At 62.8% G+C, this 55,631-nt stretch carries 59 protein-coding genes (1 of these 59 running past the window's edge); 35 read left to right on the top strand and 24 right to left on the bottom strand.

Annotation, left to right across the window (positions count from 1 at the left end; all coding sequences use genetic code 11):
* Positions 1-710: the 3' portion of a LysR substrate-binding domain-containing protein gene (locus ACZIRK_RS15480; RefSeq protein WP_463327638.1), read on the top strand. 199 nt of this gene lie to the left of the window's left edge; only the last 710 of its 909 coding nucleotides appear in the window; its start codon lies off the left edge, out of view; it ends in the stop codon at positions 708-710.
* A gap of 189 nt (positions 711-899) precedes the next feature.
* Positions 900-1,115, top strand: coding sequence for a hypothetical protein (locus ACZIRK_RS15475; RefSeq protein ID WP_463327637.1), 216 nt, complete (start codon positions 900-902; stop codon positions 1,113-1,115).
* A gap of 78 nt (positions 1,116-1,193) precedes the next feature.
* Here ACZIRK_RS15475 and gcvA read toward each other — a convergent pair whose 3' ends face one another.
* A complete protein-coding gene (gcvA, locus tag ACZIRK_RS15470) occupies positions 1,194-2,102 on the bottom strand; it encodes a transcriptional regulator GcvA (RefSeq protein WP_245475060.1) in 909 nt (302 codons plus the stop codon).
* A gap of 89 nt (positions 2,103-2,191) precedes the next feature.
* Here gcvA and ACZIRK_RS15465 point away from each other — a divergent pair, with 89 nt between their 5' ends.
* On the top strand, positions 2,192-3,004 hold the full coding sequence (locus tag ACZIRK_RS15465; RefSeq protein ID WP_463327636.1) for an SDR family oxidoreductase: 813 nt from the start codon (positions 2,192-2,194) through the stop codon (positions 3,002-3,004).
* Between the two features lie 52 nt (positions 3,005-3,056).
* Here the strand turns inward: ACZIRK_RS15465 and ACZIRK_RS15460 are convergent, their stop codons facing one another.
* The gene (locus ACZIRK_RS15460; RefSeq protein WP_463327635.1) at positions 3,057-3,620 is read right to left on the bottom strand and encodes a GrpB family protein; all 564 of its coding nucleotides are present in this window, start codon (positions 3,618-3,620) and stop codon (positions 3,057-3,059) included.
* 389 nt (positions 3,621-4,009) lie between these two features.
* Here ACZIRK_RS15460 and ACZIRK_RS15455 point away from each other — a divergent pair, with 389 nt between their 5' ends.
* On the top strand, positions 4,010-5,545 hold the full coding sequence (locus ACZIRK_RS15455; RefSeq protein WP_463327634.1) for a L,D-transpeptidase family protein: 1,536 nt from the start codon (positions 4,010-4,012) through the stop codon (positions 5,543-5,545).
* A gap of 55 nt (positions 5,546-5,600) precedes the next feature.
* Here the strand turns inward: ACZIRK_RS15455 and ACZIRK_RS15450 are convergent, their stop codons facing one another.
* Positions 5,601-6,398 (bottom strand): bestrophin-like domain, encoded by a 798-nt coding sequence (locus tag ACZIRK_RS15450; RefSeq protein ID WP_456644475.1) that lies wholly within the window; start codon positions 6,396-6,398, stop codon positions 5,601-5,603.
* A 1,060-nt stretch (positions 6,399-7,458) separates the two neighbouring features.
* Between ACZIRK_RS15450 and ACZIRK_RS15445 the strand changes: the two genes are divergently transcribed.
* From ACZIRK_RS15445 to ACZIRK_RS15435, 3 genes are read left to right on the top strand one after another with little or no spacing between them, the layout of a single operon-like run.
* Positions 7,459-8,472 (top strand): catalase, encoded by a 1,014-nt coding sequence (locus tag ACZIRK_RS15445; RefSeq protein WP_463327633.1) that lies wholly within the window; start codon positions 7,459-7,461, stop codon positions 8,470-8,472.
* 4 nt (positions 8,473-8,476) lie between these two features.
* The gene (locus ACZIRK_RS15440) at positions 8,477-9,193 is read left to right on the top strand and encodes a hypothetical protein (protein WP_463327632.1); all 717 of its coding nucleotides are present in this window, start codon (positions 8,477-8,479) and stop codon (positions 9,191-9,193) included.
* Complete coding sequence (locus ACZIRK_RS15435; RefSeq protein WP_463327631.1) at positions 9,190-10,620, top strand: Dyp-type peroxidase; 1,431 nt, start codon at positions 9,190-9,192, stop codon at positions 10,618-10,620. The genes ACZIRK_RS15440 and ACZIRK_RS15435 overlap by 4 nt, the downstream gene beginning before the upstream one ends.
* Positions 10,621-10,839: 219 nt before the next feature.
* On the opposite strand, the gene ACZIRK_RS15430 is transcribed toward ACZIRK_RS15435, so the two are convergent.
* On the bottom strand, positions 10,840-11,304 hold the full coding sequence (locus tag ACZIRK_RS15430) for a DUF3455 domain-containing protein (RefSeq protein ID WP_463327734.1): 465 nt from the start codon (positions 11,302-11,304) through the stop codon (positions 10,840-10,842).
* Between the two features lie 187 nt (positions 11,305-11,491).
* The gene (locus ACZIRK_RS15425) at positions 11,492-12,706 is read right to left on the bottom strand and encodes an NADP-dependent isocitrate dehydrogenase (RefSeq protein WP_463327630.1); all 1,215 of its coding nucleotides are present in this window, start codon (positions 12,704-12,706) and stop codon (positions 11,492-11,494) included.
* Between the two features lie 371 nt (positions 12,707-13,077).
* Here ACZIRK_RS15425 and ACZIRK_RS15420 point away from each other — a divergent pair, with 371 nt between their 5' ends.
* A complete protein-coding gene (locus tag ACZIRK_RS15420) occupies positions 13,078-14,289 on the top strand; it encodes a TrmJ/YjtD family RNA methyltransferase (RefSeq protein ID WP_463327629.1) in 1,212 nt (403 codons plus the stop codon).
* Positions 14,290-14,398: 109 nt separating this feature from the next.
* Here the strand turns inward: ACZIRK_RS15420 and ACZIRK_RS15415 are convergent, their stop codons facing one another.
* The gene (locus tag ACZIRK_RS15415; RefSeq protein WP_463327628.1) at positions 14,399-15,613 is read right to left on the bottom strand and encodes a diguanylate cyclase; all 1,215 of its coding nucleotides are present in this window, start codon (positions 15,611-15,613) and stop codon (positions 14,399-14,401) included.
* Between the two features lie 57 nt (positions 15,614-15,670).
* On the bottom strand, positions 15,671-17,629 hold the full coding sequence (locus ACZIRK_RS15410; protein ID WP_463327627.1) for a sigma-54 interaction domain-containing protein: 1,959 nt from the start codon (positions 17,627-17,629) through the stop codon (positions 15,671-15,673).
* A 172-nt stretch (positions 17,630-17,801) separates the two neighbouring features.
* Here ACZIRK_RS15410 and ACZIRK_RS15405 point away from each other — a divergent pair, with 172 nt between their 5' ends.
* The 6 genes from ACZIRK_RS15405 (at position 17,802) to ACZIRK_RS15380 (ending at position 22,052) form a co-directional block, all read left to right on the top strand.
* Positions 17,802-19,184 carry a CmpA/NrtA family ABC transporter substrate-binding protein gene (locus ACZIRK_RS15405; RefSeq protein ID WP_463327626.1) on the top strand — a complete coding sequence of 461 codons (1,383 nt, stop codon included), beginning with the start codon at positions 17,802-17,804 and terminating at the stop codon, positions 19,182-19,184.
* A 29-nt stretch (positions 19,185-19,213) separates the two neighbouring features.
* Entirely contained in the window at positions 19,214-20,053 is an 840-nt protein-coding gene (gene ntrB, locus ACZIRK_RS15400; protein WP_028166373.1) for a nitrate ABC transporter permease, read from the top strand.
* 4 nt (positions 20,054-20,057) lie between these two features.
* Entirely contained in the window at positions 20,058-20,984 is a 927-nt protein-coding gene (locus ACZIRK_RS15395) for an ABC transporter ATP-binding protein (protein ID WP_130226209.1), read from the top strand.
* Positions 20,985-21,048: 64 nt separating this feature from the next.
* Complete coding sequence (cynS, locus tag ACZIRK_RS15390; RefSeq protein ID WP_130226210.1) at positions 21,049-21,537, top strand: cyanase; 489 nt, start codon at positions 21,049-21,051, stop codon at positions 21,535-21,537.
* A 131-nt stretch (positions 21,538-21,668) separates the two neighbouring features.
* Complete coding sequence (locus ACZIRK_RS15385; RefSeq protein ID WP_245474741.1) at positions 21,669-21,857, top strand: hypothetical protein; 189 nt, start codon at positions 21,669-21,671, stop codon at positions 21,855-21,857.
* A gap of 36 nt (positions 21,858-21,893) precedes the next feature.
* Positions 21,894-22,052 carry a hypothetical protein gene (locus tag ACZIRK_RS15380; protein WP_245287454.1) on the top strand — a complete coding sequence of 53 codons (159 nt, stop codon included), beginning with the start codon at positions 21,894-21,896 and terminating at the stop codon, positions 22,050-22,052.
* 15 nt (positions 22,053-22,067) lie between these two features.
* Here the strand turns inward: ACZIRK_RS15380 and ACZIRK_RS15375 are convergent, their stop codons facing one another.
* A complete protein-coding gene (locus tag ACZIRK_RS15375; protein WP_028166375.1) occupies positions 22,068-22,391 on the bottom strand; it encodes a DUF1476 domain-containing protein in 324 nt (107 codons plus the stop codon).
* Between the two features lie 334 nt (positions 22,392-22,725).
* Between ACZIRK_RS15375 and purC the strand changes: the two genes are divergently transcribed.
* The 5 genes from purC to ACZIRK_RS15350 all read left to right on the top strand — a co-directional run bounded on the left by purC (position 22,726) and on the right by ACZIRK_RS15350 (position 27,106).
* Complete coding sequence (purC, locus tag ACZIRK_RS15370; RefSeq protein WP_008974302.1) at positions 22,726-23,493, top strand: phosphoribosylaminoimidazolesuccinocarboxamide synthase; 768 nt, start codon at positions 22,726-22,728, stop codon at positions 23,491-23,493.
* A 16-nt stretch (positions 23,494-23,509) separates the two neighbouring features.
* Positions 23,510-23,749: a phosphoribosylformylglycinamidine synthase subunit PurS gene (gene purS / locus ACZIRK_RS15365; protein WP_028166376.1), complete on the top strand. Its 240-nt coding sequence runs from the start codon at positions 23,510-23,512 to the stop codon at positions 23,747-23,749.
* Complete coding sequence (purQ, locus tag ACZIRK_RS15360) at positions 23,749-24,450, top strand: phosphoribosylformylglycinamidine synthase subunit PurQ (RefSeq protein ID WP_463327625.1); 702 nt, start codon at positions 23,749-23,751, stop codon at positions 24,448-24,450. Before purS ends, purQ begins: the two co-directional genes overlap by 1 nt.
* A complete protein-coding gene (locus tag ACZIRK_RS15355) occupies positions 24,447-25,415 on the top strand; it encodes a tripartite tricarboxylate transporter substrate binding protein BugD (protein WP_463327624.1) in 969 nt (322 codons plus the stop codon). Before purQ ends, ACZIRK_RS15355 begins: the two co-directional genes overlap by 4 nt.
* 86 nt (positions 25,416-25,501) lie before the next feature.
* Positions 25,502-27,106 carry an ABC transporter substrate-binding protein gene (locus tag ACZIRK_RS15350; protein ID WP_463327623.1) on the top strand — a complete coding sequence of 535 codons (1,605 nt, stop codon included), beginning with the start codon at positions 25,502-25,504 and terminating at the stop codon, positions 27,104-27,106.
* 15 nt (positions 27,107-27,121) lie between these two features.
* Here ACZIRK_RS15350 and ACZIRK_RS15345 read toward each other — a convergent pair whose 3' ends face one another.
* Both ACZIRK_RS15345 and ACZIRK_RS15340 read right to left on the bottom strand, forming a co-directional pair.
* Positions 27,122-28,117 carry a DMT family transporter gene (locus ACZIRK_RS15345; protein WP_245474742.1) on the bottom strand — a complete coding sequence of 332 codons (996 nt, stop codon included), beginning with the start codon at positions 28,115-28,117 and terminating at the stop codon, positions 27,122-27,124.
* Between the two features lie 70 nt (positions 28,118-28,187).
* Positions 28,188-28,667, bottom strand: a complete 480-nt coding sequence (locus ACZIRK_RS15340) for a PaaI family thioesterase (RefSeq protein ID WP_463327622.1) — start codon at positions 28,665-28,667, stop codon at positions 28,188-28,190.
* A 161-nt stretch (positions 28,668-28,828) separates the two neighbouring features.
* On the opposite strand from ACZIRK_RS15340, the gene purL reads away from it, so the two are divergent.
* Positions 28,829-31,036, top strand: a complete 2,208-nt coding sequence (gene purL / locus ACZIRK_RS15335) for a phosphoribosylformylglycinamidine synthase subunit PurL (RefSeq protein WP_130226215.1) — start codon at positions 28,829-28,831, stop codon at positions 31,034-31,036.
* A gap of 123 nt (positions 31,037-31,159) precedes the next feature.
* On the opposite strand, the gene ACZIRK_RS15330 is transcribed toward purL, so the two are convergent.
* Positions 31,160-32,344: an acyltransferase family protein gene (locus tag ACZIRK_RS15330; protein ID WP_463327621.1), complete on the bottom strand. Its 1,185-nt coding sequence runs from the start codon at positions 32,342-32,344 to the stop codon at positions 31,160-31,162.
* Between the two features lie 173 nt (positions 32,345-32,517).
* Between ACZIRK_RS15330 and ACZIRK_RS15325 the strand changes: the two genes are divergently transcribed.
* Complete coding sequence (locus ACZIRK_RS15325; protein WP_130226217.1) at positions 32,518-32,883, top strand: hypothetical protein; 366 nt, start codon at positions 32,518-32,520, stop codon at positions 32,881-32,883.
* Between the two features lie 109 nt (positions 32,884-32,992).
* Positions 32,993-33,166 (top strand): DUF1328 domain-containing protein, encoded by a 174-nt coding sequence (locus ACZIRK_RS15320; protein WP_028166384.1) that lies wholly within the window; start codon positions 32,993-32,995, stop codon positions 33,164-33,166.
* A 125-nt stretch (positions 33,167-33,291) separates the two neighbouring features.
* Here ACZIRK_RS15320 and ACZIRK_RS15315 read toward each other — a convergent pair whose 3' ends face one another.
* The gene (locus tag ACZIRK_RS15315) at positions 33,292-33,651 is read right to left on the bottom strand and encodes a DUF427 domain-containing protein (RefSeq protein ID WP_028166385.1); all 360 of its coding nucleotides are present in this window, start codon (positions 33,649-33,651) and stop codon (positions 33,292-33,294) included.
* Between the two features lie 173 nt (positions 33,652-33,824).
* Between ACZIRK_RS15315 and ACZIRK_RS15310 the strand changes: the two genes are divergently transcribed.
* Entirely contained in the window at positions 33,825-34,070 is a 246-nt protein-coding gene (locus ACZIRK_RS15310; protein WP_028166386.1) for a BolA/IbaG family iron-sulfur metabolism protein, read from the top strand.
* A gap of 83 nt (positions 34,071-34,153) precedes the next feature.
* Positions 34,154-35,356: a low temperature requirement protein A gene (locus tag ACZIRK_RS15305; RefSeq protein ID WP_463327620.1), complete on the top strand. Its 1,203-nt coding sequence runs from the start codon at positions 34,154-34,156 to the stop codon at positions 35,354-35,356.
* Here ACZIRK_RS15305 and egtD read toward each other — a convergent pair.
* Positions 35,332-36,303 carry an L-histidine N(alpha)-methyltransferase gene (egtD, locus tag ACZIRK_RS15300; RefSeq protein WP_463327619.1) on the bottom strand — a complete coding sequence of 324 codons (972 nt, stop codon included), beginning with the start codon at positions 36,301-36,303 and terminating at the stop codon, positions 35,332-35,334. The genes ACZIRK_RS15305 and egtD overlap by 25 nt on opposite strands.
* Before the next feature lie 109 nt (positions 36,304-36,412).
* Positions 36,413-37,666, bottom strand: coding sequence for an ergothioneine biosynthesis protein EgtB (gene egtB / locus ACZIRK_RS15295; protein WP_130226220.1), 1,254 nt, complete (start codon positions 37,664-37,666; stop codon positions 36,413-36,415).
* Positions 37,667-37,968: 302 nt separating this feature from the next.
* On the opposite strand from egtB, the gene grxD reads away from it, so the two are divergent.
* From grxD to ACZIRK_RS15280, 3 genes are read left to right on the top strand one after another with little or no spacing between them, the layout of a single operon-like run.
* A complete protein-coding gene (gene grxD / locus ACZIRK_RS15290; protein WP_028166390.1) occupies positions 37,969-38,301 on the top strand; it encodes a Grx4 family monothiol glutaredoxin in 333 nt (110 codons plus the stop codon).
* A 5-nt stretch (positions 38,302-38,306) separates the two neighbouring features.
* Positions 38,307-38,852, top strand: a complete 546-nt coding sequence (locus ACZIRK_RS15285) for an O-acetyl-ADP-ribose deacetylase (RefSeq protein WP_433994534.1) — start codon at positions 38,307-38,309, stop codon at positions 38,850-38,852.
* Between the two features lie 42 nt (positions 38,853-38,894).
* Positions 38,895-40,178, top strand: a complete 1,284-nt coding sequence (locus tag ACZIRK_RS15280) for a serine hydrolase domain-containing protein (RefSeq protein ID WP_130226222.1) — start codon at positions 38,895-38,897, stop codon at positions 40,176-40,178.
* 256 nt (positions 40,179-40,434) lie between these two features.
* On the opposite strand, the gene ACZIRK_RS15275 is transcribed toward ACZIRK_RS15280, so the two are convergent.
* From ACZIRK_RS15275 to ACZIRK_RS15250, 6 genes are all read right to left on the bottom strand, one after another.
* Positions 40,435-41,502, bottom strand: coding sequence for a threonine aldolase family protein (locus ACZIRK_RS15275; protein WP_130226223.1), 1,068 nt, complete (start codon positions 41,500-41,502; stop codon positions 40,435-40,437).
* Between the two features lie 56 nt (positions 41,503-41,558).
* Entirely contained in the window at positions 41,559-41,747 is a 189-nt protein-coding gene (locus tag ACZIRK_RS15270) for a type II toxin-antitoxin system RelE/ParE family toxin (RefSeq protein ID WP_349645080.1), read from the bottom strand.
* 84 nt (positions 41,748-41,831) lie between these two features.
* Positions 41,832-42,059: a hypothetical protein gene (locus ACZIRK_RS15265; protein ID WP_130226224.1), complete on the bottom strand. Its 228-nt coding sequence runs from the start codon at positions 42,057-42,059 to the stop codon at positions 41,832-41,834.
* Between the two features lie 85 nt (positions 42,060-42,144).
* Complete coding sequence (rpsD, locus tag ACZIRK_RS15260; RefSeq protein ID WP_130226225.1) at positions 42,145-42,762, bottom strand: 30S ribosomal protein S4; 618 nt, start codon at positions 42,760-42,762, stop codon at positions 42,145-42,147.
* A gap of 211 nt (positions 42,763-42,973) precedes the next feature.
* Complete coding sequence (locus ACZIRK_RS15255) at positions 42,974-43,747, bottom strand: acyltransferase (RefSeq protein ID WP_130226226.1); 774 nt, start codon at positions 43,745-43,747, stop codon at positions 42,974-42,976.
* A gap of 176 nt (positions 43,748-43,923) precedes the next feature.
* Positions 43,924-44,700: an HpcH/HpaI aldolase family protein gene (locus ACZIRK_RS15250; RefSeq protein ID WP_463327618.1), complete on the bottom strand. Its 777-nt coding sequence runs from the start codon at positions 44,698-44,700 to the stop codon at positions 43,924-43,926.
* 167 nt (positions 44,701-44,867) lie between these two features.
* Between ACZIRK_RS15250 and bla the strand changes: the two genes are divergently transcribed.
* Positions 44,868-45,725, top strand: a complete 858-nt coding sequence (gene bla / locus ACZIRK_RS15245) for a class A beta-lactamase (RefSeq protein WP_463327617.1) — start codon at positions 44,868-44,870, stop codon at positions 45,723-45,725.
* Positions 45,726-45,743: 18 nt separating this feature from the next.
* Here the strand turns inward: bla and murI are convergent, their stop codons facing one another.
* Entirely contained in the window at positions 45,744-46,529 is a 786-nt protein-coding gene (murI, locus tag ACZIRK_RS15240; RefSeq protein ID WP_463327616.1) for a glutamate racemase, read from the bottom strand.
* A gap of 198 nt (positions 46,530-46,727) precedes the next feature.
* Between murI and ACZIRK_RS15235 the strand changes: the two genes are divergently transcribed.
* On the top strand, positions 46,728-47,279 hold the full coding sequence (locus tag ACZIRK_RS15235) for a cytochrome b (protein WP_463327615.1): 552 nt from the start codon (positions 46,728-46,730) through the stop codon (positions 47,277-47,279).
* 15 nt (positions 47,280-47,294) lie between these two features.
* On the opposite strand, the gene purB is transcribed toward ACZIRK_RS15235, so the two are convergent.
* The 3 genes from purB to ACZIRK_RS15220 form a co-directional block, all read right to left on the bottom strand.
* Positions 47,295-48,602: an adenylosuccinate lyase gene (purB, locus tag ACZIRK_RS15230; RefSeq protein WP_463327614.1), complete on the bottom strand. Its 1,308-nt coding sequence runs from the start codon at positions 48,600-48,602 to the stop codon at positions 47,295-47,297.
* Positions 48,603-48,768: 166 nt separating this feature from the next.
* The gene (locus ACZIRK_RS15225) at positions 48,769-49,422 is read right to left on the bottom strand and encodes a response regulator (RefSeq protein WP_028166401.1); all 654 of its coding nucleotides are present in this window, start codon (positions 49,420-49,422) and stop codon (positions 48,769-48,771) included.
* Positions 49,422-50,792 (bottom strand): sensor histidine kinase, encoded by a 1,371-nt coding sequence (locus tag ACZIRK_RS15220; protein ID WP_463327613.1) that lies wholly within the window; start codon positions 50,790-50,792, stop codon positions 49,422-49,424. The genes ACZIRK_RS15225 and ACZIRK_RS15220 overlap by 1 nt, the downstream gene beginning before the upstream one ends.
* A 265-nt stretch (positions 50,793-51,057) precedes the next feature.
* On the opposite strand from ACZIRK_RS15220, the gene ACZIRK_RS15215 reads away from it, so the two are divergent.
* The 6 genes from ACZIRK_RS15215 to ACZIRK_RS15190 form a co-directional block, all read left to right on the top strand.
* Entirely contained in the window at positions 51,058-51,819 is a 762-nt protein-coding gene (locus ACZIRK_RS15215; protein WP_463327612.1) for a MotA/TolQ/ExbB proton channel family protein, read from the top strand.
* Positions 51,809-52,480: a hypothetical protein gene (locus ACZIRK_RS15210; RefSeq protein ID WP_463327611.1), complete on the top strand. Its 672-nt coding sequence runs from the start codon at positions 51,809-51,811 to the stop codon at positions 52,478-52,480. Before ACZIRK_RS15215 ends, ACZIRK_RS15210 begins: the two co-directional genes overlap by 11 nt.
* Positions 52,477-53,085, top strand: a complete 609-nt coding sequence (locus ACZIRK_RS15205; RefSeq protein ID WP_463327610.1) for a hypothetical protein — start codon at positions 52,477-52,479, stop codon at positions 53,083-53,085. The genes ACZIRK_RS15210 and ACZIRK_RS15205 overlap by 4 nt, the downstream gene beginning before the upstream one ends.
* 7 nt (positions 53,086-53,092) lie before the next feature.
* Positions 53,093-54,340, top strand: a complete 1,248-nt coding sequence (locus ACZIRK_RS15200) for an ABC transporter substrate-binding protein (protein WP_463327609.1) — start codon at positions 53,093-53,095, stop codon at positions 54,338-54,340.
* 471 nt (positions 54,341-54,811) lie between these two features.
* On the top strand, positions 54,812-55,408 hold the full coding sequence (locus ACZIRK_RS15195; RefSeq protein WP_463327608.1) for a TetR family transcriptional regulator: 597 nt from the start codon (positions 54,812-54,814) through the stop codon (positions 55,406-55,408).
* Positions 55,409-55,477: 69 nt separating this feature from the next.
* Positions 55,478-55,631, top strand: a 154-nt coding sequence (locus tag ACZIRK_RS15190; RefSeq protein ID WP_463327161.1) for a transposase, incomplete at its 3' end; no start/stop codon positions are given.

The following is a 55,631-nucleotide window of genomic DNA, read 5'->3' as shown; positions in this document are numbered from 1 at the left end:
GGCTATTTCCAGTGATCCGGAACGGCTTTGATACATTCGCGTCCGTGGTCACCGCAGTGTCGGCGAAGACCGCCAGGACCACGTTGCGCGTGACCAGTCCGAACGCGTTTGCGAGCCGCTGGCTGGTGCCGCGCCTGCCGCGATGGCGCAAGCTGTATCCGCAGATTCGGCTGGAGATCATCGGCACTGACGCCGTGCTCAATCTGCGCGCCGGAGATGCCGATCTCGCGATCCGCTACGCTCGGACGATGCCGACCGATCTGGCTGCGCGGGAAATCTTCCGCGACAGTTTCTTCCCGGTCTGCAGCCCGGCGCTATTGAGCGAAGGCGGCCCGACGATTACGCGCGCCGCCGACCTCCTGCACTATCCACTGATCCATTACGACTGGCTGAACGGGGATCGCGAGGCGCCGAGCTGGTCGCGATGGCTCGCCATCGCTCGCTCCGTCGATCCGGATATCCCTGCCGCGACCGAGCATTGGGACCTCAGCTTCCGCGAGGAGATCCACGCCATCGATGCGGTCGCAGCGGGGCAGGGGATCGCGATCTGCAGCGACGTCGTGGTGAGCTATGAGATCGAAAGCGGCGCGCTGGTGAAGGCGCACGATCTGGCGCTGCCCGGCTACGGCTTCTACGTCGTCCACGTCCCGGACCACCCGCGGCAAGCCAGCATCGAAGCGTTTGCAGCGTGGATGCGGTCGGTGGCGTAGAAGGACTTATGCCTGTTATGACTTTTCTGTAACTCGCGCCAATGGACACTTGTGAATTAGGCAAATTGCGATTGCTTCCAACGTCGTCCGCAATCGACTCAACCGCTTCCGCAATCGTCGCAGCGTCGATTCCGGAGATCAGCGATATCGTACCAAACGTAGCGTATGCCGGAACCTATGAGTGAGAGCGTGAACGGCAAGATCATGGTGGCACGTGACGGCAACCGCCTTCTCGTCGAGTTTGCGCATCAGCAGGCGCTTCCGGTGTATCCTGCGGCCGCCGGGGAATTCTTCGCAACAGCGATCGACCTGCGATTGCGATTTGCCGGCGGCGATCAGGCAAGACCGTCCGAGCTGACGGTCGTCAATGGTAACAAGACGGAGTCGTTCAAGCGCACCGACTGAAGTCCTTGTCGTTCGGGTGGCCCCAACGCGAACATTCCGTCGTCAGTTCTGATATCGCCATCGCTGTTTCCAAAGCCACTAGCCGACCTTCGCTTGATCAGTTTCCGCTTCAGCGCAGATCCACTCCTTGAACGCCACGATTTCCGGGTCGCCGTCGGCGCCGGCCCGATGGACAACATAGTAGGCAAGCTCACAGTTGAGTGCTTCGCCGAAAGGACGAACAAGGCGGCCCGTCTCCAAATCCAGGGCGACCAGTGTCGTCCGACCCAGAGCAACGCCACTTCCATTCATCGCTGCCTGGTAGGCTGCTGCTGAATCATTGATCTGCAGCCCACGGTCGCAGTTGATGTCCGGAAAGCCTGCTGCTTGCAGCCATGTCCGCCATGTCGGGAATGCATTTTCGAACGCCATCGAACGATCATGGATAAGCGTGTGATGCTTCAGGTCTTCAGGGCGTCGTAGCGGGTGCGGCCCTTCGAGCAACGCTGGACTGCAGACCGGAAAAAATGCGTCGCGCAACAGGAAGGTCGATTTGAGGCCTGGCCAGTGACCACTGCCGTAACGAATGCCGAGACCCATTCTCTCTGCCGCGAAATCAACGAGCCGGCCGCTGGTATCGATGCGCAGATCATACAAGGGATGATCGGCCGCAAAACGCTCGACGCGCGGCAGTAGCCACTTGTCCGCAAAGGCTGGCGGCACGGTGATATTGATCGTGACGATCCCGCGCGATGCTTTCAAACGTTCAAAGGCCGCGGTCAGGTGATCGAATCCGGCTTGAAGCTCGGGTAGCGCAGCTTGCGCGGCTTCGGTCAAAACGAGTCGTGCGGGGCCAGCCTGAGAGCGGTGAAAAAGTTCGACTCCGACAACCGCTTCGAGGGTCCGCACGAGGCTTCCCACCGCCGCTGGCGTCACGTTGAGTTCGTCTGCCGCCGCAACGTAGCTGAGGTGCCGGGCAGCCGCCTCGAAGGCGCGGAGTGCGTTCAAGTGGTTGGGAGCCCGCATAAATCTCCGAACAAGTTTTTCTCTGCCGCCCGCACAGATCATCTCTGTTGCGGCAGTGAGGGTCAACGATCATGTTTGCTGACAACGGAACGCGCGCTCCGGTCACAAACCCAAAACCTTTGGACCAGGAGAGAATCATGAAACTATCGAACAAGATCGCCCTTGTTACCGGTGGAACCTCTGGCATCGGGCTCGAAGCGGCAAGGTTGTTTCGGGACGAAGGAGCTACCGTGATCATCGTCGGGCAGAATCCTGCCCGGTTGCAGTCGGCGGCAAGTCAGCTCGGGGACGGCGTTGTCGCGTTGCGCGGCGACGTGAGCAAGCCGGCGGAGATTGAAAATATCGTTCGTCAGATTGGCGAGACGTTCGGCCGTATCGACGTGCTGTTCGCGAACGCTGGCATGGGCATAGCGGCCCCGCTGGAAGCCGTCACGGAAGATCAGGTCGACACGCAGTTCAACGTGAACTTCAAGGGCGTCTTCTTCACCGTTCAGACGGTCGCTCCACTGCTGGCCAAGGGTGGAAGCATTATCATGACGACGTCGTTCCTGAACGAAGTTGGCTCACCGGGCCTTTCCATTTTGGCGGCCACGAAAGCGGCAGTGCGTTCCCTGGTGCGGTCGTTGGGCGCGGAGCTTGCGCCACGTGGCATCCGCGTGAATGCCATAAGCCCGGGTCCGATCAGCACTCCGTTTCATGGCAAGCTCGGGCTTTCCGAGAAGCAACTCAATGAAGCGGCCGCGACAATTGAGGATGAGATCCCGCTGCATCGTTTCGGCGAAGCGGAGGAAATCGCCAGGGCGGCCCTGTTCCTGGCGAGCGAGGATTCCTCCTTCATGACCGGATCGGAGCTGGTTGTCGATGGCGGCATATCGCAGCTTTGACATGCTCGATGCAAGAAGGCGGCGGCTGAGAAATCGGCCGCCGACGCCGTGCTCAATTTTCGCGCTGGAGACGCCCAAGGCTCGCGCGCCATGCACGAGCCTTGGCCGTCGTCTCTTCGACAAAAATATCTTTGCCTGTTCGATAGGCCTCTATGTCGTCTTTTGAAGATGCAGCAAGGGCTCGCTTAACGCTGGCGTAGGCGCGTGCTGCCTCGGGATGTGCGCGAAGATAGTCGCGAAACACCAAACGTGCCTCCCAACGAGGATGGGACGGCTCCATCAAGTGCACATGGTGGGTCCACGGTCCCGGAGGCCCCTTACGGAAGAACAACTCACCGGGGAGCCATGACGCGTATTCCGGTATGTACTTGTAGCCAAGTGCCACAAACGGCTCGATGCAACGTTCCTTTGCCTCTTCAAGGCTAGGTACACCAACCAGCAGGTCAACGATGGGCTTTGATGGGAGACCTGGAACCGCTGTGCTCCCCATATGCTCGATGACCAGGACGAACGAGCCGAGAGCATGCTTGATCCTCATGCACTCCTGTTCGAACAACGCCGGCCAGTTGGGGTCATATTCGGAGACGACAATCGACCCGGCCCCGTATTTCTCCATGTTCGGCCCCCGATTGTGCCTTCATGCCAACATATCACGATGGTAGAGTTCGATGCATCACGACTGGGTCATCCAGCAAGATCCGGTTAGAGCATGATCCGGAAAAGTGGAAACCGGTTTTCCGAAAAGATCATGCTCAAACAAAGAGATGAGATCATGATCCGATTCCGTCTAATCGGATCATGATCCAGGGTCAGAAGCCGGCGTTATGGCCCGCCCCAAACTTGGCCCGCTTTACATCTGGGAGCGGAGCTTGCCAGCTTCAGCGGCCAAAATCGGTCACGGGCTGAGCAGCCGACATCGGGTCGGTCTAGCCGTATCGGGGTGAGTCAAATAAGCTGGTCGCCGATCTCGATGGACGCGGACAGGCATTTCAACCGGGACATGGCATGGCAAATCGGTTCATCACGACGCAATCCACCGTGGAGACGCGGCGCTGGGGGAGCTCCGCCATTGTGGCGCTCGTGGCGATGGCGGCGCTGACCGCCGACGCCGCGGCGAGACAGGCGCGCCCCGCGCCGCCCACTGAGGCGACGGCGCCGCGTGATGCGGGCGAGCCGATCATGGCGATCGTGTCGATCAAGTCCCAGCAGGTCACTTTCTACGACGCCGAGGGCTGGATCCTGCGCGCGCCGGTGTCGACCGGCACCAAGGGACGCGAGACGCCTGCCGGCATCTTCGCCGTCATCGAGAAGGACAAGGACCACCACTCGACGCTCTATGACGACGCCTGGATGCCGAACATGCAGCGCATCACCTGGAACGGCATCGCGCTGCACGGCGGGCCGCTGCCCGGGTATGCGGCCTCGCACGGCTGCGTGCGGATGCCCTACGACTTTGCGGAGAATTTGTTCGACAAGACGCGGATCGGCATGCGGGTGATCATCTCGCCGAACGACGCGGAGCCGGTCGAGTTTTCTCACCCGGTGCTATTCGTGCCGGACGCGAAGGCGGTCGCGGCTGCTCCGGCGCGTGCCGAGGCGCTCGCCCGCGAGGCGGACGAGGCTGCCAGGGCAGCCGACGAGGCGAAGAAAGCCGCCGCGACAGCGGCGCGCGAAACAGCATCCCTCACAGCGTCGCTGCGCAAGCTGGAGGGGCTCAAGACTCGCGCCGACGCCGAGCTCGCATCCGCCGACAAGAAGCTCGCCGCCGCAAATACGGATCAGGCCAAGGCGCAGGCCAGTGAGCAGAAGGAGAAGGCCGCCCTTAAGGCCACGGAAGCAGGGACGCAGCTCGACACCGCCAGGGCCGACGCGAAGTCGAAGCTCGACGCCGTCGCCGCCGCAAAGGACGCCGCCAAAGCGGCCCAGACCAGGAAGGCCGACACCGCCAAGGCGGCGAGCGAGGCGAAGCTCGCGCTCGAGCCGGTCTCCGTCTACATCAGCCGCGCGACGCAGAAGCTTTACGTGCGGCGCAACACTCACAAGGAGTGGCCGGACGGAGGCGAGGTGTTCGATGCGACCATTGAGGTTCCGGTCACGATCCGTGATCCCGACAAGCAGATCGGCACGCATGTGTTCACGGCGATGGCGCGCAACGACGCGAGCCTGCGCTGGACCGCGGTCACGATCGACAGCGGGGACGACGCCAAGCACGCGCTCGACCGCATCACCATCCCGCAGGATGTGCTCGATCGCATCGCGCCGACGGCATTGCCGCGATCCTCGATCATCGTCTCGGATGAGCCGCTGAGCCGCGAGACCAACTATCGCACCGAGTTCGTCGCGGTGCTGAACAACCAGCCCCAGGGCGGCTTCAAGATGCGCCGGCCTACGGTCGTCAATGTCCCGGTTGCGAGCGGCAACGACTGGGGCAACAACAACGGCTTCGGCTTCTTTTTCCAGCCCAATTGGAACCCCCAACCTGGCAATACGCGCCCGCGCGCCGGCCAATACTATCAACCGATGCAACCGCGCTGGTGGTAAGACGCGGCCCGCCGCACGCAGGCCGCCTAGAGCGTTTTCGAGCGAAGTGGAGAACTTACGAGTTCAGCGGCGGGAGCGCACTCCGCAGTGTCGAGCTTGAAATCCCCATCAGTCCCGTGAAGGGGTCATCCAGCTCCAAAACCAGAAAGATCGCGCCGGCAAACGACAGCGCGCATACGAACAGCGCGATCGTGACGACGATATTCGCTCGCACGAACAGGGTGGCGCTCACAAAGATCGCGCTCAGCCAAAATACCATGATGATCAGAAAAGGCGTCGGAATTGAACTTCCGGCCTGCGTAAACAACCGCAGTCGCATCTGCGCGCCTTCCGTGAAAGCCGCAATGGCGCGAGTCTGCAGGGAACGTTGCATATCGTTGTTCGGAGATAGCCGTTCGAGTTCATCATAGAATGTCCATGCCTCGACGCTGGACTCGAAGCGCGTGGGTTTCCCGTTTGAGTTCGCTTGCTCGTGCCAAATGCGATCAGCCATCGGCGGTATGCTCTGCCGCAGGAGCTTTCGGACAGGGGTTGCTTCCGATCCATATTGCGTAACCAGATCGTCCAGAAGGATGATCGTTGCGGTCAACTGCCGGACCTGGCTTGCCTTCTGGTCGAACGTGGTTTTTGCGGATGCGATCAACAGACCCAGTACGAGTGCGGTCAGTGTGCCAATCAGGCCTGCGGTCAGCTTTACGACGTCCTTGGAGTCCGACTGCAGGTGATGTTCTGACAACAACGGCCGAACGGCCATCCCAGCCAAGGCGCCGCCAAATATCAGCGCGAACACAAGCAACGAAATCAATAGGTTCATCATATTTGCGAATGCTCCCTCCATCATGTCGGTGAACATGCGGATACTAGCTCCGATTGTTCGGGCTCGTCCAAAGACCCGTTCTTGAGACCAAGTTCAAGCAGAACCGGACGAGGCGCAAATGTCTCAGCGCCAACGAGGGGCGGCTCGCGATTGTCACGGGCACTGTGGTGAGATGCGGTGGACGGGATGTCACGACTGATGAGCGTGGCGCTCACGGACGGCTAAGTCGTGCGGTCCTGTAATCCAGTCTCAGGGCGGGCCGCAATAGGCCTTGGTGTCAAACCGGTGATGTCCGCTTGTTTTGCGTAGCGAAGCAAAGGCGGCTGGGCCGCTAAATGGCGATGCCTCGCGACGCCACCGCTGCTTCACGAGCTCTCATCAACCGCGGTCTACAGGTGGCCCGAAAAGCCAGTCCACGTTCCATTGCAAAGGAGCGGAACGAAGTCGGCATGTCGGTTGTGCGCGGGCAAGGTTCGGTTGGACGGTTGCGAGTGTCCTCTCCATCGCAAGATCGAATGGGGTTGGAATAGAAGCCGCGATGCCGGCCCGAATGGACTCGAAGGATATCGCTACAATCGTGATTATCGCTACAGATACCAGGATTAGGAGCGCATCTGTCATGATATGCGTCGAAAAGTGCTTGGTCATGGCGTGGGCCCTCACGGCCGATAGAAGCGCATGCTCACAATTTAGTTCGTATGCAAAAGGCATATGAATGGGAGTTCACCGCGCGGAGCGCGGTCATCCATTAGTAGTATGTCCGCGACCAACTATGTAGCAGTGATCCAGACCTAAGGAGCCAATCCGTTCAGCCTCCCGTTGCGCGGAAATGGATGCGGCCACCGGATCGCGTTTGACGATCTCCGCTTGGCTCCGGACTCAGCCCATCGTTTTATCGGTGCGCGAGCACCGTCTGGCGCTATCAGATCCGAATTGCTTGGCACTTCGTTCGGCTAATTTGTGAACTACGTCACATATCCGACTTGCGATCAAATGTAAGGTTTGGGGAAGGGCGCGGGCTGAATTCGATCGACATCGCTAACGCATCAGGCGCCAACGGCATTCGGGCTGGCGGTCCGTTCGCAATGGAGGGGGCATGGGCGATTCATCGGAAGCAAGGCGGCTCGTCGACGCCATCATTGCCAATTTGCCGGAGCCTGCCCCCGGGCAAAGGCCGGTGCACACGATCGGCGTGGGCGTAGACGGCTATTTCATGGCTTCGGACGTGGCGCGCAACTATTGCATCGCAGAACACTTCAAGGGACAGCGCATTCGCGTGTCGGTGAGGTTCTCCAACGGACAAGGGGGGCCGAAGCAGCATGATGGATGGTCCGATGTTCGGGGAATGGCGACACGTTTCCACCTGCAGGATAGGACGGCAGCCGACCTGATCGCTACGACGCTCGCCGAATTTTTCGCCCGCAATGTTGAGGACTTTTTCGAGTTCACCAAGGTCGCGAGGCCGCAGCCGGTTCAAAGAAAATCCCCGTGGCGGAAGATTCTCGACATGCTGCAGCTCAAGGAGCCTGTTCGCGACCCGTACCCAAAGCAAACCACGAGTGACGGTGCGGGAATACTCAGTTACGCCAATCAACACCGGTTCGCCCAGTTGGCAGTGTTCGAAGCCGGGGTGATCGGCGCCCCGGTGAGCTATGCCCGCGCGGCCTATCACGCCATCCACACCTTCATGGTGGAAGATCCCCATGGAGTACGTCGTCCCGTTCGCTTTTCCTGGCAGCCGGTTGCAGGCGTCCGTACCACCGATCCCACTGCCACGCCGGTTGATAAATATCTGCGCCATGAACTTGAAGAGCGCCTGCGGCGGTGGCCGGCCCGGTTCATGCTGATGATGACAATCGGCGAAGCGGGCGACGCGCTCGATGATCCCACAAAGCCTTGGCCGGCCAGGCGAGTCCGGGTCGTCATGGGCACCCTTACGCTCACCAATCTCGCCAAGGATCAGGTCGCGGACGGCGAACGCATCAGTTTTAATCCCTGGCGTCTCGTACCTGGCATCGAGCCCTCCGGGGATCCGATCCTCCACGCCCGCCGGTGCGCTTATGAAGTCTCGCGCGAAATGCGCGACGGGTGCCCCTTCAGGTGGAGCTAAGCTGATGCTAGGTGAGAAAGGTTGGCTCGATCGGTTTGTAGACCGGTTGCCCAAGAACCCCCTGTTCCAGCTCTTGGCGTCGTGGGTCCTGGTGCCTTACTGGGCGTGGCGCACGCCGGTGAAGCCGCTGCCCGGCGGTCCCCACCCATCGATCCAGCCTGGCGACAATCTGCAGTGCATGATGAACCTGATCATGCCGCTCAAGGACAAGTCGCCGATCGGTCGAGCGAAGGCAGCGCTGGCGATCGCGCAAAACAAGGATGCGATATATGCCGGATTGGACAATGTCGGCACGGTGCACTTTGCGCGCTTCGTCATCGTCGGCGACAATATTTGCATGTTCTCCGTCTACGACGGAGACTTCACCAACTACATTCGTGACTTCATCGCCACGATCGGCAGCGTGTTCAACGCCGTGGTCGAACTTGTCGAAGGAGGGGAGGCCGTGATTCCCTGCGAGCATAATGTCGAGGCGTTCATCCAATGGGTGCACGAGCGCGACCTGTACCAGGTGCCGGACACGGCCACCGATCTTCTGAGAGACCAGGAAGCTTGGAACGGCGACAAGGCCGCATCCGGCAATGACGATCTGCGCCTGCTTCCGCGCAAGGTGGTGCTCCAGCTCCGCGCCAACGCGAACGTTTCGCTCGGCAGCGGCTACCGGGCCTATCCCGGATTTTCGGCGGCTCAGGTCCGCAACCAACTGGGGATAGGCTGGTGAGCGCAGCATTCGACGCCGCTGACATACAGGGCAACATTTTGCGTGGCTATCGCAAGCCTCGCGTGCGGTACCTCATTCTTGAAGTCGCCGATCGCATCGCGGCCCGGCGCTGGCTCGCCGCCTCGACATCGGGCCGCGGCGACGATGCTCCGCAGATCACGACCGGGAATTGGGGGAGAACCAAGCCGGACACCTGTTTCAACCTTGGCCTGACCTACGAGGGACTGCGCGCCCTCGGCGTGCCGAATTCTTCCCTTGAAATGTTCCCCAACGAATTCATCGAGGGCATGAACGCCCGCGCCTTGAAGCTTGGCGATGTCGGGCCGAATGCGCCGGAAACCTGGCCAACCCCCTTCGACGCCCCCAAGCGGATCCATCTCATCGCCACGATCTACGCCGACGAGGTCGCGCAATTGAACCAAGTCCAGCAGCGCGCCCTCTCTGACGGAAAAGCCTTCAGGCTGCTCGGTGCTCTTGAGGGGTGCGCCTTCCCCAAGGACGTCGTTCACTTCGGATATCGCGACAACATCATGCAACCGAGATTCGCGGAGGTTCACGACGGACAACGCTATGAAGACGGACAACCCAAGGCGCCGCTCGGCACCGTGTTGCTGGGACATCCGACCAACTTCGAAGGTTTGACGTGGCGGGTGCCTCAACCCGAAGCATTGGGACACAACGGCACCTTCAATGCCTTTCGCGTGCTGGAACAGGATGTGGTCGGCTTCGAGGAGTATCTCGACCGAGCCGCAAGCGATTTGATCAAGCATCCGCAGGTCGACGAGTTGCTGCCACCCGGTGCTGAAGCGAAGATCGGCCAAGCCTTGTCAATCGAAGGCCTGTCGCGTCATGCGGCTTTGCGTGAGGTCGTCGCCGCCCATTTGTGCGGCCGGTGGCGCGATGGCACGCCGATGGCACTGTCCCCGGATGCGCCTGATCCCAAAGTGGATCAGGCGAATTTTGACTACGTTGGCGACTCCCGCTGCCCCTACGGAGCCCATATCCGGCGGTGCAACCCGCGGGGCGGCCAGATCGTGCAACGGGTGGCGAACAACAGTCGGCGTCTTGTTCGGCGCGGGATGCCTTATGGACCACTCTATGATCCGCAGAAGCCTCGTGATCCGAGCAAACCCGAACCGGAACGGGGCCTGCTCGGCAACTTCATTGGGGCGAGTCTCGGCGCACAGTTCGAGGCCATGTCCTGTGAGTGGCTGAATCTTGGCCTGCAGGACCCACGCATCACCGGCTCCAACGATCCGATCACAGGCGCCAACGATCCTGGCACCAGTTGGTTCGACCTGCCGCTCAAATCCGGCACGACGATCCGGCTGCGGGGGTTGCCGCGGTTCGTCCGGACTCGGGGCGGCGCCTATGCGTTCCTGCCGAGCATCCCGGCGATCCGTTTTCTGGGATCGCTGATGGCGTGACTTGCCCGCAGGCGCTTGTGGCGTGCTCCGCTGCAACGGTTGCTCGCTCCACAATACCTCCCTGTGGTTATGGATCCCTGCTTTCGCAGGGACGACATCGATGTGAGATTCGAAAGAATCGTAGGATGGGTAGAGCGAAAGCGAAACCCATCATCGCGCGGCTTGCTCCGAAGCTGATGGGTTACCCATTCCACGGCACCGCCCTTGCCGACGGGCCGCTCAGCCCTTGCGGAGAAACACGTAGTCCGCGGAATAGGGCGCGCTGTGGGTCGCGCCGGCCTTGTCGCAGGGGCCTTCGAGAATGCCACCCGCGGTGTTGATCCGCTGCACCGTCGTGACACCGGACAGCGTGCCGCTGCCGCGCCGTGAGATCACATCAAGCTTGAGCCAGGGAATGTCGTTCGGTGTCGCGCCGGGCGCATTGCTGGAAGTCCGGCCGAGTACGACGCTGCCGTCGACATGCTCCCAGTTCGGTCCGGCATAGTGGCGGCCGACGGTCTTGCCGTCGGCCATCAGCGTTGCGATCGGTTCACGAAAGGCCCAGGCCAACTTGCCTTCGAGGCCAGCCTTGCATTCGTAGACCTGCGCGCCTTCGGCGTGAACGCTAAGCACGATCGCTTCTCCCGGTGCAGCGATAGCCTCGGGAAGCGGCTCTGCGACGCAAGCTTCCGTCGCGGAACCCATTACCAGAAGGGCGATCGTGGCTGTCCTAAGCGACGGCATAAGATCCCCTTATTGGAGCGGCGCTTGCCAAATTCCGTCATTGCGAGGAGCGAAGCGACGAAGCAATCCATGGTGCCGCAGGGGGTAGATGGATTGCTTCGCTACGCTCGCAATGACGGGTGATAGAGCTTCGCGAGTGGAAGGCGGCTTAGGCCGCCATCGCCTTGGTGAGGTTCTCGTCGACCTTGTCGAGGAAGCCGGTCGTGGACAGCCAGCGCTGGTCGGCGCCGACGAGGAGCGCGAGGTCCTTGGTCATGTAGCCGTCCTCGACCGTCTGGACGCAGACCTTCTCCAGGGTGTCGGCGAACTTCGCAAGCTCGGGGTTGTTGTCGAGCTTGGCGCGGTGAGCGAGGCCGCGCGTCCAGGCGAAGATCGACGCGATCGAGTTGGTCGAGGTCTCCTTGCCCTTCTGGTGCTCGCGGTAGTGCCGGGTCACCGTGCCGTGGGCAGCTTCCGCTTCCACGGTCTTGCCGTCGGGGGTGAGCAGCACCGAGGTCATCAGGCCGAGCGAGCCATAGCCTTGCGCCACGGTGTCGGACTGGACGTCGCCGTCATAGTTCTTGCAGGCCCAGACATAGCCGCCGGACCATTTCAGCGCCGAGGCCACCATGTCGTCGATCAGGCGGTGCTCGTAGGTCAGCCCCTTGGCGTCGAACTCCTTCTTGAATTCGCGGTCGAAGACATCCTGGAAGATGTCCTTGAAGCGGCCGTCATAGACCTTGAGGATCGTGTTCTTAGTCGAGAGATAGACCGGATAGTTCCGCATCAGGCCGTAGTTGAAGGAGGCGCGGGCGAAGTCGATGATGGAGTCATCGAGGTTGTACATCTGCATCGCGACGCCGGAGCCGGGCGCCTTGAACACCTCTTTCTCGATCACGGTGCCGTCCTCGCCGACGAACTTCATCGACAGCGTGCCCTTGCCTGGGAACTTGATGTCGGTGGCGCGGTACTGGTCGCCATAGGCGTGGCGGCCGATGATGATCGGCTTGGTCCAGCCGGGAACCAGGCGCGGCACGTTCTTGCAGATGATCGGCTCGCGGAAGATCACACCGCCCAGGATGTTGCGGATGGTGCCGTTCGGCGACTTCCACATCTCCTTGAGGCCGAACTCCTTCACCCGGGCTTCATCCGGGGTGATGGTCGCGCATTTGACGCCGACGCCGACCTTCTTGATCGCTTCCGCCGCATCGATCGTGACCTTGTCGTTGGTCTTGTCGCGGTGCTCCATCCCCAAGTCGAAATACATCAGGTTGATATCAAGGAACGGGTGGATCAGCTTGTCCTTGATGTACTGCCAGATGATCCGGGTCATCTCGTCGCCATCGAGTTCGACGACGGGGTTGGTCACCTTGATTTTTGCCATGGGAATAGGGCCTCTTGGGGGAACAGCACGCTTTGGGGCGCGACTAGCGGATTATCCTCGGGGCTATAGCACCGGGAACGCGCCGGCGGAAGCCAAGGGGTTATGCAGTTTCGGCTCATCTTTTAGCCGAGAATGCCGCCGCTATGTCTCATGCTTCAGGCGGCAGCGGAAGAGTGGAAGTGGGGTTGCGACGCTTCGCATCTCAGGTTTCGGATGAAGATTCAAGAACAGCCGTAAAGCCATTATTCCGCTTGAGAAATTTGCGCCCACGGGGCAATCCGGGCGTAGCAGGAAACCTGGCACTCTGATTCAACTCCTTCAGGACCTGAATCAGATTGTTCAGAGATTGAATCAGGAAGCGAAGTTTTAAGATGTCCGGCACCGACAAGACCAAGACCGGCCACGACCTCAGGGGTCCCGTCGTGATCCTGGTCGAACCGCAGCTTGGCGAGAACATCGGGATGGCTGCGCGCGCGATGGGCAATTTCGCGCTGTCGCAGCTCCGGCTGGTCAATCCGCGCGACGGCTGGCCGAACATCGCCGCGCAGCGCGCCGCAGCGGGCGCGGACCACATTCTCGACCATGTCGAGCTGTTCGACACCGTCACCGAGGCCGTCGCCGATCTCGACCTGTTGTTCGCCACCACCGCCCGCGCCCATGACCAGGCCAAGCCGGTGGTCGGGCCGGAAGCGGCCGCGCGCGAGATCGTGGCGTACGTCGCCGCCGGCGGCGGGGCCGGCATCCTGTTCGGCCGCGAGCGCGCCGGACTGACCAACGAGGAGGTCGCGCTCGCCGACCGCATCGTCACCTTCCCGGTCAATCCCGGCTTTGCCTCGCTGAACCTCGCTCAGGCGGTGCTGCTGATGGGCTATGAGTGGTTCAAGCTCGCGACCGCGGGCGTGCTGCCGTTCGCGATGCCTGAGCGATCCGAGCGCGCCTCCCAGCACCAGGTTCAGGCGTTCTTCGACAATCTGGTCGCCGAGCTCGACAAGGTCGAGTTCCTGCGGCCGCGCGAGAAGCGCGACACTATGCTGGTCAACCTGCGCAACATCTTCACCCGGATGGAGCCGACCAAGCAGGACATGCATACCCTGCACGGTGTGATCATGGCGATCGCCGAGGGACGCAAGGGGCCGGCCAAGGGCGGCGTGCTCGACGGCGAGCAGGCGACCCGGCTGCGGGCGCTCCTCGCCGAGCAGGGGCAGGGCGGCGGCGCCTCCGCCGATGCCAGCAGCACGGTGCGCGGACTGGCGCGGCTCCTCCGGCGCAACCCGACCGATGCGGAGCGCATCCTGTGGCAGGCGCTGACCAAGGATCGCCGCTTTGCCGGCCTGTTCAAGCGCCAGACCCCGGTGGGGCGTCATATCCCCGATTTCGTCTCCTTCATCCACCGGATCGCGATCGAGCTGGAAAACCCTGACGAGAGCGAGACCATCGTGGCCGACCGGGCCAAACGACGGGAATGGCTGGAGGAGCGGGACTATCGCGTGCTCAACCTGCGCGCAGCCGAAGTCGAGCGCGATCTGGCCGGCGAACTGGACCGGCTCGCATCGAACCTGCCAGCCCGGCGAGACGCTCCGTAGCCCGGGTGGAGCGCCAGCGTAACCCGGGGCCGCTCGCAAGAGTCGACGCAGAAGTCCCGGGTTGCGCTGCGCTCCACCCGGGCTACGAGGCTACCAGGCTCGTCAAGTTTCAGGCCGCCATCCCGGCGGCCTTGGCCGCGCTGCTGTGTTGGAGCCGCTGCAGGGCGGCGAGGTTGATCTCGAAGGAAGCGAGGCAGCAGCGGGACTTGCCGGTGGATTTCGCTTCATAGAGCGCGGTATCGGCGGCCGAGAGCAACTCCTCGGCCTCGGTGCCGTGCTCCGGCGACATCGCAACGCCGACGCTGACGCCGACCTGGACGCAAATCTCCTCGCCTAGCCGATAGGACATCGCGACCTCATCGATGATCCGATGTCCGATGGCGAGCGCCTGCTCTGCGGTGATGCTGTCGGCCAGCACGACGAATTCGTCGCCGCCCATGCGCGCGATGACGGCGCTATTGGGCAGGGCGCGACGGAGCCGGTCGGCGACCAGTTGGAGCACCTTGTCGCCGGCCGCATGCCCGAAGGTGTCGTTGATCGGCTTGAAATTGTCGAGATCGAAGAACAGCACGGCAAAGGAGCCGTCGTCGCGACTGGAGGCTTCCAGCTTCCTGTTGAGAGCATCGACGATACCGGCGCGATTCCACAGCCCCGTGAGCGCATCGTGGTGGGCCATGTGGCCGTTCTCGCGCTCGGCGCGCATCGTCGCGATCAGCATCCTGTTGAGCCGGAAGGCCGCGTCCGTCATCGCCGCAAGATAGAGCGGCACCTGCAGGAACACGAGGTAAAGCAGCGGCTCGCCGGCAAGCGCGGCGCCGGGGACGATCGGGCCGAGGGCGAGCAGGATCATCGTCCCGGCCAATCGCGGTGCGCTGAAATTGCGGAAGCAGATGCCGCCGACCATCGCCGCCGCCGACAGGCAGGCGAGCAGTGCGACGACCCGGTCGCCGCTGGCGAGGCTGACGGCCACGCCGAATCCGACGCTGGCGCTCCAGGCGACCGCGAGCAGCACATGCAGCTCGGTCGGGGTCCGGCGCCGGCCACGCGCCCGGCGATGGGCGACGACCAATACCGAAAGGCGGGCGAGGCAAATCGCGACTTCGAGGATGAACCAGGCGAAGAACAATGCGGTCGGTTGCCGGATCGCGATCACGCCTGCCACCGCCATCGTGTTGACCGCGCCGGCCGCAAACACCGGTAGCGAGCCGTGGAGGTCGGCGATCAGCGCCGCGCGGATATCCTCAGGCGCGCCGGGACCGGCGTCGGCCAGCCAGCGCGTCACGCCCCAGCGCGGCCGGCTGTAAGGTCCCTTGTCGGACTTCATTGCAGAGCACCCCTGTCTTCCCGGGGTACAACAACACCGTGCCCGCCTAACAGGCTTTTAAGGCGCGCCCCGATCTCTTGCCGTGCTTGACGGGGGGTAAACCGGTCGCTGCCGCCCGGCAATTCCGAGCGCCTTGATCCGCGAGGCCAGCGTGGTCGGCTTCATGTCGAGCATTTCGGCCGCACCGCCGGGGCCGAACACCTTGCCGGCGCAGGCTTCGAGCGCCGCGACGATGTTGGCGCGCTCGTGATCGCGCAGCTCCGCTGCCGTCATGACCGCGGGACGCGCGTCGGCCTTGGCGCGGGTCGAGCCCGGCGAGGCCTGGTTGCCGGGCACATCGGGCAGGTCGATGCGCAGCCGGCCGTTCTGGGCGAGGATCGCCGCGCGTTCGATCACGTTCTGCAATTCGCGGACATTGCCCGGCCAGTCGTAGCGGGCAAGGCGCCTGGCGTCGCCCTCCGACAGGCGCAGATCGGATCTCGGCGCCTTGCTTTCGCTGCTCAGGAAATGCTGCGCCAAGAGCGGGATGTCTTCGCGCCGCTCGCGCAAGGGCACCGATTCGATCGGAAACACGTTGAGACGGAAATAGAGATCCTCGCGAAACCGGCCGCGCTGCACCTCCTGCTTGAGGTCGCGGTTGGTGGCGGCGATCAGCCGCACATCCACGGTGCGGGTGCGCTCCTCGCCGACCCGCTCGAAATTGCCTTCCTGCAGCACGCGCAGCAGCTTGCCCTGCAGCTCCAGCGGGATTTCGCCGACCTCGTCGAGAAACAGCGTGCCGCCGTCGGCCAGCTCGAACCGGCCGATGCGGTCGCGCGTCGCGCCCGTGAAGGCGCCGCGGACATGGCCGAAGAATTCGCTCTCGAACAATTCGCGCGGGATCGCGGCGCAGTTGACGCGGATCAGCGGCCGATCGGAGCGGCTGCTCGCTTCATGGATGGCGCGCGCGATCAGCTCCTTGCCGGTGCCGGACTCGCCTGTGATCATCACCGCCGCCGACGTTGGCGCCACCAGCTTGACCTGGCGCAGCGTCTTCTGGATCGCCTCGCTCTGGCCGATGATGCCGCGCGGATTGGTCTCGATGCGGATTTCTTCCTGCAGGTAGGCGTTTTCCAGCTCCAGCCGCTCGCGCAGGCGATCGACCTCGGCAAGTGCGGCGTGCAGCTTCTCGTCCGCCTCGCGCCGGTGGCTGACGTCGCGGAACACCACGACGGCGCCGACCACGACGCCGCGGTCGCGGATCGGCGTCGAGGTATATTCGACCCAGACCGGCGAGCCGTCCTTGCGCCAGAACACTTCGCCGTCGACCTGGTGCACGGCGCCGTCGCGGAACGCCGCATAGATCGGGCAATCATGATCTGGGTAGTGCCGCCCGTCATGATGAGTGTGATGGACGACAGGGTGGATCTCCTTGCCCACCAATTCCTCGGCGGTCCAGCCCAGCATCCGTTCGGCGGCTGGGTTGACGAAAGTGGTCTTTCCTTCCGCGTTGACGCCGTAGATGCCTTCGCCGGCGGCGCGCAGGATCAACTGGTTCTCGCGCTCGATGTCCTGGAAGACGCGCTCGACCCGCTGCCAGGTGGCGATGCCGCTGCGCATGTGGTCCTCGGCGGCGGCATCGACATAGCGCCGGCGGCGCGCGTCGAGGTCGCTCATCGTCAGCAGCATCAGCGTACGCCCGTCATGCGGCACCACGCAGCCGGCATATTCGATCCGAAGATTCTGTCCGGTCGCATGTCGTGGTGTCAGCGCATCGGTCCAGTACGCGCCCTTGTCGAGCACCGCCTGGGTGAAGACGATCAAAGCCGGCAATTGGCCTGCATGCAGCGTGCTCACCTTGGTCTGGCGCAGCAGCGCGCGGTCATAGCCGAGCAGGGAACAGGCGGCGGGGTTGGCGTCGAGGATCACGTCGGCATCGGGATCGAGCAGCAGCGTCGGCTCGATCGCGCACTCGAAGGCAGCGGCACGCAGGTTCGCATCGTATGCGCTCGCGGTCGCGCTGAGAGCCAGGTCCATCGTGCACGTCGCCCCGAAAAATCGTAATTTGATTACGATTTTTCGTGTATCACGAGTTTTTGTAGTCGCCAAGGCGCCGATAAAAGCCTGCGACATCAATGTCATCGGCTCAAAAAAGAGGCTGGCACGGAGCTTGCGTAAATCCTTTGGCAAACGCCGCGCAGGAGGTCCGATGTCCATCTTCGACAATCCATTCGATCCCGACCGCAATCTCCGCACCGGCTGCAGTTGCGGCCGCCATCTCAGCGAAGCCGAGCACCGCCATGCCGAACTGGCGCTGCGCTGTGAGCCTGCGGAGAGCGAGGACAAGCGTTACGAGGGCGTCGTCGCCTCAGCCGTGATGCGCGCGGTGTTTCCGCAGGACGCGACCCGGCGCGTCTTCCTGAAGTCGGTCGGCGCCTCCACGGCGCTTGCGGCGCTGTCGCAGTTCTTCCCGATCAAGGCGGCGACCGAGGTGTTCGCGCAAGGCGCTGCGCCCGAGAAGAAGGACCTCAAGGTCGGCTTCATCCCGATCACCTGCGCGACACCGATCATCATGGCCGCGCCGATGGGCTTCTACGCCAAGCACGGATTGAACGTCGAAGTCATCAAGACCGCCGGTTGGGCTGTCATCCGCGACAAGACCATCAACAAGGAATACGACGCCGCGCACATGCTGTCGCCGATGCCGCTCGCGATCACCATGGGCGTCGGCTCCAACCCGCTGCCCTACACGATGCCGGCGGTCGAGAACATCAATGGGCAGGCGATCACGCTTGCGATCAAGCACAAGGACAAGCGCGATCCCAAGGATTGGAAGGGCTTCAAGTTCGCCGTACCCTTCGACTATTCGATGCACAATTACTTGCTGCGTTACTATCTCGCCGAGCACGGCCTCGACCCCGACGTCGATGTGCAGATCCGCGCGGTGCCGCCGCCGGAGATGGTCGCCAATCTCCGCGCCGACAATATCGACGGCTTCCTCGGGCCCGATCCGATGAATCAGCGCGCGGTCTATGACGGCGCCGGCTTCATCCACATCCTGACCAAGGACATCTGGGAGGGCCATCCCTGCTGCGCCTTCGCGGCATCGAAGGAGTTCGTCACCTCGATGCCGAACACCTATGGCGCGCTGCTGAAATCGATCATCGAGGCCACCGCGTTCGCGCACAAGGCCGAGAACCGCAAGCAGATCGCGGAAGCGATCGCGCCGGCGAACTACCTGAATCAGCCGCAGATCGTGCTCGAGCAGATCCTGACGGGCACCTTTGCCGATGGTCTCGGCAATGTCGTCACGCAGCCGGGCCGCGTCGACTTCGATCCCTTCCCCTGGCAGTCGTTCGCCGTCTGGATCATGACGCAGATGAAGCGCTGGGGGCAGATCAAGGGTGATGTCGATTACAAGGCGGTGGCCGAACAGGTCTATCTCGCCACCGACACCGGCAAGCTGATGGCCGAGATGGGGCTGACGCCGCCGACGACCACGTACAAGTCGTTCGCGGTGATGGGCAAGACGTTCGATCCCGCTAAGCCGGACGACTATCTCGCAAGCTTCAAGATCAGGAAGGCGTCGTGAGGGCGGCTCCCGCTTACGGGGAGAGGGAGATGATGAACTCCCTTCGCCTGCGCGCGGCGATCGTCTCGATCGTGCTGTTCGCCGCCTTCATCGGCGTCTGGCATCTTGCGACCCGCAGCACCGGTCCGGCCACCAACATGAGCCCGGAATACGCGAAGCTGATGGGGCTCACCGCCACGCAAGGCAAATCGGCGATGCCGGGTCCGCTCGATGTCGGCGCCAAATTGTGGGAGCACTTGAGGCGCCCGTTCTACGACAACGGGCCGAACGACAAGGGGCTTGGCATCCAGCTCGCTTATTCGATCGGCCGCGTCGGGCTCGGCTATCTGATTGCGGTCCTGGTCGCGATCCCGCTCGGCTTCCTGATCGGCATGTCGCCGTTGATCAGCCGGGCGCTCGACCCGTTCATCCAGGTCTTGAAGCCGATCTCGCCGCTCGCCTGGATGCCGCTCGCGCTCTACACCATCAAGGATTCGTCGATTTCAGCGATCTTCGTGATCTTCATCTGCTCGGTGTGGCCCATGCTGCTCAACACCGCGTTCGGCGTCGCCGGCGTGCGCAAGGAATGGATCAACGTCGCGCGCACGCTCGAAGTCGGCACCGTCAGGCGCGCCTTCACCGTGATCCTGCCGGCCGCGGCGCCGACGATCCTGACGGGCATGCGGATCTCGATCGGCATCGCCTGGCTCGTGATCGTCGCTGCCGAAATGCTCGTCGGCGGCACCGGCATCGGTTATTTCGTCTGGAACGAGTGGAACAACCTCTCGATCACCAATGTCATCATCGCTATCCTCATGATCGGGATCGTCGGCATGCTGCTCGACCAGATCCTCGCGCGCTTCACGCGCATGGTCACGTTTCCGGAGTAGGGCGATGACCGACAAATTCATCTCGATCGAAGGCATCGCGCGGCGTTATCCGGGCGCGGGAGGCGGCGCCACCACCGTGTTCGAGGACTTGTGGCTCTCGATGGCGCGCGGCGAATTCGGCTGCGTGATCGGCCATTCCGGCTGCGGCAAGACCACGGTGCTCAACATCCTGGCAGGCCTCGACGAGCCGAGCGAGGGCGCCGTGATCGTCGACGGGCAGGCGATCGAGGGCACAAGCCTCGACCGCGCCGTGATCTTCCAGAGCCACGCGCTGCTTCCCTGGCGCACCGTGCTCGGCAATGTCGCCTACGCCGTCAGCTCGAAATGGCGCAAATGGGACCGCGCGAAGGTCAAGGCGCATGCGCAGAAGTTCATCGATCTCGTCGGTCTCACCGGTTCGGAGCACAAGCGTCCGTCCGAACTGTCGGGCGGCATGAAGCAGCGCGTCGGCATCGCGCGGGCGCTGTCGATCACGCCGAAGATCATGCTGATGGACGAGCCGTTCTCGGCGCTGGACGCGCTGACGCGCGGCACGCTGCAGGACGAGGTGCGGCGCATTTGTCTCGAGACCGGGCAGACCGCGTTCATGATCACCCACGACGTCGACGAGGCGATCTATCTCGCCGACAAGATCTTCCTGATGACCAACGGCCCGGGCGCCGTGCTGGCCGAGATCGTCGAAAATCCGTTGCCCAAGGATCGCGGCCGCATAGATCTGCACCGCCATCCCTATTACTACGCGCTCCGCAACCACATCATCGATTTCCTGGTCAGCCGCAGCAAGAGCTTTGCGGCTGATGCCACCGACCACGACCCGCGCAACGTGCCGACGGTGCGGCCGCGTTTGCCTGAATTGGCGATCGCATCGGACGCCGAGCCGCCAACCGAGACGTCATGGCCGGGCCTGTCCCGGCCATCCACGTCTTCCTGAATCCGATCAACAATTTGGATGCCCGGGACAAGCCGGGGCATGACGAGCAGAAGGAGACCCTGACATGAAACGTTCCGACCTCACCGAAAAGCTGCTCGACATCAAGCGCGAGAAGGGCTGGAGCTGGAAATATATCTGCGAAGAGATCGGCGGCTATTCCGAGGTGCTGATAACAGGCGCGATCCTCGGCCAGATGAAATTGACCAAGCCGCAGGCCGCGAACGCCGGCGAGCTGTTCGGCCTGTCCAAGTCGGAAATCGCGATGCTGAACGAGACGCCGATGCGCGGGGAGGGCGTGCCGATGCCGCCGACCGATCCCTTGATCTACCGCTTCTACGAGCTCGTGATGGTCAATGGCCCGGCCTGGAAGGCGCTGATCGAGGAGGAGTTCGGCGACGGCATCATGTCGGCGATCGACTTCGACATGGTGATGGAGCGCCTGCCGAGTCCCAAGGGCGACCGCGTCAAGTTCACGATGTCCGGAAAATTCCTGCCGTACAAATATTACGGCGCCAGCGGCAACGTACCGGAGTACGGGTTCAAAGAGGGATAGACAATACGGCGGTTAACGCGGGATGAAGTGGTGCATCGATTTTTCGCGGCAAGGGTTCGTCTTATTGCAATCCAAGGTCGCTATAGACCGGCGCGTCACTTCAACCGCAAGGGTCCGCCATAATGTCGCCGATGCGCCTTCTTCTCCCGGCAGCTATAGGCCTGCTGTTCCTGATCGCTCCTGCTTTCGCCCAGACGCCGGCGCAGCGGATCGTCGTCGAGCAATCCGGCAGCTCTCCGCGCCAGGAGGGGGCGGTGCGGGTTCAGAGCTCGATCAATTTCTTTATCGCCGGTCCGACCGGAGAGGGGGATGAGGCGTAGAAGCTCCGTGAACGCGCGCGCCGCATCGTCTATGAGATGGCGGCGCGCGAATGTGATCTGCTGCGGGAAGTGCTGGCCAAGGACTGCCGGATGGAATCGGTGACCAGCAACATCAACATCAACCGGCAATTTGGTCAGCAGCAGGAGGGCTTGACCATCAACGGCTCGATGAGCTTTCAAATCACGTTGAAATAGCCCCGAGCAGCGGGCCTATGCCCCCGCCTTCACCTGCGCCACGGCCTGCACCAGCAGTTCGTCCATCTTGGCGCGGATTTGAGCTTCCGTGATGGCCTCGCCCTTCGCGGTGAGGTCCTTGAAGACCTTCTGCAGCACGTCCTGGTCGCCGGCTTCCTCGAAATCGGCGGCAACCACTTCCTTGGCGTAGGTGTTGGCGGCATCGCCCGCGAGGCCAAGCTTTTCCGCCGCCCACATGCCTAACAACTTGTTGCGGCGCGCCTCGGCCTTGAATTTCTGCTCCTCGTCGAGGGCGAATTTCTTCTCAAAACCTTCCTCGCGCTTATCGAATGTGGTCATCGGTGGTTCCAATTGCTGCTGACGGACGAATGGAGCTTGCGTTGCGGCAGCCCCGGCGGATGCCTAGATAGAAGGGACGAATCGGCAAGACAACGAGCCGTTAAGCCGCAGGCAGAATGGCAGATTTTGGCGCCCTAATCCAAGGCGGATAAGTCGGCCATAAAGGGTCCGGGTCGATTGTGCTGGATGGGCCAATCGGATAGGTTGCCATACGGCTTGGTTCTTGTTCTGTTTGGGGTTCCAGGCTTCCGCGGCAGCTCCGTCGTGGGTCGCGATCCCTAGTCAACCGGAGCACACCAGATTCATGGATTTCAACAAAACACGGTACATCCCAATGAGCCGTCGACGCCGCATTTATGAAGGCAAGGCCAAGGTCCTTTACGAAGGTCCCGAGCCCGGAACCCTCATCCAGCACTTCAAGGACGACGCGACCGCGTTCAATGCCAAGAAACACCAGGTGATCGAGGGCAAGGGCGTCCTCAACAACCGGATTTCGGAGTACCTGTTTCAGCACCTCAATGACATCGGGGTGCCGACGCACTTCATCCGTCGCCTCAACATGCGCGAGCAATTGATTCGCGAGGTCGAGATCGTGCCGCTGGAAGTGGTGGTGCGGAACGTCGCTGCCGGCTCGCTGTCGCAGCGCCTCGGTATCGAGGAAGGTACGCAGTTGCCGCGCTCGATCATCGAATTCTACTACAAGAACGACCAGCTCAACGACCCCATGGTGTCGGAAGAGCATATCACCGCCTTCGGCTGGGCGACGCCGCAGGAGATCGACGACATCATGGCGCTCGCTATCCGGGTCAACGACTTCCTGACCGGGCTTTTCCTGGGGATCGGCATCCGACTGGTCGACTTCAAGATGGAATGCGGGCGGCTGTTTGAGAACGAAATGATGCGGATCATCGTCGCCGACGAGATCTCGCCCGATTCGTGCCGGCTGTGGGACATCAAGTCGAACGAGAAGCTCGACAAGGACCGTTTCCGCCGCGATCTCGGCGGGCTGCTGGAAGCCTATACCGAGGTGGCAAAGCGGCTCGGCATCCTCATGGAGAACGAGCGGCCGGCGGGCTCCGGTCCGGTGCTGGTGAAGAGCTGAGAGGGGCTAGGTTTAAGTGAAGGCACGCGTCACCGTTACGTTGAAATCCGGCATCCTCGATCCCCAAGGCAAGGCGATCGAGGGCGCCCTGAAATCGCTCGGCGTCGATGGTGTCGCCAGCGTCCGCCAGGGCAAGGTGTTCGACATCGAGCTCTCCGGCTCCGACCGCGCCAAGGCGGAAGCCGCGCTGAAAGAGGCGGCCGACAGGCTGCTCGCCAATACCGTGATCGAGAATTATCGGGTCGAACTGCTCTGATGAAATCCGCCGTCCTCGTCTTTCCCGGCATCAATCGCGAGCGCGACATGGCGCGGGCGCTCAAGCTCATCTCGGACAAGGAGCCGGCGATGGTCTGGCACGCCGAGACCTCGCTGCCTGAAGGCACCGACCTCGTCGTGGTGCCCGGCGGCTTCTCCTATGGCGATTACTTGCGCTGCGGCGCGATTGCAGCGCGGGCGCCGATCATGAACGCGGTGCGCGACTACGCCAGCAAGGGCGGTCTCGTGCTCGGCGTCTGCAACGGCTTTCAGATCCTCTGCGAATCCGGGCTGCTGCCGGGCGTGTTGATGCGCAATGCGGGATTGAAGTTCATCTGCCACGACGTGCATCTGCGCGTCGAACGCTCCGACACGCCGTTCACCCGCGGCTACAATGCCGGCCAGGTGATCCGCGTCCCGGTCGCGCATGGCGAGGGCAATTACGAGGCGGATGAAGAGACGATCAAGCGATTGGAAGGCGAGGGACGGGTGCTCTATCGCTACTGCTCGCCGGACGGCGTGGTCGACGAGCGCCACAATATCAATGGCGCCGCGCAATCAATCGCCGGCATCGTCAACGACGGCGGCAATGTGCTCGGCATGATGCCCCATCCGGAAAATCACGTCGAGGACATCATGGGCTGCACCGACGGCCGCGGCCTGTTTGCGGGCCTGGTCCAGCATCTGGAAAAGGCCGCGTGAAGTCGGTCGTCGCGAGGTGGCTCGCGGCGATTGCGTCGCTTTGGCTTGCGACTACGGCGCACGCCCAGGATTTCCCGAAACACCCCATCACCATGATCGTGCCGTTCGCGGCCGGCGGCACCTCCGACGTGATTGCGCGCGTGGTTGCCGAGCAGATGAGCGTGGCGCTGGGGCAGCCGATCGTGATTGAGAATGTCGCGGGCGCCGGCGGCTCGACCGCGCTGTCCCGGGCCGCGCGTGCGGAGCCGGATGGCTACACGATTGCGATCGGCAACGCCGGCACCAGCGCCGCCACCTACACGATCTATCCGAAACTGCCGTTTACGCCGGACTCCTTTGTGCCGTTCGCGGTGGTCGCAAAGACCTTTGGCATCATTGCTTTGCGCAAGGATTTTCCCGCCAAGGATCTGCAGGAGTTCATCGCTTACGCGAAGAAGAATCCCGGCAAGATCAATCTTGGCCATGCCGGCGTCGGCTCCTCGAATTACCTGATCTGCAAGAGTTTTGTGAACGCCGCCGGAATCGACGTGACGCTGGTCGGCTATCGCGGCGCTGCGCCAGCGCTGACGGATGCGATCGGCGGCCAGATCGACGGCGTTTGCGATGCGGCGGCCTCGGTGTCGCAGGCGATCAACGAGAAGCTGGTGAAGGGACTCGTGGTCGGCTCGACTGTGCGGCTTGCGACGCTGCCTGATCTGCCGACCTCGGCAGAAGCAGGCCTGCCCGAATTCGAGGCGCAGGGCTGGAACGGGTTATTCGCGCCAAAGGGTACGCCGCCCGAGATCATTGCCAAATTGAACGCCGCGGCGCGGACCGCCGTGGAGAGCGAGGCGGTGAAAAAACGCTTCACCGATCTGTCGACGGTTGCGCCCGACGCCAACGAGCATGCGCCGGACGTGCTGCAACAGCTCGTCGCGCGCGATGTCGAGAAATACAAGAAGCTGCTGGCGGACGACCAGAAATAATCGGCTCAGCACTGCTGGCCTGAAACTTGCCCGTAACTCCCCGATCCAGGCACGGATCTTTCCGATCGTCGGACGGGAGGAGTTTTATGCTCATTCGCAAGGCTTGCTGCACGTTCACGCTCGCCGCCGCGCTGCTTTCGTCGCATGCGGTAATGGCCGAAACCACGCTGCGCATCGGCATGACGGCATCCGATATCCCCACGGCGACCGGGCTGCCGAACAACGGCTTCGAAGGAATGCGCTTTCTCGGCTACCCGATCTTCGAGGGATTGGTGCTGTGGGATTTGACCAGGACCGACAGATTGGCCGGTTTGCGTCCGGGGCTAGCAGAGAAATGGGAACAGGATCCCGAGAACAACAAGACCTGGATCTTCCATCTGCGCCATGGCGTCAAATTCCACGACGGCACGGATTTCAATGCGGATGCCGTGATCTGGAATCTCGATCGCTATTTCGACACGTCCAGCCCGCAATTCGAGGCCGCGAGTTCGGCGATGTCGCGAGCGCGCGTTCCCGTGATGGGCAGCTACAAGAAGATCGATGACTTCACGGTCGCCATCACCACGACCAAGCCGGCGTCCTATTTCCCCTACATGGCGGTGTATCTTCTGTTCACATCGCCGGCGTCCTTCGAAAAGGCGGGGCGGGATTGGGCCAAGGTAGCGACCTTGCCGGCCGCCGGTACCGGACCGTTCCGCATCACCAAGGTCGTGCCGCGCCAGGAGGCGGATCTGATGCGCTGGGATGGGTATTGGGACGCGAGCAAAAGGGCGAAGGTCGACAACGTCGTGCTCATGCCGATCCCTGAAGCGAACTCGCGCTTGGCCGCGCTTCGCTCCGGTCAGGTCGACTGGATCGAGGTGCCGCCGGCCGACGGCGTCGCTTCGCTGAAATCGGCGGGCTTCACCATCACCACCGGCTCCTATCCCCATGTCTGGCCGTGGTTCTACAATATCGGCGCGACCAACAGCCCCTTCAAGGACGTGAAAGTCCGCCAGGCCCTGAACTATTGCATCGACCGCGATGGACTCGTTGCACTGCTGAACGGGACCGCGGAGCCTTCGGTGGGCTGGCTCAAGGCCAGCGACCCCGATTTCGGCTCGCCAGCGAACCGCTACAAGTTCGACCCCGCCAGGGGCAAGGCGCTGCTTGCCGAGGCCGGATACACGGCGGCGAAGCCATTGTCCTTCAAGGTGCTGATCTCGAATTCCGGCTCGGGCCAGATGCTGCCTTTGCCGATGAACGAATTCCTGCAGCAAAACCTGAAAGAGGCGTGCGGTGTGAACGTGGCCTTCGACGTGATCGAATGGCAGGTTCTGTTGACCGCCGCGCGGGCGACGCCGGATAGTCCCACTTTGCAGGGCGCCATGGGGCTCAATATCTCGTCGCCATCCTCCGATGCCGGCATCATGGCGCGCTATTTCTCGTCCGAGAATTTTTCGCCGAACGGGTTCAATTTCGAGCAGTGGAAGGACCCTGAGTTCGACGATGCGCTCAAGACGATCTCGGAGGCCACCGACCCCAAGGTGATCGCGGCCGCCTATCGCAAGGCGCATGAACGCCTGGTCGACAACCCGCCCTGGCTCTACATCGTGCACGATCTCAACCCGCGCGCGATGAGCCCGAAGGTCAAGGGATTCGTCTCGCCGCAATCGTGGTTCGTCGATCTGACCCTGGTGAGCCTGCAGTAAAGGCTTTCGAGGCCCTCAGCCCCTCAGCCGCATCCGCAGCCAGTTTAGGGCGAGCCTGTAACGGTCGCCCGGAACGGTCATCGCGGCTACGCCCGCCATGACGAGCACAAGCCCGAGGGTGAGGTTCGAGGGTACGGCTTCGCCGAGCAGCACTACCGACAGGCCAACGCCGATCGGGATGCGCAGGTAGCCTTGCGCGTTGGTAATCAGCGTGCCGAGGCGGGAGAGGCACATGTAGAACAGCATCAGGCCGATCGCGCTGGAGAAGATGCCCATGGTCGTGACGGCGGCGAGCGCCTGCGGCGTCGGATGCAGCGTCCAGGGATGTTCAACGACGATGGCGGCTGGCAGCAGCACGAGGCCGCCGAACAACAGCGAGCCGGCGGCAACCACCATTGGGTCGTAATCGGACAGGCGCAGGCCGAAGATCGTGGCGCAGGCAAACGAGATGGTGGCGAGCAGGATTGCCATCTCGGCAAAGATCTCGCTGCCGAGGCCACCGAGCGCATCGAGGCCGATGATGACGGCGGTGCCGGCGAGGCCAAGGATCGCCCCAGCGAGCTTCAACAGTGTCGCCGGCTCATGCCGCGTGATGGCCCAGGTGATCAGGAAGGCAAAAATCGGCGTGGTCGAGGCGAGCACCACGGTGGGGGCCGCCGCCACATATTGCTGCGCCCAGGTGATCACCAGGAACGGGACCGTCGAGTTGATGGTCTGCTGGAAGGCAAACAGCTTCCACGCCTTGGCGTCGGTCGGAATGCGACGGCCGCGGATGCGCAGGATCACCAGGAGGAACAGCGCCGCGATCAGGGAGCGGGCGGAGATGAAGGTGATCGGCGGGATCGAGCCGAGACCGATCTTGGTCAAGGGATAAGTCGAACTCCAGCAGCAGGCGAGCGCGAGCAGCAGCGCATAATCCTGCCAGCGATGGTGCGGCCGCTTCAGCGCTGATCGTGCAGACGTCTCCACGGCAGCCGTCACGCTACCCGTCCTTAATGTGCTCTTCGGCACCTCTTGCTCCCGGCGCATTGGCGCGCTGGAGCCAGTCTTAGCCTGAGAGCGCAAAAAGGAAAGGCGGGAGCTATGCGCTGGCCTCAAGCGGCGCCTTCAGCTTCACCCGCTTGATCGTCCCGGAGAAGGTGAACAGCGAGCGCTCACCCGTTTTCAGCATGCCGCGCAGGAAGATCAGCGAACCGCCCGCGCGGGTCACTTCGCCCACGCATTCGACCAATTCGCCCTCGCGTGCCGCGTCGAGGAATTCGCAGGAGAATGCCACCGTCACGCCCGGGCCTTCCAATTCGGCCGAGGCGATCGCGAACAGGCAGTAATCCGCAAAGGCCATGAAGCAGCCGCCATGGACGTTGCGCATGCCGTTGAGATGCTTTTTCTCCACCCGGAACGCGCACTGCACGCGGCCGTTCTCATCCATCCGGTGCCAGAACGGGCCGATATGGCTCTCGAAGCTGTCCCGGATCCAGGTGCGCCAGCCCTTGAATTCGCCCTCGGTCGCGACATGCAGGTCGGGGCGGCGGAGGAATGCAGTCTTGGAGAGGTCGTTCACGCTGGCAGGCTTTCAAAATTGAGTTCCGGTCCTTAAATCCGATCCTGTGCGTTTCTGCAAATTCGTCAGCCCGCGGCCCGCCGCCGCAAAGCTCTGGACAGGGCGGAAAAGCGCCATAAAAGGCCTTTGCCCGCACCGCCGATCTACCTAATAAGGGACCCATGAACGAGCCCCAGATCACCCCCGAACTTGTCGCCGCCCATGGGCTCAAGCCTGACGAGTATGAGCGCATCCTGAAATTGATCGGGCGGGTGCCGAGCTTCACAGAGCTGGGAATCTTCTCGGCGATGTGGAACGAGCATTGCTCGTACAAGTCCTCGCGCATCCATCTGCGCGGACTGCCCACGAAAGCACCATGGGTGATCCAGGGGCCCGGCGAGAATGCCGGCGTGATCGACATCGGCGACGGCCAGGCCGTGGTGTTCAAGATGGAGAGCCACAACCACCCGAGCTACATCGAGCCCTATCAGGGCGCGACCACCGGCGTCGGCGGCATTTTACGCGATGTGTTCACGATGGGCGCACGCCCCATCGCCTGCCTCAATGCGCTGAGCTTTGGCGCGCCGGAGCATCCGAAGACGCGCCATCTCGTCTCGGGCGTGGTCGCCGGGGTCGGCGGCTACGGCAATTCCTTCGGCGTGCCGACGGTCGGCGGGCAGGTCCGCTTCCACACCCGCTATGACGGCAACATCCTGGTCAACGCGATGGCGGTCGGTCTCGCTGACGCCGACAAGATCTTCTATGCGGCGGCCTCCGGCGTGAACATGCCGATCGTCTATCTCGGCTCGAAGACCGGCCGCGACGGCATCCATGGCGCGTCGATGGCCTCGGCCGAGTTCGACGACAATTCCGAGGAGAAGCGGCCGACCGTGCAGGTCGGCGATCCCTTCGCGGAGAAGCTGTTGCTCGAGGCCTGCCTCGAGATCATGGAAAAGGGCTGCGTGATCGCGATCCAGGACATGGGCGCGGCGGGGCTCACCTGCTCGGCGGTCGAGATGGGCGCCAAGGGCGATCTCGGCGTCGATCTCGATCTCGACGCGGTGCCGACACGCGAGACCGGCATGAGCGCCTACGAGATGATGCTCTCGGAAAGCCAGGAGCGCATGCTCATGGTCCTCAAGCCCGAGAAGGAGCAGGAAGCCGAGGCGATCTTCCGCAAATGGGGCCTCGATTTCGCGGTGGTCGGCTACACCACGCCGACCAAGCGGTTCGTTGTCAAGCATGGCGGCGACGTCATGGCCGATCTGCCGATCAAGGAGCTCGGCGACGAGGCGCCGGTCTACGACCGCCCGCACACGGCTTCCGCCGCGCAGCCCGTGATCCATGCGCGCGACGTCGAGGCGCCGCTTGGCATTCCGCAGGCGCTGGAGAAGCTGATCGGCACGCCCGAGCTGTGCTCGAAGCGCTGGGTGTGGGAGCAATACGATCACGTCATCCTGGGCAACACCGTGCAGCGCCCCGGCGGCGATGCGGCTGTTGTCCGCGTGCAGGATGGGCCGAAGGGGCTTGCGATGACGGTCGACGTGACGCCGCGCTATTGCGAGGCCGATCCTTATCAGGGCGGCAAGCAGGCAGTGGCGGAAGCCTGGCGCAACATCACCGCGGTGGGCGGCAAGCCGCTCGCGATCACCGACAATCTCAATTTCGGCAATCCTGAGCGGCCCGAGATCATGGGCCAGTTCGTCGGCTGCCTGCAGGGCATTTCCGAAGCTTGCCGCGCGCTGGACTTCCCGGTCGTTTCCGGCAACGTCTCGCTCTACAACGAGACCAACGGCCGCGCCATTCTGCCGACGCCCTCGATCGGTGGTGTCGGCGTGCTCGACGATTTCGCCAAGTCCGCGACGCTCGCGTTCAAGGCGGAAGGCGAGGCGATCCTCTTGATCGGCGAGACCCATGGCTGGCTCGGCCAGTCCGTCTATCTGCGCGACATCTGCGGCCGCGAGGAGGGCGCACCGCCGCCGATCGATCTCGCCGCCGAGAAGCGTAACGGCGATGTCGTGCGCGGGATGATCCACGGTGGTACCGCGACCGCGGTGCATGACATCTCCGACGGCGGGCTGTTGATCGCGCTCGCCGAGATGGCGATCGCAAGCGGCATCGGCGCGCGGTTGTTGGCAGCACCGACGGCGCTGGTGCCGCACGCCTACTGGTTCGGCGAAGATCAGGCGCGCTATATCGTTACCGTACCGGAGGCTGACGCCGGCCGTGTGCTTGCGAAGATGCGGGGTTGCGGCATGCCGTGCGCGCGCATCGGCACCACCGGCGGCGACGCGATCTCAATCGTAGGCGAAACGCCGGTGGCGATCACGACGCTGAACGAAGCGTTCGAGCGCTGGTTGCCGGCCTATATGAGCGGCAAGGCGGCGTAGGGGCGCCGCGTTCTATCCGCTGTCATTGCGAGCGGAGCGAAGCAATCCATGTCGCCACTTGTGGAGCTATGGATTGCTTCGTTGCTGTCGCTCCTCGCAATGACGGCGGAGAGGGCGGCGGCGTCACAACACGTGCTTCGCGCCTGGAATCTTCCGCAAGCCCGCCGTCGCCGCCCAGCTCAGCAGCACCGTCAGCACAAACGCGATGGCCGCCTTCACGATCGCCGGCCAATTGAAATCAAACATCCAATATTGCAGCCAGAGCACGATCGGATAGTGCACCAGGAACATGCCGTAGGCATCCGGCTGCATCGGATCGAGGATGCTCCAGCCGGATTGTTTGAATCGCAGGAAATAGGCCAGGATCACGAACATGATGGCGACGCTGAAGGAAGCGAAGAAGAGACCGTAGGTCGCCTCATACCAGTCCGGCAGCCGCACCGGATTGCCCAGGATTTCGCGCTTGATGTAGATCAGCCCCCACATCAGGCAATACGGAACCAGCGCCGCGACTGCCCAGCCCCAGCTACTCTTTGCAAGCCGGCCGTCTGCAGCCAGCAGACCGCGATCCAAATACATGGCGCCTATGCCTGCACCGAAAAAGAAGTAGGTCGCATAGAGCAGTACGCGGCCGTGCTGGACCGAGAACGGCCCGAACTCGAACCAGCTCCCTGGCCCAAAGTGAACGCGCCCCGGAATGTAGAGCACGGCGGTGACCGCGAGCATGACCACGAAGAACAGGGTGGGCCGTTCGCGCCCCTGCAGCGACAGGCGATTGATCGGATCGATGATTTTGGGTGACAGCAGATACGCCGCGCTCACAACGAGATCGAAGGCGAGCAAGATCCAGAGAAACCAGATCGGGCCGCTCGGCCACGGCCCGACGGTGATGGTTTTCCACCAGAACTCGGAGAAGCTCAGATCCGGAGTTTGACGCAGCGCGAAGGAATAATAGGCCAGCGGAATGAGCGTGAACGCGCAGATCACGAAGGGCAGGCCAAGCCGAACCAGGCGATCGAGCAAGTATTGCACCGGCCCCTTCCGAGACAGGCCCGGCCAGACGAACAGTCCCGACAGGAAGAAGAACATCGCCATGAAGAAGCTGTCGGTGGCGAGCACGATCATGTCGAAAACGAGCGAGTACTTGGGATCGGTGTGTCCGAAATACGTATAGGGAATCACCGAGTGATGCAGCAGCACGACCAGCGTCAGGAACGTGCGGGTACGATCGAGCGCGGCGTTGCGCGCTTTTGCTTTCGGTGCAGCGTGAGCTTCCGCGGTCGCCATGGTGTGGGAGATCGAGCTCATATGCGCCCCCCTCTCAGAGGTGATCGGTTGTGATGTTGCAATCCGGAACCGGATTGGGCAAGGCCCAATCGCTGCAATCCGGAAACGTCGATGTGATTGCGCGGTCGCCGAAACAACGGAACGAGGCGATTCACGGCACGTTGGTGCGGCCGCATGCAACGCGGAGAGTTATCATGCGACACAAATTGCATCTATCGGCCGTCATCGCGATGTCATTGATGACGGTGTCATCGGCCGCCTTCGCGCAAGCTCCAGGCGGCGGCGGCACCGGGGCAGCGCAGCAGGCCGGTGGCAGCACGCCTCCACCGGCGGCCACACCTACCAACCCGGGATCGGCCGGCATCTCGGCGGCGCCCGGCGGGCAGTCGAGCTCCACCACCGGAATGGGCACCGGCGGAACGTCCACCACGAATCCATCCCTGCACCAGCCAGGCACGCGCAGCACATCGCCAGGTGCAACCGGGACCGGTCTGCCGCCGAACGGCATCCCGGAAGACGATGCCATTCCGTCCGGTTCTTCCGGGCCCATCGAACGGTAGAGGAAGCTTGCAGGGTCAACTGGGGCGGCGATCAATTCGCCGCCTCACTGCTTTGGAACTCGCGCTATCGCCCGAGGTTGTCCCCGCGAAATAGCTGGAGAAGAGGGCGATGACGTTACTGAAATGGGCGCTGATTTTTCTTGTGGTGTCGATTATAGCCGGCTTGCTCGGCTTCACTGGCATATCGGCAGCCTCCGCCGATATCGCGCGGGTATTGTTCTATATTTTTGTCGTGATCTTCCTGGTGCTCCTGATACTCGGGCTCACGATATTCAGGGCGTAGTATTGAGCAGCGTCGTCGTCATGCCCCGGGGCTCGCCTGGGCATCCACGTCCTCTTGCCGGGGAAGCGGCAGCGTGGTGGATGGCCGGGTCAGGCCCGGCCATGACGAGACCTTGTCTTCCGCGCTTACGCCACTTCCTCGATCGTGACCTTGTCCGGATAGAACGCCAGGTGACCGGCGATTTCCTTCATCGCCGGGAAGGGCGTCTCATAGGTCCAGATCGAATTCTCCAGCGTCTTGCCGTTGGCATTGATGCTGAAATAGTTCGCATCGCCCTTGTAGGGGCAATGTGTGGTCCGCTCGGTCCGGGAGAGCAGGGCCATGTTGGCGTCTTCCCGCGGGATGTATTGCACGGCAGGATAGCTTGCTTCCTTCAGAGTCAGCACATGGGTGGAGTCGGCGATGACGACGTCCCCCGCCCGGACGCGGATGCGCTTGGGATTGGGGGCAATCGTGATCGGATGGTCGGGACCTGGGAGTTTCATGATTCTGCGCCTTTTTTGGTCAGTTCGTTGTGACCGAATGATGCAGCTAAAACGATTGGAAGCGGTATATAGTGGCTGATAGGATGACCTAGAAGAGCGCAATCGCTAGGTTTTGCTCCGTGTGGCCGGCCATGCCGGCCGCGATTTGAACGTCGAAATGGAGGTGTACTGGGATGCCGATGGACGCCCGCGATATCGAATCCATGATCAAGGCAGCCATTCCCGATGCCGTGGTGACGATCCGCGACCTGGCCGGAGACGGCGACCATTACGCGGCAACGGTGATCTCGGAATCCTTCCGCGGCAAGTCCCGTGTCCAGCAGCACCAGATCGTCTACCAGTCGCTCAAGGGACAGATGGGCGGCATACTGCACGCATTGGCGCTGCAGACCGGGGTGCCTGGCGGGCCCGAGGCCTGATCATCTCGTTAGATCATGATCCGATGGGACGGAATCGGATCATGACCCCATCTCTTTGTTTGAGCATGCTGTAGGGGGCACCGATGGCTGCGGAGAACCGACGCGGCGCGATGTTTCGCGTCGTCGTGCCACATCAGCACAGCCGCGTCACCTATGTCGAACTGTTCTTCGATCTGGTGTTCGTGTTCGCGGTCACGCAGATCTCGCACACGCTGCTGCATCATTTCACGCCGATCGGCGCGGTCCAGGTCACGCTGCTGTTCCTCTCGGTCTGGTGGGTCTGGGTCTTCACGGCCTGGGTAACCAACTGGCTCAATCCGGAACTGACGCCGGTCCGCATCCTCTTGTTCCTGATGATGCTCGGCGGCCTCGTGCTGTCGACCACGGTTCCGACGGCCTTTGAAGGCCGCGGCCTGTGGTTCGCCATCGCCTATGTGGTGATGCAGGTCGGGCGTACCGCCTTCTGGTTCGTCTCCACGCCGCACCACTGGACGGCGGTGCGCCACAATGCCATCCGCATCCTGGCTTGGCTCTCCACGTCCGCCGTGTTCTGGATCCTCGGCGGCCTTGCCGAGGGTGAGTCCCGGCTATGGCTGTGGATCATCGCGGTCGTGATCGAATATGTCTCGCCGGCAGCGCGGTTCTGGATCCCGGGGTTGGGGCCGTCATCGCTCGAGGCTTGGGCGGTCGAAGGCGGCCATATGGCCGAGCGCTGCGCCCTTTTCATCATCATCGCGCTCGGCGAGGCTGTTGTCGTCAACGGAGCGACCTTTGCCGAACTGAGCTGGACCACCGAGATCGTGCTGGCCTTCGTGTCCTCCCTGGTCGCCAGCATCGCGATGTGGTGGATCTATTTCCACAAGGGCGCCGAGGCCGGCTCCGAACTGATCTCGACATCGGCCGAATCAGGAAAATTGGCGCGCCTCGCCTACACTTATCTGCACATGCCGATCGTCGCCGGCATCATCCTGACGGCGGTGTCGGACGAGTTGGTGCTGAAGCATCCCGGCGGTCATTCCGATCTCAAGACGATCTTGAGCACGATCGGCGGCCCGCTTCTGTTCCTGGTCGGGACGATCCTGTTCAAGCTCTCGATCCGGGGCTTTCTGCAGCTCTCCCACATCGTCGGCATCCTCGCTCTGCTCGCGGTGGGCTGGTTCGGAAGCGAGCTGTCGCCGCTATGGCTCTCGCTCCTCACGACCGCGATCATGATCGTGGTCGCTGTGTGGGAATCGGTGTCGCTGCGCTCGGCTTCGGAATCTCATTCCGAAGCGACCAGCGCGTGAACCGAGAACATCTTTGCCGCGTCGGTCCAGGACTGCCGCACCGTCCAGCCCGAGCTTCGGGCCAGCTCCGTGAACCGCTCCAGCGAATATTTGTAGCTGTTCTCGGTGTGAATGCTCTCGCCGGGACGGAACGAAAAGGTGTTGCCGAGGACCCGTACGCTCTGCGCCTTGCGGCTGATCAGGTGCATCTCGATCCGGTGGCGGTCGCGGTTGTAGATCGAGCGATGGGAGAAGGCGGAGAGATCGAAATTGCCGCCGAGCTCGCGGTTGATCCGCACCAGCACATTCAGATTGAAGCGCGCCGTGACGCCGGCTGAATCATTATAGGCGTTGTACAGCACGCGCTCGTCTTTCTCGAGGTCGACGCCGATGATCATCTGCGCGCCCGCACCTAAGATTTCACGCGCGGTGCGCAGGAGATCGGTGGCTTCGTGCGGCTCGAAATTGCCGATCGTCGATCCCGGGAAGAAGCCGACTTTCGGCATCTCGGCGATCTCGGCCGGCAGCGTGAACGGGGCGGTGAAGTCGGCCGCGACCGGATAAACGCGCAGGCCGGGAAAGTCCTTGCGGAGGCCTTCCGCCTGCGCATTCAGGAAATCGCCTGATATGTCGACGGGCACGTAGGCGCCGAATTCGCAGTGCTCGAGCAACAGGCGCACCTTGGTGGTCGCACCCGCGCCGAACTCGACCAGCGCGGCGCCCGCAGGGATGATCGCGGCGATCTCGGCCCCGCGATCGCGCAAGATGCCGAGCTCGGTGCGGGTCGGGTAGTATTCCGGCAGCACCGTGATCTGCTCGAACAGCTCCGAGCCTGTCGCGTCATAGAAATATTTCGGCGACAGGTGCTTGGGATGTTGTGCGAGATGTCCGATGACATCTTCGGCAAAGGCTGCGGTCTGTTCGTCAAAGGCATAGGCCTTGGCTAAAGCGCGGGCATGCACATTCATGATACTCTCCTGAACGCGCCTTCCCGCGCGCTATGATTTTTGGTTGTTCTTGCGCATGATTTTTTCGGAAAACCGGTATGTGCTTTTCCGGATCATGCTCGAGGACCGATCAGGCGTAATGGGCGAGACGTAGTCCCGTGAATTGCCAGCGGTGGTGCGGATAGAAGAAGTTGCGGTAGGTGATACGGCTGTGACCGTTCGGAGTTGCAAGCGAGGAGCCGCGCAGCACCAATTGATTGACCATGAACTTGCCGTTGTACTCGCCGAGCGCGCCCTCGATCGCCCGATAGCCGGGATAGGGTGAATAGGAGGAGCGGGTCCACTGCCAGACGATGCCGAAGGCGTCGTTGAGCTGCCCGGCGCGCGCGGCGACCTCCCATTCCATCTCGGTCGGCAGGTGCTTGCCGGCCCAGCGGGCGAAAGCGTCGGCCTCGTAATAACTGACGTGGGAGACCGGAGCTGCCGGATCGATCGGCTGCAGTCCGCCCAAGGTCATGATCTGCCATTGGCCGTCGACGTTGCGCCAGTGGCCGGGCGCGTCCCAGCCTTCCTTTTCGACGGTCGCAAAACCGTCCATCAGCCACAGCGTCGCTGTCGAATAGCCGCCGTCCTTGATGAAGGCGAGCCACTCCGCGTTGGTCACGAGATTCCGCGCCAATTTGACCGGGCCGACCAGGGCGCGATGCGCCGGCTTTTCATTGTCGAAATGAAAGCTGTCGCCCGCATGCCCGATGGTGTGGATGCCCTCGTTCAGCGTCACCCATTCCTCGCCGCTGCGGTTAGAGGCCGGGAAGCGCCAGGCCGGATCGTATGCCGGTGGGATCGGGTTCTGCGCGAAGGCATGCAGGATGTCGGTCCACATCAGTTCCTGATGCTGCTGTTCGTGATTGAGTCCGACCTCGACCAACGGGACCAGCTTGGCCAGCTTCTCCTCACCCGCAGCCTTGAAGAATTTCACCACAGCATCGTCGACATAGCGGCGATAGGCGGTGACTTCATCGGCACTTGGCCGGGTCAGATGACCGCGCTGGGCGCGGGCATGGCGAGGGCCGGCGCTGACATAATAGGAATTGAAGAGATAGGCATAATCGGGATGGAAAGGCTTGTAGCCGTGCTGGTGCTCGCCGAGCAGAAACTGCTCGAAGAACCAGGTGGTATGGGCGCGGTGCCACTTTGCCGGGCTCGCGTCCGGCATGGACTGGATCAGTTGGTCCTCCGCGGACAGGGGAGCGGCCCGGCGTTCGGTTTCATCCCGCACCGCGAGAAACGCCTCCACCAGACCCCGGGACAGGGGACCGGAATCAGAAGCGCGTGATGGGGAAGGGGTGGCAAGGGTGGCGGCAGCGGATGCTGGTTTCGTCACGGGTGTCTCCGAATGCTGGAGAGAACGTTGCTCTGCCAAACTGGTTCCCTACGGACAGTCCGTCCTAGATAGGGGCTCCCGTTCGGGAAAAAAGCCTCCCGGGGCCATGATATTAGTGTCATCAGACTATGGATCCGGAGCCCGGCCGCCGCCCGAAAAGGGCCTCATGCATGCCAGCCCACCGCCATTTTGCTTTGGATGCACAACGGTTTGGGCTACATATATAGCTAGTCGCGGGGTAAGCGGGTCGAGCCGGCCCACCAGCAATGCCGCAAGGGGCGGAGCCCCAAAGGGAAACGAAAATGAGCATCGAACAATTCATCGACAACGAAGTGAAGTCGAACGACGTCGTGCTGTTCATGAAGGGCACGCCGCAATTTCCGCAGTGCGGTTTCTCCGGCCAGGTGGTGCAGATCCTCGACCACATCGGCGTGGGCTATAAGGGCTTGAACGTGCTGGAGTCCGCCGAGCTGCGCGACGGCATCAAGGTCTATTCGAACTGGCCGACCATTCCCCAGCTCTACGTGAAGGGCGAGTTCGTCGGCGGCTGCGACATCATCCGCGAGATGTTCCAGGCCGGCGAGCTGCAGCAGCTTTTCGCCGACAAGGGCGTTCCGGTCGGCGCCGCCGCCTGAGCCTGATGGCGCGCCAATTCGGCAACGCGTGCCTCGAAGTCATCGTTGCCGACATCACAACGTTACGCGTTGACGCCATCGTCAACGCGGCCAATTCGTCCCTCCTGGGTGGAGGCGGTGTCGATGGCGCGATCCATCGCGCCGCCGGACCCGAATTGCTCGCCGAGTGCCGCTCCTTGCGCGGCTGTGCGACCGGCGACGCCAAGATCACACATGGTTATCGGCTTCCCGCCCGGCATGTGATCCACGCCGTTGGCCCGGTCTGGCACGGCGGCGGCCAAGGCGAGGATGGATTGCTCGCCTCCTGCTATCGCCGCGCGCTCGAGCTCTGTCAGGCGAACGGGCTTGCCACATTGGCGTTTCCGGCCATTTCGACTGGTGTCTATCGCTTCCCCGCCGACCGCGCCGCCGGGATTTCGGTTGGGGCGGTCGCGGAGGGACTTAGCTATGCGCCGGCGGTCAACCGGGTGATCTTCTGCTGCTTCTCCGAAGCCAGCGCCCGGCTGCATGAGCAGGCTCTGGCCGGTCTTGACGGCCCTTGTGCTGGTTGATGCGCCGCCGCTACACTCCCTGCGAATTCGGGAGGGGTCCAAATGAATTCGTTTAAATCGCTGCGCCTGCTGGCGACCGGCGCGCTGATGCTTGTTGCATGGCCTGCCGCTGCTGCGGAAGGAACCTTCGATATTCCTGCAGGCGCGCATTTCAACCAGGACAAGCTTGCGAAGATCGGGGCGTTCTTCGACAACGAGGTGGCGACCGGAAAAATCCCGGGCGCGATCGTCCTGATCCAGCAGCATGGCAAGCCGGTCTATCACCAATCCTTCGGCGTGCAGGACGTGGCGAGCAAGGCGCCGATCACCGACAAGACGATCTTCCGCCTGTTTTCGATGACGAAGGCGATCACCGCCGTCGTCTCGGTGCAGCTCCTTCAAGAGGGCAAGTTCAAGCTGGATGATCCGGTTGCGAAATACATCCCGTCCTTCGCCAATGTGAAAGTCGGCGTCGAGAAGAAGAACGAGGACGGCAGCAAGACGCTCGAACTGGTGCCGCCGGACCGGCCGATGACCGTGCTCGACCTGATGCGCCACACCTCCGGCATCACTTATGGCTTCTATGGCGATAGCCTGGTGCGCAAGGCCTATGCATCCTCCAATCTCTATGCCGGCGATTTCGATCTTGCCGAATTCGCCGAGCGGATCGCCAAGCTGCCGCTGCACAATCAGCCGGGCGCGCTCTGGCAATACGGCCACTCCACCGATGTGCTGGCGCGCATCATGGAGATCGTGTCCGGCAAGCCGCTGCTCGCGATCGAGCGCGAGAAGCTGCTCGATCCGCTCGGCATGAACGACACCCGCTTCCTCGTCACCGATCCGGAGAAGCAGAAGCTGCTGGCGCTCCCGATGCCGAACGACAGCGATTTCCGGGTCGGCCGCATCAACGATCCGACCGTTGTCAAGAAAATGGAGTTTGCCAGCGGCGGCATGGTCTCGACCATGGCGGATTTCTCGCGCTTTGCGCAGATGCTGCTCAACGGTGGCACATACGATGGCCGGACCTATCTGACCCCCGAGGCCTTCAAGCTGCTGACGACCGATCAGGTCGGTCCCGGCTCGGGAGTGGGGCGGGATTACTTCTATTTTCCCGGCGATGGCTTTGGCTTCGGGCTCGGCCTCGCGGTTCGGACCGATCCTGGCAACGCAAAGCCGCCACCACCGGGCTCGCTGGGCGAACTGAAATGGGACGGCGCCAGCGGTTGCTACTTCGTGATCGACCGCAAGCAGGATATGTTGTTCGTGCTCCTGGAGCAGACGCCGACCGAGCGGCAACGTATCCAGCGGACGCTGAAGCAGCTCGTCTATGAAGCGATGGAGAACTGAAGCTTTTTCGCGCCGCCTCGTTCTCGTGGCGGCGCTCGCGGTCCCCGAAGGCGACATGTTCGCTGTTTTTATGGTGCAGACGCCCTCGCAGTGGGGGCGGATTCAGTTGCAGTTGAAGGCGCTGATCTATCGGGCAATGGGGCGGTGAAGAAGAACGCCGTCATTGCGAGCGAAGCGAAGCAATCCATTTTTCTGCACGCGGAGGCATGGATTGCTTCGTCGCTTGCGCTCCTCGCAATGACGCGGGATCATCTGTCTACGCTCCGCGCACGATTTCCCGCACCAAGCTGACCGTTTCTTCGATCATGCCGGCCGTCACGTCGAGATGTGTGCAGGCCCTGATGCGACCGTCCATCATCGCGAGCAGGACGCCGCGTCTGCCTAGTTCGGCGACCATGTTGTCGCCGGAGACGCCCGCACCATCGGGCTTGAAGAAGACGAGATTGGTTTCCGGCTGTTGCACCTCAATGCCCGCGATCTGCGACAGCCCGCGCGCCAGCGCCCTGGCATTGGCGTGATCGTCGGCGAGGCGTTCGACGTGATGGTCGAGCGCGTAGATGCAGGCGGCGGCGCAGATGCCGGCCTGGCGCATGGAGCCGCCAAGGCGCTGCTTCCATCGCCAGACTTCGTCGATGAAATCGCGGCTGCCTGCGATGACGCCGCCGATCGGCGCGCCAAGCCCTTTCGAGAAATCGATCCAGGCGGAATCCCAGCCCGCGGCCATGTCGCGCGCGGAAATGCCGGTGGCGATCGTAGCATTGAGCAGCCGTGCGCCGTCCATGTGGGTGGCCATCCCGTGGGCCTTCGCGATACCGACGATCTTGTCGAGATCGGCCTTCTTCCAGATCGTGCCGCCGCCGATATTGGCGGTCTGCTCGACGCTGACCAGCACCTGCGGCGGCTGGTAGCGCGAACGCGGATGCAGCGCCGCGCGGAACGTCTCCGGCGCGAACTGTCCGTCGTCGCCGGAGAGCGGCGTGATCTGGAAGCCGCCGAGCGCGGCATGCGCGCCGCCTTCACGGGCGATGATATGGGCGGTAGCATGCGCCAGGATTTCATCGCCGGGCCGGCAGTAAGCGAGCGTTGCGGCGACGTTGCACATCGTGCCCGAGGGCATGAACACCGCAGCCTCCTTGCCGAGCAGGTCGGCAACGCGCTCGCAGAGCAGATTCACGCTCGGATCGTCGCCGATCTGCTCATCGCCGACCTCAGCCCGCGCCATCGCCTCGCGCATCGCCGGCGTGGGACGTGTTTGGGTGTCGGATAAAAGATTGATGCGAACGGGCGGAGCCTTGGGATCGCGCGGGGCAGGGGTGTAGGACATGGCTTTCCTCATTGCTCCTTGACGTCGTCGTGCCAGCAAAATGCAGTGCGAATCATTCAGCCGATCGGTCGCCGGGCGGCGTGCCGAAACCGCATAATGATAATTTCGGTCGCGGTCACCCGATAATCAATCAGATAAGGATGTGGGTTCACCGGAAGGCGACGGACGTTAGGACGGCTTGTTGCACGGCCTGCGTAGGGATGCTCTCGCAACAATGCCACGAGCGCCGCGATCCGGTCGAACATGAACCGCGCCTTGAAGTGATCGTGCTTCAACGTATGTGAGGACTTGATCGATCTGCGCAAGCGCACGACGCGTGTAGCGGATATTCACAGCCCGTGCTTCGCCCACATGGCCCGTACTTCTTCGGCGGAGGCGAGATCGCCGCGTGCGATCTCGGCATCAGCTTCCGCGAGATCGGCTTCTTCCTCGGGTGTCAACTGAAGAGGAGGCTGATCGACGCCCGCGAGCTGCAGCATGACGCGCGCGAGTTCGTCCTGCTCTGCATCAGGCAAGTTGGCAACGGTACTAAACGCTTCTTCGAGTAACCGGGTCATAGCTGGAACTATAACACCAATTTGGCGCCCAAACAAAAAGGCCCCGGCGAACCGGGGCCTTTGATATCTGTAAATCTGTGTCCGATCAGCGCGAATAGAATTCGACGATCAGATGTGGCTCCATCTGCACCGGGAACGGCACGTCGGACAGGCCGGGAATGCGGATGAACTTCGCGGTCATCTTGCCGTGATCGACCTCGATGAAGTCGGGCACGTCGCGCTCGGGAAGCTGCGAGGCTTCCAGCACGGTCACGAGCTGCTTGGAGGCTTCCTTGACCTCGATCACGTCGCCGAGCTTGAGCCGGTAGCTGCCGATGTTGACGCGGCGGCCGTTCACCTTGACGTGGCCGTGGTTGATGAATTGGCGGGCGGCGAACATCGTGGGCACGAACTTGGCGCGGTACACGACGGTGTCGAGACGGCGCTCGAGCAGGCCGATCAGGTTCTCACCGGTGTCGCCCTTCAGGCGGCCGGCTTCGACGTAGATGCCATGGAACTGGCGCTCGGAAATATTGGCGTAATAACCTTTAAGCTTCTGCTTGGCGCGGAGCTGCACGCCGAAGTCGGAGAGCTTGCCCTTGCGGCGCTGGCCATGCTGGCCCGGGCCGTATTCGCGGCGGTTCACAGGGCTCTTCGGGCGGCCCCAGATATTTTGGCCCATGCGGCGATCGATCTTGTATTTCGCCTCACTGCGCTTTGTCATCGCGGTCCTCTTCAGGTCAAAGTTGGGTTTGAGGAGACGCGCCCTCCTGTGCAGCCTGCCATGTGGCCGGTGCCGACAGGTCCGCCTCGAAAGCTCGAGGACGAACCACGGGTCGCGAAACGCTTCGCGGGCCGAAACCGGCCCGCGAGCAGGGGGCTTTTAGGGGAAAGATGGCCGTCCTGTCAACGAAAGAGGTGGCTTTTTAGTGCTGTCACGTCGCGATTGCCGGGACCGCTCGCTCGGTTTGCTGCCGATTCACCCGCAGTTCCGCTGCTATTTCGGTGTTCAGTACCTGTTCCAGCCGGCACAGCGTCCGGGCGACCAGGGCGGCGTCAGTAATCCGATGGTCCCAGCGCAGCACCACGCTGATCGTCCCGTCCTCCTCCACCCCATAGCTGAGGATGAACGGCCCCGGTGTGACGGCGTGCAGTTCCCCGGGTCCGATGGCCGCCACCGACGTCACGGAAAAACTGCCGAAGTAATTGGCGCGCTGGCGTCCGGAATTCAGCCCGATCCACCAGAGCAGGCGGCGCAGCGGCAACGGCAGCCCGGTCGCCCTCAGCGCCTTCCTGAACGCCGCCACGTCCTCGACCGGCGCCTCCTTGGCGTGGTGGATCAGGGCGTCGATCTCGGCGAGCGGCTTGATTTCGGGGGTGCCGATCTTTTGCGGCAGTACGCAGTCCTCGCCGTCCACGACGCGGGCGATCGCGACAGTGGCGGCGCTGCGTGGCAGCTCGTAGAAGCCGGGCCACGGCCATTTGACGTAGAGCGTCCGCAAGGCCGGCTCGTCCTTCGCAACCAGGGCAAAGGCCTTCACGAAGATCGCCGCCCAGCCGGGCGGACAGGCCGCCTCCGCGCGAGCTTCCACCAGGTCCCGGATGTTGAGGAGGCGCGTGAGCGACACGAAGGGGATGTCGAGCGATGCCCGCATCAGGTCGGCAATGAAACAGCGCGGGATAGAGATTTTTCGGGCCGTTCCGCGCATCACTCCGCCGGAGATTCCAGATTCAATAAAAGGCTGGCGAGCCGGACTATGCGCTCGCCAGCCCTGAACCGAGCATGAACCAACGGCCGTTTCGGCGCGGGGTTGGTGTGGCGTCCCGCCGCACCGCCAGCGATCACGGCGAGCTTGGCAGCCGGATCGTGGCGGGAGGAGCAACCCTAGCGCCTGATTCCCGCAAAGCTGGCGGCAATGCCGCGCTGGAGCAGGGACCAGTCGAAGCCGAGCGCGAGGGCGACATAGCCGCGCTCGATCATCGCGTTGGCCTGCTCGGCGGACCGCGCCACCCCGCCGATCGGCACGCCGCTCTTCAGGATGCCTTCCTCGGCGCGCTGCATCAGCGCCACCACTTCGGGATCATCCACGAGGCCACGCTTGTTGATGGAGGTGGCGAGGTCACCGGGACCGATCACGGCGATGTCGATCCCGGGAGTGGCCATGATCTCGTCGATCCGTTCGACCGCCTCGACATGCTCGATCGTGATCATGCAGATCATGTCGTCATCGACAGTGGCCATGTAGTCCGCCATCGAGACGCCCCAGCGGAACGGCGCGTGGAACGGTCCCCAGAGCCGGTCGCCCTTCGGCGGATAACGCACGCTGCGCGCCGCCTTCTCGGCCTCGGCGCGGCTGCAGATCATCGGGAAATTGATGCCGAGCGCGCCGATGTCCATCGGCGCTTTGGCCAGCCATGGCTCGTTCGCGGCAATGCGCGCCATCGGCACGCATGCTGTGCCGGAGGTTGCCACGATCATCGCATGCGCGGTGCCAAGGTCGATCGGACCGTGCTCGAGGTCGACGATGATCCAGTCGAGCGACTGCGCCATGATCTGCACGGTCTGGATGCTCGGGATGGTGGCGATCGCGCCGAAGGTCGGGCGCCGCTCTCGCCATTGCTGTCGCAGCCGGTTGAGGGGAGTTGGCGTAGGTGAGGACAAGGCGGGTCTCCACAGTCTGTGTTGAGGGCGCGCTGGTCGATCGCCGATATCATAAAGACAAAATCTGCACGCATCGAGTGCTCGACCCCTCATCTTGGCGCTATGTCTCGTTGGCGGACGCGGCGACGGATGCCCACCCGAAGAAGCTTAAATTCGAAGGACGCCCAATGATTTTCACCAGACGCTCGCTGCTGGCCACTCTGTCGTGTCTGGCGATCTCGCCCGTGCGAGCGCAGGAGCAGCCGTCCCTGTTTGAAGCCTATGAGCGCGAGACCGGTGGGCGAATCGGCCTCTATGCCGAGGATGTCGCCACAGGTGCCAAGGTCACTTGGCGAAGCGGCGAGCGCTTCGTCATGTGCAGCACGTTCAAGGCCTCGCTTGCCGCGTGCGTGCTGGCCCGCATCGATCGCGGCGAAGACCAGCTTGAGAACGTGGTGCGATACCGTGCCGCCGATCTTCTCCACCATGCACCGGCGGCAAGGCAGAACCTGGCGAGCGGAGCGATGTCGGTCGCCGATATGTGCAAGGCTGTGGTCGAGCTCAGCGACAACACCTGCGCCAATCTGCTGCTGGCGCGGATTGGCGGTCCCGCCGCGCTCACTGCTTTTTGGCGCGATACGGGCGATACCGTCTCGCGCCTCGATCACTATGAACTCGAGCTCAATCGCTCTCCGCCCGGCGATCCGCATGACACGACCACGCCTGCAGCCATGGCCGGCAATCTGCGCCATTTCGTGCTTGGCGAGGTGCTATCTCCGGCGTCGCGCGAACGCCTCACGGGCTGGATGCTGAACTGCAAGACCGGAAACAACCGCCTTCGCGGTGGTTTGCCGAAGGACTGGAAGATCGGCGACAAGACGGGCAACAACGGCAAGGATGCTGCCGGCGACATCGCGGTGGTTTGGCCGAGGAAAGGTGGACCGGTGCTAATCTCGGCCTATACGCAGGGCGGCTCGCCGACCGCTCAGCAGCTCGAAGCCGTTTTCGCGGCGATCGGCCAAATGAGCGGCCGGCGCTTTGGCTAGCCAAACGGGTATGCGGCCTCAGCCCGGGACCCGGCCGCCGAAAAACGGCATCAACGCCCGGCTCAGCGTGTGCGGGCGGTTGGACGTGAACAGCATTTCGGCGCCGGCGTCGTCCCTGCTGTCGCCGGGCGGTCCGAGCAAATCGGAAACCCGTCGCGCGATGGCGGGCGCCGGGTCGATCCAGGCGACCGGCCATGGTGCGAGCTTCACCAGACGATCCAGCAGCAAGGGATAATGCGTGCAGGCGAGCACCACGGTGTCGGTGCGGGTAGCGCCGTCGACAAAGCAGGGCGCCAGTTCAGCGGCGATATCGGTGTCGCTGACTTCCTCACCGCTCAGCGCCGCTTCCGCCAGCGAAGCGAGCTCGCCCGAGCCGACCAGCGTCACCTCGCAGCCCTGCCCGAAATCGTGGATCAGCTTTTTCGTATATTCGCGCTTGACGGTGCCCTTGGTGCCCAGCACGGACACGCGCTTGGTCTTCGAGCTGGCGCAGGCCGGCTTGATCGCTGGAACGGTTCCGACGAACGGCAGGTCGTAGGCGTCCCGCAGGTGTGACATGACGAGCGTCGAGGCGGTATTGCAGGCGATCACGACCAGATCGGGTGTGTGCCGCCGGATCAATTCGCCGAGCAGCGGCACCACGCGCGCGATGATGTCTTCCTCGCCATGGTGGCCGTAGGGGAAGAAGGCGTCGTCGGCGACATAGACGTAACGCGCGTCGGGCCGGGCGCGCACGATCTCGCGCAACACCGTCAGCCCGCCAAGGCCGGAATCGAATACCAGGATGGTTGGGGGTGCCGCCACGGTTCAACCTTGTCCCATTTCAGCGTTACGATTCAGTTGATTTGAGGGCACTGCCGGCCCTTGCGGATCGGTCGCGGTGCAGGGTGGAGTTTTTGGAACGATTCAAATCGCCTTGATCTGACCGGAGGGTTATCAGGACGCGCTGCAGCGCGGCAAGGGCCCGGCGGCAACGAACTCGAAGCCGATGGGACCGGGCGCATGATCCGAAACACGAGATCGAGCTGGGGCAGCGTTGCGCGCGGATTCCACTGGGTGCTGGCGGCGGCCATCATTGGCATGATCGCCTTCGGCTGGTGGATGAACCACATCCCCGCGCGCCCGGACCGCTTCTTCTATCGCTCGATCCATGCCGATATCGGCTATGTCGTGCTGCTCCTGACCCTGCTCCGGCTGGTCTGGCGCGGCGTCAACCCGACGCCGGCCTTGCCGGAGGATACCTCGCGCTGGCACCGGATTGCCGCCCGGGTCAGCCATTTGGCGCTCTATGCCGTCACCATCCTGGTGGCGGTGCTGGGCTGGGCGCACTCGGGAGCCCGGACGCCCAACTATTCGGACTGGTTCGGGCTGTTTCACGTGCCCCAGATCACCTCGCCTGATCGCGCCGCGGCGCAGGCCTACGAGAACAGGCACATCTATCTCGCCTATGTGCTGCTGGCGCTGATCGGAATTCACATCGTGGCCGTAGCCTGGCATCACTTCATGCGCCGCGACCGCGTCGCCGCCCGCATGGTCGACGGCGCGCCGGGTTAAGGGCTGTGCCCGGGGTTAGACTTCCCCGAATACGCGCTTGAAGATCGTGTCGACGTGCTTGAGGTGATAGCCGAGGTCGAACTGCTCCTCGATCTCAGCGTCGCTTAGATACTTCCTCACGTCCGGATCTTTCTTCAGCAGCGTCAGGAAATCGCCTTCGCCGCGCCAGACCGGCATGGCGTTGCGCTGCACGAACTTGTAGGCGTCCTCGCGGCTCGCGCCCTTTTGCGTCAGCGCGATCAGAACCCGCTGCGAATGCACGAGACCACCGAGGCGATCGAGGTTCTTCTGCATGTTCTGTGGATAGACCAGGAGCTTCTCGACCAGGCCGGCGAGGCGCACCAGCGCGAAGTCGAGCGTCACGGTGGCGTCCGGGCCCATCATGCGCTCAGCGGAGGAATGCGAGATGTCGCGCTCGTGCCAGAGCACGACGTTCTCGAGTGCGGGCACGGCATAGGCGCGCACCATCCGCGACAGGCCGGAGAGGTTCTCCGACAGCACCGGGTTGCGCTTGTGCGGCATCGCCGACGAACCCTTTTGCCCTTCGGAGAAGAACTCTTCGGCTTCCAGCACCTCGGTGCGCTGCAGGTGACGGATTTCGACTGCGAGGCGCTCGATCGAGGCGGCGATCACGGCCAGCGTCGCGAAATACATCGCGTGGCGGTCGCGCGGGATCACCTGGGTCGAAATCGGCTCCGGCGCGAGCCCCATGGCTTTGGCGACATGTTCTTCGACGCGTGGGTCGATCTGCGCAAAGGTGCCGACCGCGCCGGAGATCGCGCAGGTCGCGACTTCCTTGCGGGCAGCGACGAGCCGCGCCCGGGCCCGGGAGAATTCCGCATAGGCATAGGCGAGCTTGAGGCCGAAGGTCACCGGCTCGGCGTGAATGCCGTGAGAGCGGCCGATGGTTGGTGTCATCTTGTGCTCGAAGGCGCGCTTCTTCAGCGCGGCCAGGACCTTGTCGATGTCGGCGAGCAGGAGGTCCGCGGCGCGGGTGAGCTGCACGTTGAGGCAGGTGTCGAGCACGTCGGAGGAGGTCATGCCCTGATGCACGAAGCGTGCCTCGGGGCCGACGATTTCAGCCAGATGGGTCAGGAAGGCGATGACGTCGTGCTTGGTCTCCCGCTCGATCTCGTCGATCCGTGCGACGTCGAAGGTCGCGTGCTTGCCCTTGGCCCAGATCGTCTTCGCCGCCTCCTTGGGAATGACGCCGAGTTCCGCCAGCGCATCAGCCGCATGCGCCTCGATCTCAAACCAGATCTTGAAGCGGGTCTGCGGCTCCCAGATCGCGGCCATCTCCGGGCGAGTGTAGCGGGGGATCATCGAAAACTCCGGGAAAGTGTAGGGCGGGATCGCTAAGCGACTCCCAGCCGGTTTGTTTTTACGCCGTGCTTTAGCAGAGCGGGCTCGGAGAGGCCACCCATACGGGCTTGCTGCAGATAGAAAATGGGGCTGCGTCCCAAGGCGGTGGCGCGACTGCCGGGCGCGGCTACAGGCTAGTCAACCCACACTCGACGGCGAGGCGGACGAGCTGCGCGTCGGTCCGCATGCCGGTCTTGGTCTTGATCAGGTAGTGATAGTTCTGAACCGTCTTCATACTGAGATTGAGGTTTACTGCGATCTGCTCTGTGGTCGAGCCGGCAGCCAATTGCCGCAGGATCTCGATCTCCCGTTCCCCCAATTGGTCAAGGACCGATCCTGACGGGGTCAGGCTTTCCATCGCCAGGACATGGGCGACGTCGTCGCTCATTGCATGTTCGCCACGCGCCACCGAACGGATCGCCGCGATCAGCACGGTCGGTTCATTGCTCTTGGTGACATAGCCGCTTGCCCCGGCGCCGAAGGCGGCTTTCACCAGCGCCGCCTCGCTGTGCATGCTGAAGACGAGAACGCGCGCACCAGCGCTGCGCTGGCGGATGTTCCTGATAGCTTCAAGCCCGCTGGCACCCGGCATCGAGATGTCCATGACCACGACATCAGGGGCGTGGCTCTTGTATGCGCGGTAAGCGTCGGCTGCGTTGTCGGCTTCGGCGACCACCCTGAAGTCGCCTTGGTGCTCCAGAACGCGTCGGTAGCCTTGCCGGACCACGGGATGGTCGTCGACAAGCAGGATCGAAATGCCACTGGTCTGCGACGCCGGCATCAGGCAGCAAGCGGGATGGTGGCGGCAACGCTCAGACCGCGCCTTGCGTGCGCGATCGACAGCGAGCCGCCGAGAGCAGTTACGCGCTCGCGTATTCCGGTCAGGCCGAAGCCGGCGGACTGCGCCACCTTGGCGGCATCGCCGCCGCCGTCGTCCTCGACACGGACCAGCAGCGCATTTTCCAGCCCCGTCCGCCGCTCGATCCGGAGCACGATCTCGCGCGCCGCACTGTGGCGCAACGAGTTGGTCAGGCATTCCTGAGCCACACGATAGGCGGTCGCGGCGACGGCGCCTCGCACGTCGGCGAAATCGCCTTTGAGGTCGAGCTGGATCATCGGCTGCGTCGCGTTCTGCGATCGCCAACTATCAACCAGGTTGATGAGGCTCGCCTCCAGCCCGAGTTCCTCGGCGGGCGGGTGGCGCAGGCGGTTCAGGGTGCCGCGCAGGCATGCCATGATGTGCAGCGTGGCCTTCGAGATCATCCGCGCATCCTGCGCGACGTCGCCTCGGTCCTGCTCCTGCGCGCTGGCCGCTTCGATCGCGTTGGCGAAGGCCAGGATCGCTGTGAGGTTTTGCCCGAATTCATCGTGCAGTTCGCGCGCCAGCGCCCGTCGCTCGTCGCTGCGGATCTCAAGCAGCCGGCGGGTCAGGACGGCCCGTTCTTCCGTGGCCTGCGCGAGGCGATCTCCGAGCTCGCCGACGGCTTGCCCGATCATGGCAAGTTCCATCGATCGGAAGCGCGGAAGCGACGTTCGATAATGGCCATTCGCCATGCGCTGCAGTGCGGTAACGATCAACTGCGCTGGGGCCAGCGCATGCGCAATCGCGAGCGAGGCAAGCAGGGCGATAGCCACAGCCATCAGCAGCGCGACGTGGACATTATCGAGGATGTGCTGCCAGGCGAGGGATATCGCGGCGTCGGGATCGGCGACGGCCGTAACTGTGCCCGCAGTGGTCGAGCGCGCACTGATCGGCCGGGCGACCGCGGCGTGGTCGCCAAGGAATGTCTCTACGGCAGCTGCGAACCAATGCGGTGGAGATGCGCCGATCCCTTTGCTCTGGCCGCACAGCGGATTCTCGAACTCGCCCTTCGGCTCAAACTGGACGCAGACTCCAGGCGAAATCAGGCTCATCGTCTGGGTGGTGCGCCATTCCGGTACCGGCAAAAGGTGTTCGCGTGTCCTGTTGCCGCGCAACAGCAATTCGCGCCAGTAGAGCGCTTCCAGCGCTTGCGAGACCCGTTCGGCGGATGCAGCCGTGGCGCGGTCGACACTGTGGTAGGCGTCGATCGTTGCCCAAACGGTTGCGCCTCCCAGACACAAGATGACGATGACGAGCAGACGGGCGACGAGCTGGAGCACGAGGCGCATGCGATCACTCCGCGGCTTTCTAAGCGTTTTCCAGCGAAGTGGGCACCGGTTCGCGTCAAGAAAACGCGTCAAAACAACAATCCAGAGCGTAACAGCATCGCGATTTCACGCCAATTGCAAGATGGCAGGTGAGGCGAAGCTCGGGAAATTTTCCCAACGAAGCGCGGGCATATGTCTTTGGACGCAACCTGTCGCCTCGGATTAACAAAAGCCGGGGAGCGTTTGCGGGCAGTCTCTCTTGGCCGCCCTCAGGGAGCAAAGCTGCATGAGTGCCACCGTTGGCGCCGAGCCTGTCTTGCCCGGCAAGGACAATTCAGAGCGAAGCGTCCTGTTGTTATGGATGATCTTCACGGGGCTTTCGATCTTCGCCGCCATGCTGCTGTGGCGATACGGGTTGCTCCATCTCATGGTGACCTCGGATCGCACCTATATTTCAAGCCTGATCGCCGTTCTCTACGTCATCACCTGCTTTCATTGCTTCTGGCGGACGCGAGCGATTGCGCGTGAAGGCGAAGCGGCCAGACGCTGCCGGGCGATCCTGTCCACTCCCGGCGCTGCGAGGAAGCTCGACGAGAATGCGGGCGCTCTGCCTGGCGGGCTCGTCAGCGATCACATCCGCAACCTGGTGAAGAAGGCCGCGGCGCAGGCGAGCGGCCGCATCGATCAGACGCTGCTGCTCAGGTCGCTGGCGGACCGGTTGCGCGGCTCCAACGCCTTCGGTGCGTTCGTTTCCGATACGCTGATGAAGCTTGGACTGCTCGGAACCATCATCGGCTTCATCATCATGCTGGCGCCGATCGCAACCCTCGACGCGGCCGACAAGGTCGCGATGCGATCGTCGATGGGCCTGATGAGCGATGGCATGGCGGTGGCCATGTACACGACGCTGGCCGGCCTGATCGGATCGATCCTCGTCAGGATTCAATACTACATGCTCGATGCCGCCACCCAGCGGGTGTTCTCCGATGCCGTCATGTTGACCGAGACGCACGTCACCCCGGCCTTGGAACACCATCATGATGGATGAGTTCGGCCTTTATCCACGGGAAGAACAGTTCGATCCGCTCGGCGTGATGCTGTTCAAGGCGCTGCAGGTCGTCGCCTTCCTGTTTTTCCTCGGGTTGCTTGCGGTTTCACCGGAGTCGAAGGAGGGGAAGATCGACTCCAAGGCCGAATTCATCATCACGATGGACTGGCCCGACAATCATCCCGATGATTTCGATCTGTTCGTGCAGGATCCCGCAGGCAACATCGCCTGGTATCGCCGCCGCGAAGCCGGCTTCCTCACGCTCGACCGCGATGACCGCGGCGGTGCCAACGATTTCATCATCGTCAACGGCAAGAAGATTCCGTCGCCGATCCGAGAAGAGATCGTCACCGTGCGCGGCATTATCCCCGGCGAATACACCGTGAATGTTTCGCATTTCCAGGCGACGACCGGGCAGCCGGTTCCAGTCAGCGTGAAGGTGCAGAAGCTCAATCCGACCGCCCAAGTGATCTTCGACAACAAGTTGACGCTCGATCACACCGGCGACGAGAAAACCGCGCTGCGCTTCTGGGTCGATGCGGAAGGCAAGGTGGTCGACGTGCAGCAGCGGCAGAAATCATTGATGGAGACGTTCCGCAACGTGCGCGCAAACGGCGCGGACCTCGATCCGAAGACAGGCGTCAGGATGTCTCGCCCGTGAACAACCTCCAGTCAGTCATCCTCACGCTCTCGGTCAGCTACGCTCTGATCAGCGCGCTGTTGCTCGTCATCCTGGTCTATGCACGCTTGCGTTGGTCGGCCAAGGCGGTCGCTGTGGTCGTGACCAGTGCGTTCTACATTGCGAGTTTCATGGGCGTCCGCGGGCTCTTGGGCTGGGCCAGCGTCGACAGGCTGCCGGCCTCGTTCAAGCTGCTGCAGGCGCGCATTGTGGAGCCGCACTCGCTGGAGGGCGACCCGGGCTCGATCTATCTCTGGGTCGAGACCCTCGACGAAGACAACCGGCCGAGCGGCATCCCCAGGGCCTACCGCATCCCCTACAGCGACTCGCTGGCGCAGAAGACCGATAAGGCCATCACCGAGATTGCCGCCGGTCGTCCCCAGGGCGGCCGCGCCGCCGATTTCGGGACCGGCGAGGGCGGCCTGATCGCAGCGGCCAGGGAATACATTACCCCGAGCGCCGTGATCGAGACGTCGGGGGGCGATCCCTCGACCGGCGGGGCCCTGATGGCGGCCCCAGGACCCGGCGAGGCCGTCTCATTTACCCCGCTGCTGCCACCGCGAATGCCTCCGAAGGACGAGCAATAGGGCGACCATGCATGCGCTGAGCGAGCGGATGGTCCGTCGCACTGACAACAAAATGACCGCGCTCAGGGCAGCGCTGATTGGAGTCCTATTACTCTGTGGAAGCGTGCCGCATGCGCGAAGCGGCCCCTACGATCCGGGAGCGAGTGATATTGAGATCAGGATCGGCCAGACGATGCCCTACAGCGGTCCAGTTTCCGCCTCCTCTATCATTGGCAAGGTGCAAGACGCTTACTTCCGTATGATCAACGATCGGGGCGGCATCAATGGACGCAAGATCAGGCTGATCTCTTATGACGATGCGGCGATGCCTTCGAAGACAGTTGAGCAGGTACGGAGGTTGGTTGAAGGCGACGAGGTGCTGTTCACGTTTCAGACGTTGGGCAACGCTTCCAATATTGCCGTTCAAAAGTATCTCAACGATCGCAAGGTCCCGCAGCTTTTCGTAGCCGGACGCGCAAAGCGGTTCGAGGATCCGACCAATTTTCCCTGGACGATGGGCTTCGCGCCTAACCTGCGGACAGAGATCAGTGTCTATGCGCGGTTCATCCTTGAGAACTATCCTGCAGCGAAAGTTGGCTTGCTCTATCAGAATGATGAGAGCGGGAAGCATTACTTGAGCGGCCTGAAGGAGGCCTTCGGCGCAAGAGCAAGTGAACTCCTCGTCGGTGAAGCCCCTTACGATGTCTCAGACGCGACGGTGGACTCGCAGATCGTGCGACTGAAAGCTGCTGGCGTCGACTTGTTGGTGAACATGGCGGCTCCCAAGTTCGCTGCGCAAACCATCAGAAGAATGGCCGAATTGGGTTGGACTCCTGTTCACCTGCTGGGAGTCGGCTCCTCGTCGATCGACGCCGTACTGGTTCCTGCCGGAATCAACCATGCCAAGGGGGCAATCTCAGCGAGTTCGTTCAAGGAGACGAGCGATCCCACCTGGCAGAACGACGAGGGCCTGAGTCGATGGACCGCATTCATGGACACCTATTTTCCGGGCGGTGACCGCAAAAGCATTTTTACGACCTATGGCTACAGCGCGGCCGAACTGCTGGTGGAGGTATTGAAGCGGTGCGGTGACGATCTTTCGCGCGAAAACGTCATGCGCCAAGCCACCAGCCTGCGCGACGTGACGCTCGACCTGCTGCTGCCTGGGCTCTCCATCAACACCAGCGCGAGCGACTATCGGGTGATCAAGGAGTTCCGGATGATGCGCTTCACCGGAGAGCGATGGGAGCCCTTCGGGCCGTTGGTCAGCGAGTAGGTAAGCGGGGCGGGCTTTCCGGCGGCGCGCCTGACGGATCGCTCCGCTGTGGGCGGCGGGCGGGAGGTCGAAGGCGCCAAGAGCCGGGCGCCGGTCTATCACAAGTTATTGAATGACAGATATTGAAATCTGTCAGTCAGAGATGCTATATCCACTTCCGGACGCCAGATGGGGCGCCCCGTGGTTTGCGGCCGCGAAATGCCTGATCCGGAAGAGTTGAGTACCGGGTTCGGGTCAAAGAGCCGGCCACGGACTTGCCGGAGACTACGATGATGACGATCGAGATTTTGCATTTGACCGAACAGATCCAGCGCTGGCTCAATCAGCAGGTGGCTCGCCACTTGGCCGCCCAGGCGGAAAAATTGGCCCGCTAACTGGAATTAGGACTGCCTTAACGACCGGCCAGGCCGTTTTGCAATGCGCCTGACCGCCGGAGTGGAAAAGCCCAAGAGCTGGGGATAGGGTAAAGCCATGAACGAAGCAGTCGTCTTGACCCCTGAACGTATCCTGGAGGTCACCGAGGACGTCCTGCGTCGCTATGGGCTCGCCAAGGCGACAGTGGTGGATGTTGCCCGTGCGCTCGATGTGAGCCACGGCAGTGTCTACCGGCACTTTCCGAGCAAGGCTTCGCTGCGCGAAGCCGTGGCAAAACGCTGGCTCGATCGGGCCAAGATCCCGCTGCAGGAGATCGCAGCGAGTGCCGGCCCAGCGCAGGCCCGGCTCGATCGGTGGCTGCGCACCCTGTTCGCAACCAAGCAGGCCAGGTTCGCCGACGACCCCGAGATGTTCCGCACCTATCTGACGCTGGCGCGCGAGGCTTGTGTTGTGGTCAAGGGCCACAAGGAATGCTTGACCGATCAGATCGCGCATATCCTGTCCGACGGCGTCGAGGAGGGCGTGTTCGAGGTCGATGATCTCAAGGCGACCGCCCGCGCGATTTTCGAGGCGACGAGAAGCCTTCATCACCCGGCCCATGCCGACGAATGGGCCGATCCGGATCTGCAGGAGCGCACTGACGCCTTGCTGGCGCTGCTGTTCCGCGGGCTCGAAGCCTGTCCTAAGCACTAGGCTGTGTGGACTCTTGGGATTCTCAAATCAGACGGAACGTGATTCAAGGCTTTCTTTTAGGAGGAAGCCTTGGGGGTTCTGGATCGGCTCGTTCTGAACGACACGCAATGGGACCGTATCTCCGGCTTGATCATCGGTCGGCCGGACCAGCGTGGTTCGACAGGCCGCGACAACCGGATGTTTGTCGAGGGCGTGTTATGGATCGTGCGAACCGGTTCGCCGT

The organism is Bradyrhizobium sp. Leo114, assembly GCF_055229415.2.
The sequence above is the reverse complement of the archived record's forward strand: the minus strand, read 5'-3'. Positions and strand labels throughout refer to the sequence as shown.

Coding starts and splice junctions, on each gene's coding strand:
- ACZIRK_RS15465 (WP_463327636.1), top strand. CDS start 2,192: ATGTTTGCTGACAACGGAACGCGCGCTCCGGTCACAAACCCAAAACCT.
- ACZIRK_RS15460 (WP_463327635.1), bottom strand. CDS start 3,620: ATGGAGAAATACGGGGCCGGGTCGATTGTCGTCTCCGAATATGACCCC.
- ACZIRK_RS15455 (WP_463327634.1), top strand. CDS start 4,010: ATGGCAAATCGGTTCATCACGACGCAATCCACCGTGGAGACGCGGCGC.
- ACZIRK_RS15450 (WP_456644475.1), bottom strand. CDS start 6,398: ATGTTCACCGACATGATGGAGGGAGCATTCGCAAATATGATGAACCTA.
- ACZIRK_RS15445 (WP_463327633.1), top strand. CDS start 7,459: ATGGGCGATTCATCGGAAGCAAGGCGGCTCGTCGACGCCATCATTGCC.
- ACZIRK_RS15440 (WP_463327632.1), top strand. CDS start 8,477: ATGCTAGGTGAGAAAGGTTGGCTCGATCGGTTTGTAGACCGGTTGCCC.
- ACZIRK_RS15430 (WP_463327734.1), bottom strand. CDS start 11,304: ATGGGTTCCGCGACGGAAGCTTGCGTCGCAGAGCCGCTTCCCGAGGCT.
- ACZIRK_RS15425 (WP_463327630.1), bottom strand. CDS start 12,706: ATGGCAAAAATCAAGGTGACCAACCCCGTCGTCGAACTCGATGGCGAC.
- ACZIRK_RS15420 (WP_463327629.1), top strand. CDS start 13,078: ATGTCCGGCACCGACAAGACCAAGACCGGCCACGACCTCAGGGGTCCC.
- ACZIRK_RS15415 (WP_463327628.1), bottom strand. CDS start 15,613: ATGAAGTCCGACAAGGGACCTTACAGCCGGCCGCGCTGGGGCGTGACG.
- ACZIRK_RS15410 (WP_463327627.1), bottom strand. CDS start 17,629: ATGGACCTGGCTCTCAGCGCGACCGCGAGCGCATACGATGCGAACCTG.
- ACZIRK_RS15405 (WP_463327626.1), top strand. CDS start 17,802: ATGTCCATCTTCGACAATCCATTCGATCCCGACCGCAATCTCCGCACC.
- ntrB (WP_028166373.1), top strand. CDS start 19,214: ATGATGAACTCCCTTCGCCTGCGCGCGGCGATCGTCTCGATCGTGCTG.
- ACZIRK_RS15395 (WP_130226209.1), top strand. CDS start 20,058: ATGACCGACAAATTCATCTCGATCGAAGGCATCGCGCGGCGTTATCCG.
- cynS (WP_130226210.1), top strand. CDS start 21,049: ATGAAACGTTCCGACCTCACCGAAAAGCTGCTCGACATCAAGCGCGAG.
- ACZIRK_RS15385 (WP_245474741.1), top strand. CDS start 21,669: ATGCGCCTTCTTCTCCCGGCAGCTATAGGCCTGCTGTTCCTGATCGCT.
- ACZIRK_RS15380 (WP_245287454.1), top strand. CDS start 21,894: ATGGCGGCGCGCGAATGTGATCTGCTGCGGGAAGTGCTGGCCAAGGAC.
- ACZIRK_RS15375 (WP_028166375.1), bottom strand. CDS start 22,391: ATGACCACATTCGATAAGCGCGAGGAAGGTTTTGAGAAGAAATTCGCC.
- purC (WP_008974302.1), top strand. CDS start 22,726: ATGAGCCGTCGACGCCGCATTTATGAAGGCAAGGCCAAGGTCCTTTAC.
- purQ (WP_463327625.1), top strand. CDS start 23,749: ATGAAATCCGCCGTCCTCGTCTTTCCCGGCATCAATCGCGAGCGCGAC.
- ACZIRK_RS15350 (WP_463327623.1), top strand. CDS start 25,502: ATGCTCATTCGCAAGGCTTGCTGCACGTTCACGCTCGCCGCCGCGCTG.
- purL (WP_130226215.1), top strand. CDS start 28,829: ATGAACGAGCCCCAGATCACCCCCGAACTTGTCGCCGCCCATGGGCTC.
- ACZIRK_RS15330 (WP_463327621.1), bottom strand. CDS start 32,344: ATGAGCTCGATCTCCCACACCATGGCGACCGCGGAAGCTCACGCTGCA.
- ACZIRK_RS15325 (WP_130226217.1), top strand. CDS start 32,518: ATGCGACACAAATTGCATCTATCGGCCGTCATCGCGATGTCATTGATG.
- ACZIRK_RS15320 (WP_028166384.1), top strand. CDS start 32,993: ATGACGTTACTGAAATGGGCGCTGATTTTTCTTGTGGTGTCGATTATA.
- ACZIRK_RS15315 (WP_028166385.1), bottom strand. CDS start 33,651: ATGAAACTCCCAGGTCCCGACCATCCGATCACGATTGCCCCCAATCCC.
- ACZIRK_RS15310 (WP_028166386.1), top strand. CDS start 33,825: ATGCCGATGGACGCCCGCGATATCGAATCCATGATCAAGGCAGCCATT.
- ACZIRK_RS15305 (WP_463327620.1), top strand. CDS start 34,154: ATGGCTGCGGAGAACCGACGCGGCGCGATGTTTCGCGTCGTCGTGCCA.
- egtD (WP_463327619.1), bottom strand. CDS start 36,303: ATGAATGTGCATGCCCGCGCTTTAGCCAAGGCCTATGCCTTTGACGAA.
- grxD (WP_028166390.1), top strand. CDS start 37,969: ATGAGCATCGAACAATTCATCGACAACGAAGTGAAGTCGAACGACGTC.
- ACZIRK_RS15285 (WP_433994534.1), top strand. CDS start 38,307: ATGGCGCGCCAATTCGGCAACGCGTGCCTCGAAGTCATCGTTGCCGAC.
- ACZIRK_RS15280 (WP_130226222.1), top strand. CDS start 38,895: ATGAATTCGTTTAAATCGCTGCGCCTGCTGGCGACCGGCGCGCTGATG.
- ACZIRK_RS15275 (WP_130226223.1), bottom strand. CDS start 41,502: ATGTCCTACACCCCTGCCCCGCGCGATCCCAAGGCTCCGCCCGTTCGC.
- ACZIRK_RS15270 (WP_349645080.1), bottom strand. CDS start 41,747: ATGTTCGACCGGATCGCGGCGCTCGTGGCATTGTTGCGAGAGCATCCC.
- ACZIRK_RS15265 (WP_130226224.1), bottom strand. CDS start 42,059: ATGACCCGGTTACTCGAAGAAGCGTTTAGTACCGTTGCCAACTTGCCT.
- rpsD (WP_130226225.1), bottom strand. CDS start 42,762: ATGACAAAGCGCAGTGAGGCGAAATACAAGATCGATCGCCGCATGGGC.
- ACZIRK_RS15255 (WP_130226226.1), bottom strand. CDS start 43,747: ATGCGCGGAACGGCCCGAAAAATCTCTATCCCGCGCTGTTTCATTGCC.
- bla (WP_463327617.1), top strand. CDS start 44,868: ATGATTTTCACCAGACGCTCGCTGCTGGCCACTCTGTCGTGTCTGGCG.
- ACZIRK_RS15235 (WP_463327615.1), top strand. CDS start 46,728: ATGATCCGAAACACGAGATCGAGCTGGGGCAGCGTTGCGCGCGGATTC.
- purB (WP_463327614.1), bottom strand. CDS start 48,602: ATGATCCCCCGCTACACTCGCCCGGAGATGGCCGCGATCTGGGAGCCG.
- ACZIRK_RS15225 (WP_028166401.1), bottom strand. CDS start 49,422: ATGCCGGCGTCGCAGACCAGTGGCATTTCGATCCTGCTTGTCGACGAC.
- ACZIRK_RS15220 (WP_463327613.1), bottom strand. CDS start 50,792: ATGCGCCTCGTGCTCCAGCTCGTCGCCCGTCTGCTCGTCATCGTCATC.
- ACZIRK_RS15215 (WP_463327612.1), top strand. CDS start 51,058: ATGAGTGCCACCGTTGGCGCCGAGCCTGTCTTGCCCGGCAAGGACAAT.
- ACZIRK_RS15210 (WP_463327611.1), top strand. CDS start 51,809: ATGATGGATGAGTTCGGCCTTTATCCACGGGAAGAACAGTTCGATCCG.
- ACZIRK_RS15200 (WP_463327609.1), top strand. CDS start 53,093: ATGCATGCGCTGAGCGAGCGGATGGTCCGTCGCACTGACAACAAAATG.
- ACZIRK_RS15195 (WP_463327608.1), top strand. CDS start 54,812: ATGAACGAAGCAGTCGTCTTGACCCCTGAACGTATCCTGGAGGTCACC.